Annotated in this window: 49 protein-coding genes (2 of these 49 cut by a window edge); 21 read left to right on the forward strand and 28 right to left on the reverse strand. The window is 47.3% G+C overall.

Annotation, left to right across the window (positions count from 1 at the left end; genetic code table 11):
* The 8 genes from HHL16_RS22500 to HHL16_RS22535 all read right to left on the reverse strand — a co-directional run.
* Window positions 1-188, reverse strand: the start of a protein-coding gene (locus tag HHL16_RS22500) for an ABC transporter permease (RefSeq protein ID WP_169427584.1). 2,200 nt of this gene lie to the left of the window's left edge; only the first 188 of its 2,388 coding nucleotides appear in the window; its start codon is at window positions 186-188; its stop codon lies beyond the left edge, outside the window.
* Window positions 189-234: 46 nt separating this feature from the next.
* The gene (locus HHL16_RS22505; protein WP_169427585.1) at window positions 235-2,655 is read right to left on the reverse strand and encodes an FtsX-like permease family protein; all 2,421 of its coding nucleotides are present in this window, start codon (window positions 2,653-2,655) and stop codon (window positions 235-237) included.
* A 16-nt stretch (window positions 2,656-2,671) separates the two neighbouring features.
* Complete coding sequence (locus HHL16_RS22510; protein WP_169427586.1) at window positions 2,672-5,125, reverse strand: FtsX-like permease family protein; 2,454 nt, start codon at window positions 5,123-5,125, stop codon at window positions 2,672-2,674.
* An 18-nt stretch (window positions 5,126-5,143) separates the two neighbouring features.
* On the reverse strand, window positions 5,144-7,516 hold the full coding sequence (locus tag HHL16_RS22515) for an ABC transporter permease (protein ID WP_169427587.1): 2,373 nt from the start codon (window positions 7,514-7,516) through the stop codon (window positions 5,144-5,146).
* Between the two features lie 20 nt (window positions 7,517-7,536).
* Window positions 7,537-9,900: an ABC transporter permease gene (locus HHL16_RS22520; protein ID WP_169427588.1), complete on the reverse strand. Its 2,364-nt coding sequence runs from the start codon at window positions 9,898-9,900 to the stop codon at window positions 7,537-7,539.
* Between the two features lie 70 nt (window positions 9,901-9,970).
* Window positions 9,971-10,648 carry an ABC transporter ATP-binding protein gene (locus tag HHL16_RS22525; protein WP_169427589.1) on the reverse strand — a complete coding sequence of 226 codons (678 nt, stop codon included), beginning with the start codon at window positions 10,646-10,648 and terminating at the stop codon, window positions 9,971-9,973.
* A 23-nt stretch (window positions 10,649-10,671) separates the two neighbouring features.
* Entirely contained in the window at window positions 10,672-10,887 is a 216-nt protein-coding gene (locus tag HHL16_RS22530; RefSeq protein ID WP_169427590.1) for a hypothetical protein, read from the reverse strand.
* A gap of 11 nt (window positions 10,888-10,898) precedes the next feature.
* Entirely contained in the window at window positions 10,899-12,155 is a 1,257-nt protein-coding gene (locus HHL16_RS22535; RefSeq protein ID WP_169427591.1) for an HlyD family efflux transporter periplasmic adaptor subunit, read from the reverse strand.
* A 332-nt stretch (window positions 12,156-12,487) separates the two neighbouring features.
* Between HHL16_RS22535 and HHL16_RS22540 the strand changes: the two genes are divergently transcribed.
* Genes HHL16_RS22540 through HHL16_RS22550 form a run of 3 tightly spaced genes read left to right on the forward strand, consistent with a single transcriptional unit; the run spans window position 12,488 to window position 15,736 of the window.
* On the forward strand, window positions 12,488-13,846 hold the full coding sequence (locus HHL16_RS22540; protein WP_169427592.1) for a sigma-54 dependent transcriptional regulator: 1,359 nt from the start codon (window positions 12,488-12,490) through the stop codon (window positions 13,844-13,846).
* A 3-nt stretch (window positions 13,847-13,849) separates the two neighbouring features.
* Window positions 13,850-15,196 carry a HAMP domain-containing sensor histidine kinase gene (locus HHL16_RS22545; RefSeq protein ID WP_169427593.1) on the forward strand — a complete coding sequence of 449 codons (1,347 nt, stop codon included), beginning with the start codon at window positions 13,850-13,852 and terminating at the stop codon, window positions 15,194-15,196.
* 15 nt (window positions 15,197-15,211) lie between these two features.
* Window positions 15,212-15,736 (forward strand): hypothetical protein, encoded by a 525-nt coding sequence (locus tag HHL16_RS22550; RefSeq protein WP_169427594.1) that lies wholly within the window; start codon window positions 15,212-15,214, stop codon window positions 15,734-15,736.
* Window positions 15,737-15,809: 73 nt separating this feature from the next.
* Here the strand turns inward: HHL16_RS22550 and HHL16_RS22555 are convergent, their stop codons facing one another.
* Window positions 15,810-16,322: a hypothetical protein gene (locus tag HHL16_RS22555; protein WP_169427595.1), complete on the reverse strand. Its 513-nt coding sequence runs from the start codon at window positions 16,320-16,322 to the stop codon at window positions 15,810-15,812.
* A 20-nt stretch (window positions 16,323-16,342) separates the two neighbouring features.
* Window positions 16,343-17,122: a (Fe-S)-binding protein gene (locus tag HHL16_RS22560; protein WP_169427596.1), complete on the reverse strand. Its 780-nt coding sequence runs from the start codon at window positions 17,120-17,122 to the stop codon at window positions 16,343-16,345.
* A gap of 187 nt (window positions 17,123-17,309) precedes the next feature.
* On the opposite strand from HHL16_RS22560, the gene HHL16_RS22565 reads away from it, so the two are divergent.
* Genes HHL16_RS22565 through HHL16_RS22580 form a run of 4 tightly spaced genes read left to right on the forward strand, consistent with a single transcriptional unit; the run spans window position 17,310 to window position 20,297 of the window.
* A complete protein-coding gene (locus HHL16_RS22565) occupies window positions 17,310-17,813 on the forward strand; it encodes a DinB family protein (protein ID WP_169427597.1) in 504 nt (167 codons plus the stop codon).
* On the forward strand, window positions 17,801-18,529 hold the full coding sequence (locus HHL16_RS22570; RefSeq protein ID WP_169427598.1) for an NRDE family protein: 729 nt from the start codon (window positions 17,801-17,803) through the stop codon (window positions 18,527-18,529). Before HHL16_RS22565 ends, HHL16_RS22570 begins: the two co-directional genes overlap by 13 nt.
* The gene (locus tag HHL16_RS22575; RefSeq protein ID WP_169427599.1) at window positions 18,529-19,593 is read left to right on the forward strand and encodes a D-alanine--D-alanine ligase; all 1,065 of its coding nucleotides are present in this window, start codon (window positions 18,529-18,531) and stop codon (window positions 19,591-19,593) included. Before HHL16_RS22570 ends, HHL16_RS22575 begins: the two co-directional genes overlap by 1 nt.
* A gap of 26 nt (window positions 19,594-19,619) precedes the next feature.
* The gene (locus HHL16_RS22580) at window positions 19,620-20,297 is read left to right on the forward strand and encodes a LysE family transporter (RefSeq protein WP_169427600.1); all 678 of its coding nucleotides are present in this window, start codon (window positions 19,620-19,622) and stop codon (window positions 20,295-20,297) included.
* Between the two features lie 127 nt (window positions 20,298-20,424).
* Here the strand turns inward: HHL16_RS22580 and HHL16_RS22585 are convergent, their stop codons facing one another.
* Window positions 20,425-21,753 carry a (Fe-S)-binding protein gene (locus tag HHL16_RS22585; protein ID WP_169427601.1) on the reverse strand — a complete coding sequence of 443 codons (1,329 nt, stop codon included), beginning with the start codon at window positions 21,751-21,753 and terminating at the stop codon, window positions 20,425-20,427.
* A 70-nt stretch (window positions 21,754-21,823) separates the two neighbouring features.
* Here HHL16_RS22585 and HHL16_RS22590 point away from each other — a divergent pair, with 70 nt between their 5' ends.
* On the forward strand, window positions 21,824-22,318 hold the full coding sequence (locus HHL16_RS22590; RefSeq protein WP_169427602.1) for a phosphoribosyltransferase family protein: 495 nt from the start codon (window positions 21,824-21,826) through the stop codon (window positions 22,316-22,318).
* Between the two features lies 1 nt (window position 22,319).
* Here the strand turns inward: HHL16_RS22590 and HHL16_RS22595 are convergent, their stop codons facing one another.
* The 3 genes from HHL16_RS22595 to argS all read right to left on the reverse strand — a co-directional run bounded on the left by HHL16_RS22595 (window position 22,320) and on the right by argS (window position 26,587).
* Complete coding sequence (locus tag HHL16_RS22595; RefSeq protein WP_169427603.1) at window positions 22,320-23,432, reverse strand: serine hydrolase domain-containing protein; 1,113 nt, start codon at window positions 23,430-23,432, stop codon at window positions 22,320-22,322.
* 73 nt (window positions 23,433-23,505) lie between these two features.
* Entirely contained in the window at window positions 23,506-24,342 is an 837-nt protein-coding gene (locus HHL16_RS22600; RefSeq protein WP_169427604.1) for a nucleotidyl transferase AbiEii/AbiGii toxin family protein, read from the reverse strand.
* A gap of 343 nt (window positions 24,343-24,685) precedes the next feature.
* Window positions 24,686-26,587 (reverse strand): arginine--tRNA ligase, encoded by a 1,902-nt coding sequence (gene argS / locus HHL16_RS22605; protein ID WP_169427605.1) that lies wholly within the window; start codon window positions 26,585-26,587, stop codon window positions 24,686-24,688.
* A gap of 110 nt (window positions 26,588-26,697) precedes the next feature.
* Between argS and HHL16_RS22610 the strand changes: the two genes are divergently transcribed.
* Window positions 26,698-27,198 carry a GtrA family protein gene (locus tag HHL16_RS22610; protein ID WP_240966293.1) on the forward strand — a complete coding sequence of 167 codons (501 nt, stop codon included), beginning with the start codon at window positions 26,698-26,700 and terminating at the stop codon, window positions 27,196-27,198.
* Between the two features lie 18 nt (window positions 27,199-27,216).
* Here HHL16_RS22610 and HHL16_RS22615 read toward each other — a convergent pair whose 3' ends face one another.
* The 3 genes from HHL16_RS22615 to HHL16_RS22625 form a co-directional block, all read right to left on the reverse strand.
* Window positions 27,217-27,675 carry a VOC family protein gene (locus tag HHL16_RS22615; protein WP_169427606.1) on the reverse strand — a complete coding sequence of 153 codons (459 nt, stop codon included), beginning with the start codon at window positions 27,673-27,675 and terminating at the stop codon, window positions 27,217-27,219.
* Between the two features lie 62 nt (window positions 27,676-27,737).
* Window positions 27,738-28,166 (reverse strand): AraC family transcriptional regulator, encoded by a 429-nt coding sequence (locus tag HHL16_RS22620; protein WP_169427607.1) that lies wholly within the window; start codon window positions 28,164-28,166, stop codon window positions 27,738-27,740.
* Between the two features lie 10 nt (window positions 28,167-28,176).
* The gene (locus HHL16_RS22625) at window positions 28,177-28,650 is read right to left on the reverse strand and encodes a DUF456 domain-containing protein (protein WP_169427608.1); all 474 of its coding nucleotides are present in this window, start codon (window positions 28,648-28,650) and stop codon (window positions 28,177-28,179) included.
* Between the two features lie 104 nt (window positions 28,651-28,754).
* Between HHL16_RS22625 and dnaK the strand changes: the two genes are divergently transcribed.
* The gene (dnaK, locus tag HHL16_RS22630; protein ID WP_169427609.1) at window positions 28,755-30,665 is read left to right on the forward strand and encodes a molecular chaperone DnaK; all 1,911 of its coding nucleotides are present in this window, start codon (window positions 28,755-28,757) and stop codon (window positions 30,663-30,665) included.
* 433 nt (window positions 30,666-31,098) lie between these two features.
* Here the strand turns inward: dnaK and HHL16_RS22635 are convergent, their stop codons facing one another.
* The 4 genes from HHL16_RS22635 to HHL16_RS22650 are packed head-to-tail and all read right to left on the reverse strand — an operon-like array spanning window position 31,099 to window position 36,860.
* On the reverse strand, window positions 31,099-31,884 hold the full coding sequence (locus HHL16_RS22635; RefSeq protein ID WP_169427610.1) for a LytTR family transcriptional regulator DNA-binding domain-containing protein: 786 nt from the start codon (window positions 31,882-31,884) through the stop codon (window positions 31,099-31,101).
* An 8-nt stretch (window positions 31,885-31,892) separates the two neighbouring features.
* Window positions 31,893-33,740: a sensor histidine kinase gene (locus HHL16_RS25375; RefSeq protein WP_169427611.1), complete on the reverse strand. Its 1,848-nt coding sequence runs from the start codon at window positions 33,738-33,740 to the stop codon at window positions 31,893-31,895.
* A 51-nt stretch (window positions 33,741-33,791) separates the two neighbouring features.
* Window positions 33,792-35,576 carry a hypothetical protein gene (locus tag HHL16_RS22645; RefSeq protein WP_169427612.1) on the reverse strand — a complete coding sequence of 595 codons (1,785 nt, stop codon included), beginning with the start codon at window positions 35,574-35,576 and terminating at the stop codon, window positions 33,792-33,794.
* Window positions 35,577-35,591: 15 nt separating this feature from the next.
* A complete protein-coding gene (locus HHL16_RS22650; protein ID WP_169427613.1) occupies window positions 35,592-36,860 on the reverse strand; it encodes an aspartate kinase in 1,269 nt (422 codons plus the stop codon).
* 190 nt (window positions 36,861-37,050) lie between these two features.
* On the opposite strand from HHL16_RS22650, the gene fbp reads away from it, so the two are divergent.
* From fbp to HHL16_RS22675, 5 genes are all read left to right on the forward strand, one after another.
* Window positions 37,051-38,067 carry a class 1 fructose-bisphosphatase gene (fbp, locus tag HHL16_RS22655; protein ID WP_169427614.1) on the forward strand — a complete coding sequence of 339 codons (1,017 nt, stop codon included), beginning with the start codon at window positions 37,051-37,053 and terminating at the stop codon, window positions 38,065-38,067.
* Window positions 38,068-38,135: 68 nt separating this feature from the next.
* Window positions 38,136-38,672 (forward strand): CAP domain-containing protein, encoded by a 537-nt coding sequence (locus tag HHL16_RS24885; protein ID WP_206022539.1) that lies wholly within the window; start codon window positions 38,136-38,138, stop codon window positions 38,670-38,672.
* Between the two features lie 97 nt (window positions 38,673-38,769).
* The gene (locus HHL16_RS22665; protein ID WP_169427615.1) at window positions 38,770-39,531 is read left to right on the forward strand and encodes an ABC transporter ATP-binding protein; all 762 of its coding nucleotides are present in this window, start codon (window positions 38,770-38,772) and stop codon (window positions 39,529-39,531) included.
* A 16-nt stretch (window positions 39,532-39,547) separates the two neighbouring features.
* Window positions 39,548-40,069 (forward strand): YfiT family bacillithiol transferase, encoded by a 522-nt coding sequence (locus tag HHL16_RS22670; protein WP_169427616.1) that lies wholly within the window; start codon window positions 39,548-39,550, stop codon window positions 40,067-40,069.
* A gap of 18 nt (window positions 40,070-40,087) precedes the next feature.
* A complete protein-coding gene (locus tag HHL16_RS22675; protein WP_169427617.1) occupies window positions 40,088-40,639 on the forward strand; it encodes an NUDIX hydrolase in 552 nt (183 codons plus the stop codon).
* A gap of 2 nt (window positions 40,640-40,641) precedes the next feature.
* On the opposite strand, the gene HHL16_RS22680 is transcribed toward HHL16_RS22675, so the two are convergent.
* On the reverse strand, window positions 40,642-41,937 hold the full coding sequence (locus HHL16_RS22680; protein WP_169427618.1) for a folylpolyglutamate synthase/dihydrofolate synthase family protein: 1,296 nt from the start codon (window positions 41,935-41,937) through the stop codon (window positions 40,642-40,644).
* 463 nt (window positions 41,938-42,400) lie between these two features.
* On the opposite strand from HHL16_RS22680, the gene HHL16_RS22685 reads away from it, so the two are divergent.
* The 5 genes from HHL16_RS22685 to HHL16_RS22705 all read left to right on the forward strand — a co-directional run bounded on the left by HHL16_RS22685 (window position 42,401) and on the right by HHL16_RS22705 (window position 51,866).
* Window positions 42,401-46,111, forward strand: coding sequence for an MBG domain-containing protein (locus HHL16_RS22685; RefSeq protein ID WP_169427619.1), 3,711 nt, complete (start codon window positions 42,401-42,403; stop codon window positions 46,109-46,111).
* Between the two features lie 25 nt (window positions 46,112-46,136).
* The gene (locus tag HHL16_RS22690; protein WP_169427620.1) at window positions 46,137-49,820 is read left to right on the forward strand and encodes an MBG domain-containing protein; all 3,684 of its coding nucleotides are present in this window, start codon (window positions 46,137-46,139) and stop codon (window positions 49,818-49,820) included.
* Window positions 49,821-49,848: 28 nt separating this feature from the next.
* Entirely contained in the window at window positions 49,849-51,180 is a 1,332-nt protein-coding gene (locus HHL16_RS22695) for an OmpA family protein (protein ID WP_169427621.1), read from the forward strand.
* 162 nt (window positions 51,181-51,342) lie between these two features.
* Complete coding sequence (locus tag HHL16_RS22700) at window positions 51,343-51,585, forward strand: hypothetical protein (RefSeq protein ID WP_169427622.1); 243 nt, start codon at window positions 51,343-51,345, stop codon at window positions 51,583-51,585.
* Window positions 51,585-51,866: a type II toxin-antitoxin system RelE/ParE family toxin gene (locus HHL16_RS22705; protein ID WP_169427623.1), complete on the forward strand. Its 282-nt coding sequence runs from the start codon at window positions 51,585-51,587 to the stop codon at window positions 51,864-51,866. Before HHL16_RS22700 ends, HHL16_RS22705 begins: the two co-directional genes overlap by 1 nt.
* Window positions 51,867-51,964: 98 nt before the next feature.
* On the opposite strand, the gene HHL16_RS22710 is transcribed toward HHL16_RS22705, so the two are convergent.
* The 6 genes from HHL16_RS22710 to HHL16_RS22735 form a co-directional block, all read right to left on the reverse strand.
* On the reverse strand, window positions 51,965-52,837 hold the full coding sequence (locus HHL16_RS22710; protein WP_169427624.1) for a hypothetical protein: 873 nt from the start codon (window positions 52,835-52,837) through the stop codon (window positions 51,965-51,967).
* An 89-nt stretch (window positions 52,838-52,926) separates the two neighbouring features.
* Window positions 52,927-53,679, reverse strand: a complete 753-nt coding sequence (locus tag HHL16_RS22715; RefSeq protein ID WP_169427625.1) for a TSUP family transporter — start codon at window positions 53,677-53,679, stop codon at window positions 52,927-52,929.
* 69 nt (window positions 53,680-53,748) lie between these two features.
* Complete coding sequence (locus HHL16_RS22720) at window positions 53,749-55,050, reverse strand: radical SAM protein (RefSeq protein ID WP_169427626.1); 1,302 nt, start codon at window positions 55,048-55,050, stop codon at window positions 53,749-53,751.
* A 54-nt stretch (window positions 55,051-55,104) separates the two neighbouring features.
* A complete protein-coding gene (locus tag HHL16_RS22725) occupies window positions 55,105-55,713 on the reverse strand; it encodes a hypothetical protein (protein ID WP_169427627.1) in 609 nt (202 codons plus the stop codon).
* A gap of 35 nt (window positions 55,714-55,748) precedes the next feature.
* On the reverse strand, window positions 55,749-56,315 hold the full coding sequence (locus HHL16_RS22730) for a hypothetical protein (RefSeq protein WP_169427628.1): 567 nt from the start codon (window positions 56,313-56,315) through the stop codon (window positions 55,749-55,751).
* A gap of 14 nt (window positions 56,316-56,329) precedes the next feature.
* Window positions 56,330-57,373, reverse strand: a complete 1,044-nt coding sequence (locus tag HHL16_RS22735; protein ID WP_169427629.1) for an agmatinase family protein — start codon at window positions 57,371-57,373, stop codon at window positions 56,330-56,332.
* Between the two features lie 295 nt (window positions 57,374-57,668).
* Between HHL16_RS22735 and HHL16_RS22740 the strand changes: the two genes are divergently transcribed.
* A protein-coding gene (locus HHL16_RS22740) for a hypothetical protein (RefSeq protein ID WP_169427630.1) crosses the window boundary here: on the forward strand, window positions 57,669-57,671 show its 5' portion. 1,335 nt of this gene lie beyond the right edge of the window; the window shows 3 of its 1,338 coding nt (coding positions 1-3); its start codon is at window positions 57,669-57,671; its stop codon lies beyond the right edge, outside the window.

Consider the following 57,671-nt stretch of genomic DNA (forward strand, 5'->3'; position numbering starts at 1 on the left):
TCTGCTACTGCGCGATAAATGCGATCGGCTTTCGGATGGAATGCCTCATAACTCATCTCGAATCTCACATAGAGAAAGATCAGAAAACAGGCCGTCATACCAATGGTAAGGCCCATTACATTGATCAGAGAGAAAGTTCTGTGTCTCCAGAGATTGCGCAGTGCTGTTTTGAAATAGTTTCTGAACATTTCGATCAGGTTTAGGTGCAGTTAGTTCTGTTATTATTATTTGATGTTACTCACTTCTCAAACTCTTGATCGGACTGGCCAGTGCTGCCCTGATGGCTTTGTATCCCACCGTGATCCATGCAATGCCCAATGATATTACGATTGCAACGAAGAACACGCCGATACCGATATCGATGCGGAACACAAAATCCTGCAGCCAGTTGCGCATCAGCAGCCATGCAGCCGGTGTGGCAATCAGAAAGGCTACACTGATAAGTATTGTGAACTCTTTTGAAAACAGATACACTATGTTTCCTGTAGATGCTCCCAGTACTTTCCGGATTCCTACTTCCTTGGTTTTCTGAACGGCCATGAAAGATACCAGTCCGTATAAACCGAGGCAGCTGATGAAAATGGCCAGTGCCGCAAAGAACTTGTAGAGCCTGCTCAGCATTTCTTCCTGTCTGTAGAAATTGGCAATCACTTCATCGGGGAAGAAAGGATTGTAGGCATATTCGGGATAGAACTTTTCCCAGGTTGCTTTTATCTTTTCCTGTGTTGCAGGAATATTGCTGGTGCGCAGTTTCAGCGCTACTTCATCATACGCACTTCTTGCGGGTGCAATCATCAGCGGTTTGATGCTTTCGCGCAGTGAATTGGTCTTGAAATCTTTTACCACACCAACAATTTTTCTCCATTTGCCACGGCCGGTGCGAAGTTCTTTACCAATCACTTCCTCTGCTGATTTGGCGCCAACTTTTGATACAAAGGTTTCGTTCACTACTGCTTCTTTGATAGTGTCGCTTTCACCATAGGAACCGCCTGCTACAAATTGAAGTCCGTATGTTTTGAAATAGTCTACATCTCCTTTTTTGTGGAAGAGATCGAAGCTTTCATCATCCGGACCATGATTGTAGGTGAAGTTAGATGCCGAGTTATTGTCGGAAGAAGGCACATCACTGTTGCATGAAACGCTCACAACTTCCGGAATTTCCTGAAGGGCGGCTTTAAATGCTTTCTGACGGGAAGTGAGAATACTGTCCACCTGCGACGTGAGCACAATCACCGCTTCTTTCTTGAAACCCAGATCTGCATTGCGTACAAAATTCATCTGCGTAATGGCTACGATGGTTCCGATGATCAGCACCTGAGAAATGGCAAACTGCGTAATCACCAGACCACGACGAATGGAGATGCCTCCAACAGATGCAGACGTGATCTTATTCTTCAATGCCAGTGCGGGGCGGAAGCCGCTCAGCACCATGGCAGGATATGCGCCTGCGAACACCGTAACCAGTACAGTTACTGCAAGCAGGAAGAGAATATTTTCAGTGGTGAAGATGGCAGGCGTTTCCTGAATGCCCACAAAACTTTTGAGATAGGGGAGCGCAAAATAAGACAGCAGCAATGCGATGGCCAGCGCTGCAAGTACTATCACAGCTGTTTCGCCCATCATCTGCCAGAAAAGCTGCCAGCGGTTGCCGCCCAGTACTTTTCTTACTCCTACTTCTTTCGATCTGCCAACTGCCTGCGCTGTGGAGAGATTCACGAAATTGATGCAGGCCATCACAATGATCAGCAATCCGATAAACGATAAAGTGATCAGCGTAGCTTTGCTGGTTACATGGTCTCCGAAATTGCCCAGCTCACCATCGTAATGGAAAGTGGCAAGCGGTTGTGCGATAGCCTGACGGCTGCTTTTATTGGTGTCTTTCGGATAGAACTTGCTGCTGAAGGCTGCAAGCTGACTGTTCAGTTGCGCTTCTGTCATGCCCTCCGGACGAAGCAGGTAGATCTGGTTATTGCTGCTCACACTTCCTACGTCTTTTGTGTACCCGTAATCATTGATAGTGGGCAAAGAAATGTAGGAAGATATGATGTTGAGTGGAAGATCTGTATTCACCGGTTGATTGTCGATCACACCAGCCACTTTGAAAATGTATTTGTTGTCGAGACGCAACAGCTGACCAACGGCATCTTTCCAGTTGCCGAAGTATTTTTCAGCAGTGCGTTTGCTCAGTACCGTTACATTTGGGTCTTTCAGTACAGCCGGCGATCCGCTGAGCCACTTTACATCGAAAATGCTGAAGTATTCCGGTTCCAGAAAATAGGTGCCGGTTTCTTCGATGAATTTCTTTTCGATATTGCTGCCAGCTTCGTGCTGGCCAACTACGGTGTACTGGCTGCCGAAATGGGCCGTCATGCCTGCGAACGTAATGTTCGGCATCTGAGCCCGCATGGCTTCGAGCGCGGGAACAGAAATGCCGGGGTTGTAGCCGATGCCATCAGCATCTTTATCCTGCGTTACTGCACGATAGATATGGCTGAAGTTGCGGTTGAACTTCTCGTAGGAGTTCTCGTATCGAACTACCAGAAACAGCAGCAGGCAGGATGCAATGCCGATGGCCAGACCGGCCACATTGATGGCAGAATACCCTTTGTACCTGAGTACATTTCTGATAGCGATTTTCAAATAATTCTTTATCATAGACTTCTGGCTTATTTTATTCTGATCTCAAGCTTTTTACAGGATCAACGAGTGCGGCTCTTACAGTTTGAATACTGAGGGTGAGCAGGGCTACCAGCAGCATCAATCCTCCTGTGGCTGCAAATAACCACCAGCTGATAGTGGTTCTGTAAGCGAACTGCTGCAGCCAGTGATGCAATCCCATCCACGAAACAGGAATGGCAATAAGCAACGCAATACCTACCAGCAGGAGAATGTCTTTGCTCAGCAGTGTTACAATCTGACTAACAGATGCGCCCAGCACTTTGCGGACCCCGATCTCTTTGGTGCGTTGCGTGGTAGTGAAGGTAACCAGACCAAGCAGTCCGAGGCAGCTGATGAAAACCGCCAGTCCTGCTGTCCAGAGCAGCAGCTTCGACGCTTTCTGTTCGGTATCGTAAGCTCTTGCGAGCGACTCATCGAAGAACGTGGCCCTGTAATCCATTTCAGGAAAGATCTCTTTAAAAATGGTCTCCACTTTTTTGAGTGCAGTGGCCCATGAGGTACCTGATGCATTTTGCGGGCGAAGTAAAATATGGATGATGCTCTGACTGATGGCATCGTTGCGCAACACCAGCGGACGGATACCGGAGTGAAGCGATTTCGAATTGAAATTCTTCAGCACGCCGGTTACAGGCAGATAGTTGTTGTCCCACATTATATTCGCACCCACTGCATCTTCGGGGTTTTTGAAGCCCAGCATCTGCGCAAAAGATTCGTTTATCAGCAGCTCACTCATTGTGTCGCTGGCATGGGGACCGCGGCCGGCAGCCAGTTTCAGGTCGTAGAGGCGTATGTAGTTGGTATCGCCCACTTTGATCTCTGCATTGATTTCGAGATCTTTCTTCTCCCCATCTTTATAGTTGATAGTGCTTGTCCACATACCCTGGCTGTTGGGAGGATTGCCACCCATGCTTGCCATAGCCACTTCAGGAATGGCAGCCACTCTCGAAAGGAATAATTTTTTGTTGTGATTCTCCTTAGCAGCAAAGGGCGTTCTCACAAACACGATAGCGTCTTTGCGAACACCTATATCTTTTGAAAGCGTAAACTTCACCTGTTTTCCCACCAGCATGGTTGCAGCAATGAAAACCTGCGCTACAACAAACTGAGAAATGGTGAGTGTTTTGCGGAGCGTAGCTTTTCTCGTATGTGCATTTCCGGAAGGAGAGTAGTTCTTCAGCACCTGAATAGGCTTGTATCCCGAAAGCACCAATGCAGGGTAGATGCCCGATAAAAAGCTTACCACCAAAATCAATATGCCCAGGAAACCGAATGTGAGCCATGCATTTTCTCCGGGAAATTTCACTTCAGGAGGAATAAAATCAGCAAACATTTTCAGCAGTACAGGTGCGAGTATGATGCTCAGCGCAGTGGCCATCAACGTAAGCAGAAATGTTTCGCCCATGAATTGCCATACCAGCTGCTTCTTGCTGCTGCCCATAGTTTTGCGGATACCGATCTCTTTGGCGCGCTTGCTGCTCTGTGCAGTGGTAAGGTTGATGAAGTTGATGCATCCCAGTATCAGCAGAAATCCTGCGATCACCAGCAAGCCGATCAGCGTTGGTCTGTGCGCCATCCGTTCATCGAAATTGCCATAGTCGGCGTTGAAATGAATATCGGTGAGTGGTTGCAGCGTATAGTTCTGATCGTCGGTGCTGTTGGGTTCTTTAGGTTGATTCTTACGGTAGAAACCGGTGATGGATTGTTCGATGAGCTTCGGATTGGCGCCCACCGGCAATTTCACCAGCAGTTGCTGGGCGCTGGTGGTATTGTCCCACAAAAGCCAGTCCCTCGGTTGAAGTTTGGTACCGGCAATAGTGCTGTAAGAAACAAAACCTTTGAATCTGAATTCGGTATTGTAGGTTGGATCGGCCACCACACCACTGATGGTAATTGTAATGCTGTCGTCGAAATGTAAAACCTTTCCTCCCAGCTGATCCACCGGAACATTAGGGAAATAGATGTTGGCAGTCTTGCTGGTCAGCACCACCTTATTGGGTGCGCTGAGTGCAGTTTCAGGCGATCCCAGCAGCCATTTGTATTGGATTATTTTGAAAAACTCCGGGTTCGCGTACAGGTATTTTTCCTGGTTTCTGAAGGTCTTTCGCTGATCGCTGTTCGGCTCTACCGTTACCTTCAGCAGATCATTCACTTCGCGATAAGGTGCAACAGCTTCGAGGCCTGCAATATTGGTAGCCACACTATTTGCAAGTGGAGCAGTGATGCCTCTGTTGTGCATCTTATCGTCGATCGATGTGAAGTCCGACACTACCCGATAGATGCGATCGTGATCGGGAACGCCTTTCTCATAACTGAAATCGAAAGTCACCAGCAGGTAGATCACCAGTGCGGCACTGATGCCGATGGCCATGCCCAGCATGTTCAATGCAGTGAAACCTTTGTTTTTCCAAAGGCTTCTGAGTGCAGTAAAAAGATAAGTTTTGATCATGGGAAAGGTTTAGTTGTTTTATTCGTTCCTCAATGATTTTGTTGGATTAGCCATCGCAGCACGGATGGAATTGTAACTAACGGTAGCCAGTGCAATCAGAATCGACAGTACACCTGCCATTGCAAATACCCACCACTGAATTGTTACACGATAATTGAAATCGAGCAGCCATTTGTGCATTGCCCACCATGCAACAGGTGTTGCCAGCAGAATGGATACAGCCACCAGCACCAGAAAATCTTTACTGAGCAATGAAGTGATATCGAGCACTGATGCACCCAGCACTTTGCGTACACCAATTTCTTTCACTCTGTTCTCCGCCATGTATGTTGCCAGCGCAAACAAACCAAGGCAACTGATGAAAATGGTGAGACCGGCAAAGAGACTCGCCAGCGTTGCAATGCGTTGTTCATCGTTGAACTTCTTTTCGTACTGTTCGTCGATGAAAGAGAATTTGAATGGAAAATCGGGGTTGTATTTTTTGAATACAGCTTCTGTTTTGCGGAGATTATCTGCTGTACTGTTGGCGGGGTTCAGACGAAGGTGGAGTGCATTGAACCATCCGGCCGGACCTTCGAGCACCATCGGTTTCATAGGATCGTAGGGCGATTCGAGAATGATGTCTTTCACCACTCCAACGATGGTCCATCTTTTGTCATTGTCTTCAAAGGTCTGTCCGATAGGGTTGGAGAATCCCATCACTTTAACTGCAGATTCGTTGATCAATGCAGACAAAGAATCGCCGGGAAACTCGCGGAGATTGATATCTCTACCCTTCGACAGCGTGAAACCTGCTGTGGTAACGAGATTGCCATCTGTGCAATAACGGTCTATTACAATTTTCCGGCTGGGATCTTTTCCTTCCCATTGGATATCCCAGGTGTTGCTCCAGTTTTCGGTAAGCGGTGAGCTGGTTTTGCTCAGTGAAACCACTGCACCTGAACTATAGAGTTGCTGAGAAATAACGTCATAATTCTGTACGATATCTTTTGAGATGAAAACATAACCGAGATTCTTTCTGTTGTAGCCGGCATCGCGCTCCTGCGCGTATCTGATCTGCTGACGGATGATGATAGTTGCAGCGATCAGCACAATGGCAACAGTGAATTGCGTAACCACCAACACTTTTCTTGGTGTGATGAGTGCCTGCACTTTATGCATGGTTCCTTTCAGTACGCGTATGGGGCGGAAAGATGAAAGATAGAATGCCGGATAACTTCCTGCCAGCAATCCTGTAAAAAGCAGGAAGCCGATGGCGATCAGCCAGAACATGCCACTGCTGTAGGGAACGGACAATACTTTTTCTGTGAGCAGGTTGAATGAAGGAAGACTCAACTGAACAATCAGCAATGCAAAAACGCCACTGATGAGCGTCAGCAAAATGGATTCTCCCAGAAACTGTCCTATCAGCGAAGCACGTTGTGCACCCACTACTTTTCTTATCCCCACCTCCCTCGCTCTTTTTTCACTTCTCGCAGTACTGATGTTCATAAAATTGATGCAGGCGATCAGCAGAATCAGTCCTGCTATGATGAAGAATAGTCTAACCAGAGCAATTCTTCCGCCTACGCTAATGCCATTCTCAAACTGTGAATAGAGCCGGCCTTTGGCAACAGGGAAGAGAAATACTTTTGTGTCTTCTACATTTTTGGAATGAGTGATGGTTACATTCTCTATCTTTTTATTGATGGCTGATTCAGTGATGCCAGGCTGGAGTTTTACATAAGTGCCGATGGAGTTATTGCCCCAGTATTCATCATCCCATCCCAATGATCTGAAGTACGACCAGGTAAGGAGGTAGTCGAATGCAAATTGAGTATTGTTCGGGAGATCTTTCAGCAGGCCGGTTACCGTAAAATCAGTGGGGGTTGCAGCAACAGGTCGAAGTGAAATGGTTTTACCGATGGGGTCTTCTTTGCCGAACAATCTTTTCGATAATGATTCTGTAATCACGATGGAGTGAGTTTCCGACAGTGCCTTATCGATATTTCCTTTGAGCAGCGGAAAGCTGAACATCTTCAGAAAATCGGGATCGGTGAACATGCCATTGGAACTGATTTTTGTATCACCCACTCTGAGAACGGAACCATCGATATCGTTGGCGCGGGCTATGTACTGAAAATCGGGATACTCGGCTTTAAGCGTGGGACCGAGGATCTTGGGCGTTGCACCCCAAACCTGCACTTTGCCATCGAACTTACTTTTGTTCATGGCTTTGTAAAGCTGGTTCTGATCCTGGTGGAATCTGTCGAAGCTCAGCTCATGCTGTGTCCATAACAAAATCAGAATAGCGCTGGCCATTCCGATGGAAAGTCCCAGCAGATTGATTGCGGAGAAGCGTTTATTCTTCCACAGGTTTCTGAATCCGGTTTTGAAATAGTTGAGCAGCATGTGATGAGTTTGAATGAGGTTTAATCAGTTTTAAGGCTTTTTACAGGATTGGCCATCGCTGCCCTGATAGTTTGCGCACTGATGGTGATCAATGCAATCAGAATGGCGATGATGCCCGATGCTACAAAAATCCAGATACTGATATTGGTTCGGTATACAAAATCCTGCAACCAGGTTTTCATGGCATACCATGCAATGGGCGATGCGATGATCACAGCTATCAATACCAGTTTCACAAAGTCTTTGGTGAGCATGCCTGCGATGGTTCCTACAGAAGCGCCGAGCACTTTGCGTATGCCGATCTCGCGGGTTCTCACCTGTGCAGTGTAAGCAGCCAGTCCAAATAATCCGAGACAGGAAATGAGGATGGCGATCACTGCAAATATGTTGAACAGGTTGCCCATGCGCTGATCTGCGCGATAGAGCCTGTCGAATGTATCGTCGAGAAAACTGTACTCGAACGGAAACTCACTGTTGTACTGTTTGAATACTTTTTCAGCAGCTGCGATGGCCTGTGATGCATGCTGGCCTTCGGTTTTCACATACACGTAGCTGAGTTGATTGCTGCCGGTATAGAAGATCACGGGCTCGATGGCTTCCTTCATGCTGGCGCAGTGAAAATCTTTTACCACACCGATGATGGTGCCGTTTCTTTCCCAGAGCGAAAAGCGTTTGCCGATCGGATCGGTGATGCCTGCATTTTTTACAGCAGTTTCGTTGAGGATGTAATAGTTGCTGTCTGCAGGTGTGCCGGTGAATTGTTTACCCGCTACCAGCTGCAGTTTCATCAGGTTCATAAAATCTTTATCCATATTCACAGGATGGATAAGAAACGAACGATTGGCTTCTTTGCCATCCCAATCGGTATCTCCGGTATTGCCATCCACTTTCACAATATTGCTGCTGCAGGTGCTTACGCCCAGCACACCGGTTTGGTTAGCCAGTTGCGCTTTTATGGTAGCTGCGTTCTTCAGCAGGTCGCGCATTTGGAAACAAAAAACCTGACTTCTGTCGAAGCCCAGTTCTTTGCTGCGAAGGTATTGCAGCTGTTTGCCGATGATGAGGGTGCTTACGATCATGATCACTGCCAGCGTGAACTGGGCAATCACCAATACTTTGCGGAATGAGTTGTTGCCGATACCGGCTGTAAGTTTTCCTTTGAGCGCCAGTATGGGTTTGAACGAAGTGAGCAGCAGGGCAGGGTAGATGGCGGCTGCAATGAGAGTACCTGCAATGGTTATTCCGATTACACCGAGTGTGCTGCTGCTGAATAAACTGAAGCTGGACGATTTACCGGAAAGATTGTTGTACACCGGCATCAGCAGGTAAATGATGCAGATGGCGAGCACCGATGCAATCACAAAGAGCAGCAGTGTTTCGCAGATGAACTGCATAAACAATTGCAGTTTGCCGGCTCCTACGATCTTTCTTACACTCACCTCACGCGCTCGCAGCATGGCGCGGGCAGTGCTCAGATTTACGTAGTTGATGGAGGCGATGGTAAGCAGCAATATGGCCACTCCGAGAAAGAGATTCACCATCTGTTTGTTGCGCTTATTGCCGTCGATGCCATACAGATGCATGTCTGCCATTGGCTGGAGATGGTAACCTCCATTGGCATCGAACTGATTGTTCTTTCTGTGAATGGCAGTAAGCTTGCCTGATATGTCGGCAAGGCCTGCATTGGGTTGCAGCAGCAGGTAGGTGGAGCAGTAATAATTTCCCCAGTCTGTTTCCATGGTTTTCCAGTAGCGGTTTGGTGTATATTCTTTGGAGAGAATATCGATGGGGAAAAACATATCCGACTGAATGCTCGAATTGGATGGCAGATCTTCTACCACGCCTCTTACTGTAAAACTATACTTGTTGTCGGCAGTGATTGTTTTGCCGATGGGATCTTCTTTACCAAAAAACTGAGTGGCTGTTTTTTCTGTGATGAGTATGGAATTGTTGTCGGGGAACGGTAGATTCTTATTGCCGGATTTCAGTTTGAAATCGAAGATGGTAAAAAAGGAAGGATCTACAAACGAGCTGTTGATGGCGCGGAACTTCTGGTTGTTCCAGGTGTAGAAATTGAACTCATCATTCTCAACAATGCGAACCGCATTTTGTACGCCGGGCACACCGTTCATGGCTGCAAGTGCAACAGGGGCGGGGGTGTTGGACCAGGTTTGTTTCGATTCTCCTGACCCCAGGTCAGCAATTACGCGATAGAGCTGCGGTGCATTGGTATGGAAGCGATCGAAACTATTTTCATCATTCACCCAAAGGAGAATGATGAGGCCGACAGCCAGTCCGATGGCCAGTCCGGCAATATTGATGGAAGTGTAAAACCTGTTCTTCCTCAAATTGCGCCAGGCTGTTAAAAAGTAGTTTCTCAACATGATGATCCGTTTGTTTGTTCTTCGGGCTAAAAAAACATGGCTATACTTTATGATCAGATCCGCCGGGCGATCAAACCATTATATTCTCTGTAACGGCCTGGCCGTCGAGCATTCGGATAATGCGGTGGCTATACCTTGAATCGTGCTCCGAGTGCGTTACCATTATGATAGTAGTTCCCTGTTCGTTGAGATCGGTGAGGAGGGTCATTACTTCATTACCGTTCGACGAATCGAGGTTACCGGTGGGCTCATCCGCCAGTATCAGTTTGGGATTGTTCACCACAGCTCTGGCTACTGCCACACGCTGTTGCTGACCACCCGATAATTGTTGCGGATAGTGTTTGCGACGGTGCATGATCTGCATCTTGTCGAGCACTTCGTCTACGCGCTTTTTGCGCTCTGCAGATTTTACGCCTGTATAGATGAGCGGAAGCTCTACGTTTTCGTAAACAGTCAGCTCGTCGATGAGGTTGAAGCTCTGGAAAACGAAGCCAATATTGTGTTTGCGGAGATCAGCTCTTTTTCTCTCGTTGAAATGAGCTACCTCGATGCCATTGAATACAAAGCTGCCGGCATCGGGATCGTCGAGCAGTCCGAGTATGTTCAACAGTGTTGATTTGCCGCAACCGGAAGGGCCCATCACAGATACAAATTCGCCTTCCTTCACTTCGAGCGATAATTTGTTGAGGGCTACGGTTTCCACTTCTTCCGTGCGGTAGACCTTTTCGAGATTGGAGATCTTGATCATATTGTTTTTTTTGAATAAACGATTTAGTGAATGTTTAGGTTACAGGATGGTAACAGATCGAAAAAAGGTCTGATGTCGTCCGATTCGTCGTCGGTCTGTTCTTCTTCCTGTATCTGAATCATGTACCGGGTGCTGTCGTGTTTTCCGTCGGTATTCTTTCCCATACTGTTGGGCCATGCCAGCAGTACGCATCCTAACAACAGCAAACCAGTATATGTAATCCTGCGTTGAATTTTCATAGCATGATGCTTTATTCTTTTTTCAATATCAGCTCCTGCATGGTTCCGTAGTTCTCATAGCTGGAGGTGATTACCTTGTCGCCCACTTTCAGTCCGCCTGTAACTTCGAAGTAGTCAGGGTTCTGGCGTCCCAGCTGGATATCCACTTTGTATGCAGTGCTTCCATTCTCTGTGAGTTTGAAGATCCAGTTGCCACCGGTTTGCTGATAGAATCCGCCTCTTGGCACCAGCAGCGCTTCTGTTTCGTCGCTCAGTGCGAGTCGGATGCTCAGGGTCTGACCACGGCGGATGCCTGTTGGTTTCTCTCCTTCAAATTCCATATCTACCTGAAAGCGTCCGTTGGTTACCTGCGTAAATACTTTTATGATGCGGAGCTTGTATGTTTTGTTGGCGAATGTGAACTCGCCCATCAGCCCGTTGTAGATGCGTGAGATATAGTGCTCATCGATGTCTGCACGAACTTTGAATCCGCTGAGTACGTCGATCTGACCAAGGCGTTCGCCTTTGTTCTTGTTCTGTCCGATCTCTGCATCGAGTGAAGTGAGCTGTCCGTCTACCGGTGCGCGAACAATCAGGTCGCCTACTTTTTTGCGGGTCAGTTCCAGCGTTGATTTTGAACGCTCGAACAGTTCAGTGGCCTGTTGCACGCTCTGGCGTGTGGTGATGCTATCCTGTTCCATGATGCGGTCGGAAAGTTTTTTCTTCTGCACCTGGTAGATATAATTGTTCTCAGATTGTTTGAATTCCTGAGAGCCGATCACTTTTTCGGCGTACAGTTTTTTATTGAGGTTGTATACGCGTTCTGCTTCTCTCAATGTATTGTCTACATCGGTCTGCTGCGTCATTTTGGTAACTGTGTTCTGCAATGCAGCGTTCTTGGCGATCTGCATCTGCGTGAGCAGGTTGTACACGGAGGTTTCCTGATTCACGAGATTGAGTGCGAGATCGGTATTGGAGAGGCGGAGGATGGGTTGGCCCTTGGTCATAACGGTTCCGTCTTCCACGTATTTTTCTTCTACGCGTCCACCTTCGAGGGCATCGAGGTAGATGGTTGAGATGGGGAGTATCACGCCGGTAACCGGTATGAATTCTTTAAAGGTTCCTTTCTTTACTTCGCTGATGGTAATTCTTTCTGTGTCTACATTCAGGCGGCTTTTGCCGGAAGTGAAGTAGTAGCTGGCTGTAATGAGCGCTAAGAGCACAACGATGCCGAAGATGGTCAGCAACTTCTTAGAGGTCCATTTCTTTTTGGCAATAACTCGATCCACGGTATGATAGTTTTAAGATTGTTTGTTTTTCAAAAGTCACCCGGAGGTTCAGGCCGGATGACTTTGGGACCAACACTTCTCATGGTGAGAAAAAAATCAACTGCATCCCTATTATTACAACGCTGTGCCAGTTTAGAAGCTATGTGAAAACCAGTTAGTTAGGTGTAACCTCTCTCGATCCATGTACAGTTGCGGTACACTTTGTGTCCGCTTTTGATACAGTGTACCTCCGGCGCGGAATTGCCGTAAAAAATTGTTTGCCATGCCTTTGTAATTATGGTATAATTGTAGTTGGGTTATGTTGCATAAACCAGAATATTTATTTTTTTACCATGTCGCTGAAGAATGCCTCGATATTAGTTATAGACGATGACCAGGATGTATTGACCGCTGTAAGATTACTGCTTAAAACAGAAGCCAGGGAAGTGGTCACAGAAAAGAATCCGGAAAATATCCGCACCCTTTTATCCAAACAGACCTTCGATGTGATATTGCTCGATATGAACTTCAACAGTTCGATCAATACGGGCAATGAGGGCATTTACTGGTTGGGAAAGATCAAAGAATTCAAATCCGAAGCGGCGGTGATCATGATCACGGCTTATGGCGACATCGACCTCGCCGTGCGTTCACTCAAAGAAGGCGCTGCCGATTTTGTAGTGAAGCCATGGCATAACGAAAAGCTGCTGGTCACTATCCGCGAAGCAATGAAGCGTAAAGGGAAAGCCGCAGCCACACCGAGTTTCAGGGCCGATTCAGTGATCGGTTCCGAACTGGTGGGAGAGTCGGAGATCATGCAGGATATCTTTCATAAGATTGAAAAGATAGCCCCTACGGATGCCAACATACTCATACTCGGAGAGAATGGAACCGGTAAAGACCTTATCGCCAAAGCCATTCACCAGCAATCGCTTCGTTCGGATAAAGTGATGGTGAAAGTAGATGTGGGCGCACTCACCGAAAGCCTTTTCGAGAGCGAATTGTTCGGCCATAAGAAAGGCGCTTTCACCGACGCGCGCGAAGACCGTGTAGGACGATTCGAAGCGGCCACCGGAGGCACATTGTTTCTCGATGAGATCGGCAATATCGGATTGCATCAGCAGGCCAAACTGCTGAGCGTTCTGCAGAACCGTCAGGTTGTGAAACTGGGTACCAATACGCCGGTGGATATCAATATACGCCTCATCTGCGCCACCAACGTGCCATTGGCTGAACTGGCCAATGAGAGCCGCTTCCGCAAAGACTTGATCTATCGTATCAATACAGTGGAGATAATGGTACCGCCACTGCGCAAACGTGGCCACGATATTATTCTGCTGGCCAAACATTTCAGCCGCGTTTACAGCAACAAGTACCTCAAACCCGTGCTGGAGTTCGATACCAAAGCCATGGACAAATTGCTGAGTTATCATTATCCCGGCAATATCCGTGAGTTGCAGTATACTATCGAACGCGCAGTGATTATGGCAGATGGCAATGTGTTGCAGGCAACAGATCTCATCTTCTCACCCATAGAATCGTCACCTGCATTGAAAGACGATGAGCCGGATGAACTGAAGCTGAGTGCCGTGGAGAAGAATACCATTCTGCGCGTGATAGAAAAACACAATGGCAATATCACCAAGGCCGCCAAAGAACTGGGACTTACGCGAACTGCACTGTATCGCCGTCTCAGCAAATACGATATTTAAACAATGGACTTTTTCAAAAGAAACGAGTGGAGAGTTCTGGTAAGGGTACTGGCACTGTTTGTGACCATTACCATCTCATGCCTTATCATCATCAAAGGATGGTATGTGTATCTGGTGGTGATGATTCCCGTCATCATTGCACAGCTGATAGATTTTTACAAACTGCAACGCAAAGCGCATGATGAACTGAAACAGTTTGTAGAGTCGGTTCATTATCGCGACTTCAGCAGGTATTTCGATGTAAAACACGCCCCGGTTGAGTTACAGCCCTTACGGCAGGGATTCAACGAAATCAATACCACCATCAAGGGCATCACGCGCGAACGCGAAACACAGTATCAGTATCTGCAGAAAATTCTGGAGCTGATCGATACCGGAATACTGATGTACCGCGAAGACGACGGAACTGTAATGTGGATGAACGAAGCGCTGAAGAACCTGTTGCAGCTTCCTTATCTCAAAACCATTCACTCACTCGAACGCCGCGATAAAGAACTCTACATTCAGGTAGAAGCATTGCGACCCGGCGACAGCAAAATCGGAACAGCACATCTGGATAAAGCGCCATTTAAAGTATTGCTCTCTGCCACTGCCTTTCAAACAGATGGCGTAAAATACAAACTCATCGCATTTCAGAATGTGAACGAGGCGCTCGACGAAACAGAATCGAAAGCATGGCAGAAACTGCTGAGTGTAATGACGCATGAGATCATGAACTCCATTGCGCCGATCTCTTCACTGGCAGCCACGCTCAAAGGCAGGCTGCATGAAGCTGCCAATGAACTATCCGCTACTCCCGGTGCACTCGACGATCTGGAACTTGGCATCGATACCATCAAAAGAAGAAGTGAAGGCCTGCTGAAATTCGCAGAAACCTATCGCAATCTGAATAAGATCACGGCGCCTAATCTGCGTAAGGTATATGTGCGTGATCTCTTCGAGAATCTGTACAATCTGATGCTGCCGACTTTGTTGCAGAAGAAGATCGAGCTGGAGATCAATCTGAAAGATCCTGATCTGATGCTCGATGCAGACACTAACCTTGTGGAACAAGTGCTGATCAATCTGGTGGTGAATGCGATGGAAGCGGTGAAAGATAAACACGAGCCGCACATCATTTTATCGGGTTATCTGGCATCGAACCGGAAAACAGTTATCCGCGTGAGCGATAACGGATCGGGCATGTCGGAAGAAGTGCTGGAAAAGATCTTCATTCCATTCTTCAGTACGAAGAAGAGTGGTAGCGGAATCGGGCTGAGTTTGTGCAAGCAGATAATGATGCTGCACAGAGGCCATATTCAGGTGCAGTCCGTAGAAGGAGAGGGCACTGCATTTATTTTGCAATTCTGATGATACATTTGTCTTATGAAAAAACCACTTGGACTAAGTTTGCTTTTGATGCTGGGTTTGATTGCCAGCTCATTCGCTCAGGTAAAAGACGCATCCAAAAACCTGAAACTGCAGGCAGAAAAAATGGGAGCTGCACTGGTGAAGGGAGATTTTAAGACCTTCTCAACATACAATCACCCAACAATTCTGCAAATGATGGGAGGTGCGCCGAAAATGATCGAACTGATGAACAAGGCCACCAGCAATATGAAAACGCAGGGCATGAGTTTCAACAAAGTGAGCTTTGGCGAGCCATCGAAATTTGTAAAGAGCGGAAAAGAATTGCAGACAACCATCCCGCAATTGATTGTGATGAAACTGGCAAAGGGCAGATTGGAAAATGCATCTACCTTAATTGCAGTTTCTTCGGACAATGGAGCAAACTGGGTATTCATCGATACTTCCAATAAAGACCTGGCCACCATACAGAAATTTATTCCTTCCATCAGTTCGTCGCTGGTGATTCCTCCAACGAAGCCACCGGTTAAGTACGATAACTGATCAGAAAAAGAAAAAGCCATCGACTGTGCTGAAAATTCAGACCAGCCGATGGCTTTGTAGTTATTTCTGATGATCAGTTTGCGGCAGTGAGCACGCGTTTCGCGAGCCAGCTGTCTTTGAGCGGCACCATCCAGTTATTTTCAAGCTCCTCTTTTGTCAGTACCAGGTTATTGAAATAAATGGTATCTGCATCGATGAATTTATTCTCCAGTGCATATTTCACCTGCGACATGGGCAATACCTGCACTTTATCTTTCACCACAAATGCCAGGCTCTGCCTGTCGAACATATTCACTTTATAGAGTGCTTCGATGTCTTTGATGAGGCGAACGGAACTGTCGGTGCTGCATCCGCTTACACCGGTAGCAGATTCATCGGCCATGAGAATGATAAACTGACCGAAGAACAAGGTTCCGAAACCTTTCACGGGAGTGCCATGCGATTTCCAGTTGGCGGCGAAATGATTCAGGAGATCTTCCAGTTGCAATGCCTCGCCCATGGTAAACAGGCGGCTGCTCTGGTATACCCATACGCGGGAGTCTGCTGCAAAATCAGCCGGTAATAATTCTTTGTAATTCCAGTTCATGGGGGCAAAGATACGAAATGCTATTCCATGGATTGTGCAACAAGTTCGGCAACGTCGAGAACCTGAACATCGCCTTCTTTTTCCCTGTTTTTCACCCCATCGGTGAGCATGGTATTGCAGAAGGGGCAGGCGGACGCGATCACGTTTGAGCCGGTTGCGAGGGCTTCATCGGAGCGTTCGATATTGATGCGGGTGGTTCCTTTTTCTTCTTCTTTGAACATCTGGGCGCCACCGGCTCCGCAACAGAGACCTTTGCTGCGGCAGCGTTTCATTTCCACCAGTTCTGCATCGAGCACTTCGAGCACTTTGCGGGGTGCTTCGTAAATGTCGTTGGCACGGCCAAGGTAGCAGCTATCGTGATAGGTAATGCGTTTTCCTTTGAAAGCGCCGCCTTCTTTGAGACGGATCTTGCCTTCGTCGATCAGTTGCTGTAAAAGGGTGGTATGATGCATCACTTCGTAGGTACCGCCAAGCACGGGGTACTCATTTCTGAAGATATTGAAACAGTGAGGGCATGTAGTAACAATTTTCTTAATGCCGTATCCGTTCAGGATCTGGATATTCTGATAGGCCATCATCTGGAACATGAATTCGTTGCCGGCCCTGCGGGCAGGGTCTCCGGTACAAACTTCTTCTTTTCCGAGGATCGCGAAACTGATACCGGCCTTGTGCAGAATAGTGGCAAATGCCTGGGTGATCTTCTGAGCGCGCTGATCAAAACTTCCGGAACATCCCACCCAGAACAGAATATCCGGGTTTTGGCCATTTGCCATCATTTCGGCCATGCTAGGTACATGCATTCAAAAAATTTTTGTAAATCTACAGCAAAACTTCAAACAGGCCACATTTTACAGTACATTGAAATACAAATGAAAAGCTGGCACGTTATTTATAGTTCTACTGCAGAGGCTCCTGGTCTGATCTCCTGAAAAACCATGTACTTATCCATCCGGCAGTACATTTTTTCGCAAAAAAACCAACCTACCGATGCAATTACAACAAGCTGTCAGCAACATTTTTGTTCAGCTTGCGGGGACTTTGGAACAATTGTCCGGGCAAGAATACGTTTGTCCCTGCCAGTCTTTGTCCGATCATACCATCGGGCAGCATGTACGCCATATCATAGAACTGTTCCAGTGTCTGGAGCATGGTTATGAAAGTGGTACCGTAAATTATGAGAAACGCCCAAGGGACCGCAAGATAGAAACCGATAAGCTGCTGGCTTCGTTGCTGCTGAAGCAGATCCATCGCGATCTTGGCCGTTCAGACCGGCCGCTGCTGCTGGAAGCGTCTTACGATCATCAAGCCATGCAGCCTGTTCAAATCCACACTAATTATTTCCGCGAAGTAGCCTACAATCTGGAGCATACCATTCACCATATGGCATTGATCAGAATCGGCATCCGCGAAGTATCATCATCCGTTCAACTGCCGGAAAATTTCGGCGTAGCATCCTCTACCGTTAAGCATAAGCAACAATGTGCACAGTAACTTTTGTTCCTTCAGGAAAAGAACTCTTCATCACCTCAAACAGAGATGAAAAACAATGGCGTCCGTCGGCCATTGCACCGGAAATACTCAGTTTCCCTTCGGGAAGTATGTTGTTTCCGAAAGACCCGCATGGTGGTGGCACCTGGATCGCGGCCCACGAAAATGGCAATGCCATCGTATTCCTCAACGGAGGTTTTGTAGCGCATACGCCCCAACCACCGTACAGGAAGAGTCGCGGACTGATTCTGCTCGACCTGCTCGACAGCATTTCGCCCGTAAACAGTTTTACCGCAATCAATCTCAATAATATCGAACCATTCACGGCAGTGATCTGGGAAGATGAACTGCTGTTCGAATGCCGCTGGGACGGCAAGCGCAAACACAGTACCGACCTGAATTCCGGCAGACCGCATATCTGGAGTTCCGTTACGCTCTACGAAGAATCTGTGTGCAGCAAACGGCAGCAGTGGTTCAGGGAGTGGCTGCAAAAGCATCCTGAACCATCAGGAGAGGACATCATCCATTTCCATCGTTTCACCGGCGATGGCGACCAGCACAATGATCTGCTCATGAACCGCGCCGGCAAAGTAAGCACCGTGAGCATAACGCAATTGAAGATCAATCCCGAACAAACTACCATGTGGTATAACGATCTGCAGCAGGATCATGCTGTATCAGTATCATTATTGCAGGAAAAAACAATGGCCGGCCGCTGATGAATTTTCTACAAGCGATCTTTCACCGACCTTTCTTCATCCGTCTGATGCACTGGGAATACTGGAGCCAGAATGCTGTATATATCTGGATCTATCCCATTTGGTTATTGCTGAGTATCCGTGCGCGATCGCTGTTCTTTTTTGCTGCGGCCAATCCACGCATCACCAATGGAGGATTCCTCAACGAAAGCAAGAAAGATATCGTTCCGCTGATACCCGAAGCGCTTCATCCACGAACCGCTTTTTTTGAATTGCCTGCCAATGGAGACATCGTGCTGGCTGAGCTGCAAAAACATAATCTGCAGTTTCCGCTGATCGGCAAACCCAATATCGGCGGGCGCGGACGCGGCGTAAAAGTGCTGCCCGATGAAGCCGCTGTGCGCGCGTATGTAAGCAAAGCCTATCTCGATTTTCACATACAGGAGTTTGTGCCTTACAAAAAAGAAGCGGGCATATTTTATTGCCGTTATCCCGGTGAAACCCGTGGACGTGTAACCGGTATAGTGGAGAAAGAATTCATGTCGGTTACTGGTGATGGAAAGCATACCATCCGACAGTTGCTGCAACAAAACTCCCGCGCATTGATGTATCTCGAAAGTTTCTCCAACATGCACGGTGCGCGGCTCGATCTGATACTGCCCAAAGGGGAGACGATGGTGGTCTCGCCATTCGGCAATCACGCGCGGGGCGCAAAATTCCTCGATGTCAGCGATAAAGCAGACGAGACTTTTAACGAGATGATCGATACCATCTGCCAGCAGATTCCCGACTTCTACTACGGCCGGCTCGATATTCGATACCGCAGCTGGGAAGAACTCAAAGCGGGCAAGCATTTTTCCATTATTGAAGTGAATGGGGCAGGAGCGGAGCCCACGCATATCTACGATCCGAAACATTCCCTTTTCTTTGCATGGAAGGAGATTGTGCGGCACTGGATCATACTTAACAGAATCAGCCGTGCAAACAGAAAGCGTGGCCATCCTTACCTTAGCTGGAAGGCAGGTGTGGAAATGATGAAGCTCGATAAGATCATTTCAGCGAAGCTCGCCGCCATGTCGGAATAGTGCACCAATCACTCAAAAATTCATCCATGCAATTACTGCGCATATTTGGTGTTGGACTATGCATCAGTTTTCTCGGCACACTTCCGCTGGGAACGCTGAATGTAGCTGCCATGCAGATAGCGGTAACGGATGGCGTTAATCCCGCACTGGGGTTTTCGCTTGGCGCATTGCTGGTGGAGATCTGTTATGTGCGGCTTTCATTGGTGGCGATGGATTGGGTGAGCAAACAAAAGAAATTGTTCCGGTTTCTGGAGTGGTTTACGTTAGTGATTATTGTTGCGCTGGCAGTATCGAGTTTTATTGCGGCGGCGCATCCGTTGGGTGAAGGAAAGAATGTGATACTCAGTAACAGCATGCCGCGATTCTTTCTGGGGATTACAATGAGTGCAGTGAATCCTGTGCAGATACCATTCTGGTTTGGATGGAGTACGGTGCTGTTTACGAAGCAGATTCTGCAGCCGAGATCGGATCATTATAACGCATACATATTGGGGATAGGTTGCGGTACATTTATCGGAAATGCGGTATTTATTTTTGGAGGAAGGATGATGGTAAACTCGCTGAATGCGAACCAGCATGTGCTGAACTATGTGATTGGAGGCGTGTTTGCGGTTACTGCGCTGATTCAGTTCTGGAGGATGATGAGAAAGAAGAATATACCGGAGCCGATGCAGGAAATGGATAAGAGGGCAACCACGGACTAAGCTCGGACAGACCAGGGAACAACCACGGATGGACCACGGAACAACCACGGAAAAATCATTGCAACTCATAACTAAAAGCCCCGGCTGGATTACCAGTCGGGGCTTTGTATTGAATATCTTTTGAAGTTTAAGATTGCTGAGAAAGCGTTTCCGTCCATTTATCGCGGTCGTCCGGACTGAACTTCCAGGGCGCAAAGTTATTCTCGATATTGCTGAACATCACATTCCATTCCTGCGGTGCATTGCTCTCATCCATGATGAGGTAGCGGCGCAGTTGCAGGATTATTTCCAGCGGGCTGATGCTCACCGGACATTCCTGAACACAGGCATTGCAGCTGGTGCAGGCGCGGAGCGCTTCCTCTGAAATGTAATCGTGGAGCAGTGATTTGTTATCGTCTACAAAGCTGCCGTTCTTATCGATATTGCGGCCTACCTCTTCGGCGCGGTCGCGGGTGTCCATCATTATTTTGCGGGGAGAGAGCACTTTGCCGGTCTGTGTAGCCGGACAAGCAGCGCTGCATCGTCCACATTCCGTACAGCTGTACGCATCCATGAGATTGCGCCAGCTCAGATCCATTACATCTTTTGCACCGAATTTATCGGGAGCTACTGCATTGGCCGGAGCCAGTTCGGGCTGCATGGCATACAGTACTTCGTTCTGGATAGATTCCATATTGTGCATCTTGCCCATTGGTTCCAATCGCGCGTAGTACGCGTTAGGAAATGCAAGAATGATGTGCAGGTGTTTGGAATATGGCAGGTAATTGAGAAATGCCAGTACACCGATGATGTGCAACCACCAGCATCCGCGTTCAACAGCCACCAGCGCTTCATTGCTCATTCCGTTGAGCAGAGGTTGCAGGTGTTGTGAGATCACAAAATTGCCGGTGAGGTGTTCGCCGAAATGTCCGTATCTACGCTGCTGTAGCAAAGTGTCTGAAGCATTGAGGAAGAGGAACAGCAGCATCAGTACAATCTCCGTAATGAGAATGTAATTGGCATCGCTGCGTGGCCATCCATCGAGATCGCGGCTGATGAATCTTTTCAGTTTAATGATATTCCTGCGGATGAGGAATATGGCGCAACCGAGGGTAACGCCAACGGCCAGTATCTCGAATGAATTGATGAGAAAAGAGTAGAAGCCTCCTAAAAATCCTGCGAAGAGGCGATGCGTTCCGAATATGCCATCCAGAATAATCTCCAGCATCTCGATATTGATGATGATGAAACCGGCATACACGATAAAGTGCAGTACAGCCACCAGCGGGTTGCGGAACATTTTCTTCTGACCCAGTGCAAGCAGCACCAGATTGCGCCAACGGGCAGACGGATTGTCCGAAAAATCTTCATCCTTGCCCAACAGGATATTCCGGCGGATCTTCAAGATATTTTTTGTGAAAAACCAGATGGCAAAACCGGCGGCTATCACAAAAAGTATTTGCTGGAGATATTGCATGAAATATAATGGTTATTAGCCGCTAAGATACAAGTTTTCAGTTTTGTTACTAGATTTGAAAAAAAATCAGATGCCAAGGAAGTATATACTGGACCAGGACACTGCGAAAAAGAAACTGCAACGCATGGCCTATGAGATTGTGGAGAATAACCTGGATGCTCCGAAGATCATCCTGGCCGGTATTCGTGAGAATGGGAGCGTGATTGCCACCATCATGCAGCAGCTGCTGCAACAGATTGTTGAAATACCTGTTGAATTACTGCATATTTCCCTCGATAAAAAGAATCCCGGAGAAGTGGTGCTGAGTGCACAGCCCGATTTCAATGGTCAGGTGATCATCATTATCGATGATGTGGCCAATTCCGGAAAGACCATGCTGTATGCGATGCAGCCTTTCCTTTCCTATCATCCCAAGAAAATGCAGACGCTGGCCCTGGTGGAGCGTACACATAAGACCTTTCCGGTGAATACAGATTATGTGGGATTGTCGGTGGCGACCACATTGCTGGAGCATATTTATGTGGAGACGGATGGAAAGGTGGTAACGGGCGCTTATCTGGAGTAAGTCACTTTACTGTTTCCAGAAAAAATGCTGCAACTCCTTCCGCTATTGCTGCCGGTCTGCATCCTGTGAGATTGGTAAGCAATATCACCGTGAGGTCTTCTTTCGGATAATAATTCACTACAGCCCGCCCGCCTCCAAGCGCTGATACATACGGATGCTTCTCCTGATCGAGCACCGACCAGCCCATGGCATATCCGGTATAATTATCTCCGAATCCCTTTGTTTTTCCGTTGTTGAGTTTTACAGGTGTCCATAAAGTTTGGAGGCTTCCTTGTTTTTTGAGGAATGTACCGTTTTTTAGTGCGTGCATCCAGTTTGCCAGTTCTTCTGAAGTGCTGAATACGCCTGCATCTGCGCGTGCCATATGCGGGAAGATCTCGTAGCAGGTGAGCCATTTGTTTCCTTTTTCCAATTCTCCTGTGGCAGGGTTGCGGGAGTAGAAACTATAGGTAGGTCCTTTGTCTTTGATGGCTTCGTTGGAGTTGGCATAGAAAGTTGATTTCATGCCGGCTGGTACAAATTGCTGTTGTGTGATCCAGTCTTCATAATTCATCCCGCTATATTTTTCAATCAGTTTTTGAATCAGCACATAATTGGTGGTGATGTAATTGAATGTTTCGCCGGGTTTCGCAAGAAGCGGTTGTCGCTGAACGAGCGCCCAGGCTGTGTCTGGTCCCTTGCCTCCAATGAGTTCTTCGGTGATGTCGTCTTCAATATTGGGTAAGCCCGATTGATGGGAGAGGAGTTGCAGAATAGTTACCTGGTGCCAGCTTTGCGGAAGATTAGGTAAGTGTTTGCCAACGGCATCGTTCAGTTGCAGCTTGCCTGCTTCTGCGAGCTGCATGATGGCTACACCTGCAAATATCTTGGATGTGGAGTTGATAGAAAAAATGGTATTGCTTTTTACCGGCGACTGAAAGGAAATTTCTGCAAGCCCTTTGTTAGTGGAGTAAATGGTTTTATCACCATGCATCACCAGTACCTGTAATCCGGGAATTTGCTTTTGCGTCATTTGTGCATCGAGGTAGGCAGATACTTTTTCAGAAGTTTGTTGAGCAGATGCGGCAATCGAAGCAGCAAACAGCCAGAGGCAGATGGCAATGGATTTTTTCATGAAAGGAAGTTAATCAATTGCTGTGAGCACAAGAGTCTGCTGAAATGGAATTTAAGCCGTTGATGTAATCAGGCTAGTTAACAGGTTTTATCGGAGGTGGTTCAATGCCGCGTATACGCATAATTTCACGGACCTTCCTTTTCCAGCTGCTTCGGGCAGTTCTCCAATCTTTAAGAGAAGACATTATGGATATTCTGTCGTTGGAATGTGAGGGGCGGAGCGGTAGCACATTGTAATCGATGTTATCGAATTCCAATAATGCACCTAGGTTCTCGATTGGGTTTGTTTCGTGATCCAAATCGAAGAGGCATCTGTGTTCCGGGAGATTATATCTTGTTCTTTTTTCTTCCAGCGCATTCAGCAAATAGTCTAAATTGATTTCATCAGTAATGAAATCGAGATCATAAATATCTTTGTTAGCCTTTCTGTTACTGGCACTCATCAACTTGAACAAACCAATATCGAGTTTCGAAACTAATCTGATATTCTGAAACTCTTCAAAAGGCTGAATGGTTTTCATGTTTTGAAGCACTTCCACTTTTACTACTTCATCAGTTGTTTTTATAAATGCTCTGAGAAAGCAAAACTGATCTCCCAGATCTGTATTGATGACTTCACAATACATTACTGCATCCTTAAAATGTGCTTTGAGGCTTTCTTCCATTTGCTTCATGCCAGAAATTCCTACAATCTCTGAACTGATTAAATCTATATCCTCAGATACGCGGTGATTATAAAGAAGTGCAAGATTTGTCCCTCCTGCAAGTGCAAAATTGGCAAATGCAGGTAACGATTGGATTTCAATAATCAAGGATTGAAGATCTTTGCTTACAGCTTCCAAAATCAAGGAATTTAGAGAGAAAATCTGTGAAAAACCGGGATGGAATATCGCTTTGAAACCAATTCGCATACCTCATTACTGATTCGTTCTTTTGTAGCTTTCAAGACCGTAATAATTTGATCGGAGCTATAAAAGTTTTCGAGTTTTGAAATATCCTTATCGAAGCTGGACTGATTGGTCATGTAAAGTGCCCTTGGAATTATCAGGTCCTGATCCTTTTCGGCATCGAGTTGTTGATAATCCATATCCCAAAAAAGAAACTTTGGAAAGATGGAGGATATGCTGGGCTTATTCATAATGTTGAAGTTACTTCTTTTGACAAATTTTTTTGTCAAAAGTTGCCAAAAAATTGGCAAAGGCCTCATTTAGAGGCCTTTGAAAAAGATTAAACAAGTATCTGAATTGGAGTTAATTACATTCTCTCGGGAACTCGGATCCCTAACAGTTTCATTCCGTTCTTAATAATCCTTGCTGTAATTACCGCAAGTTTCATTCGCAGAAGTTTTTGATCCATTGATTCTGCATGTAAAATGTTGTGTTCTGCAAGGAAAGAGTTGAAGGTTTGAGCTAATCTAAAAACATAGCTGGCAATAACCGATGGATTATGTTCAATTCCTGCTTGATTAATAATCGAGGGGAATTGTTCTGCAAGTACAATAATCTCTTTTTCTTTAGGGAACAATTCCACGTTATTATTAACCTCTTCACTAAACGTATAACTTTCCGAATATTCTATCTTTTTTAGAATTGAATTGATCCGCGCATGCGTGTACTGAATAAACGGACCCGTGAATCCCTGAAACTCTATCGACTCATTCGGATCGAACAACATCTTCTTTTTCGGATCTACACGAAGCAAAAAGAACTTCAGTGCACCGATACCCAGAATATCATACAGATCGGCCAGTTCAGCAGGAGAGAAGTCCTTCACTTTTCCGAGCTCCTCTGTTTTTGCTGCGGCGATTTTGATCATTTCATCCACGAGATCATCGGCATCCACTACAGTGCCTTCGCGTGATTTCATCTTTCCGCTTGGCAGTTCAACCATGCCATAGCTGAGGTGATAGATGCCGTCTGCGGAAGCCAGTCCGAGTTTCTGTGCAATCAGCTTGAGTACTTTGAAGTGGTAGTTCTGTTCGTCGCCCACCACGTAAATGCTCTGATCGCTTTTGTATTCTTCGGATCTCTGAACAGCGAGGCCAATATCCTGCGTGATGTATACCGATGTGCCATCTTTTCTTCTCACGATCTTTTCGTCGAGGCCATCGGCTGTAAGATCGATCCATACACTGCCATCTTCTTTCGCATAGAACACGCCTTTCGCAAGGCCCTGTTCTACGAGGTCTTTACCAAGCAGATAAGTATTGCTTTCGTAGTATGTTTTGTCGAAGTCGGAACCGATGCGTTTGTAAGTGGCATCGAAACCTGCGTACACCCAGCTGTTCATCTGTTTCCAGAGTGCGATGGTTTCCGCATCTCCCTGTTCCCATTTGAGCAGCATCTGACGAACGGCCTTCATGGCTTCGCTGCTGTTGCGCGCGATCTCTTTCAGTTCGTCTTCCGCTTCTTTCTTTTTATCGCCGCTTAGTGTGGCGAGTTTATTGAGGATGGCCTGCGCTTTAGGCTGATCGCCGGATTCCACGTCTGTAAGATCGCCGGTAAGGATCTTTTCGAGGATGGGGGCGCTCTGCTCTTTCAGCAGGTTCTCGAACTTTACATAATATTCACCTACGAAGTGATCACCTTTGATGCCGGTGCTTTCCGGCGTTGCGCCATTGGCGAAACGCTGCCATGCCAGCATCGATTTGCAGATATGCACACCGCGATCGTTCACGATGCAGGTTTTCACTACTTCATTGCCATTGGCTTTGGCGATCTCGGCAATGCTCCATCCGAGAAAGTTATTGCGGAGGTGCCCCAGGTGCAGGGGCTTATTGGTGTTGGGGGAGGAGTACTCCACCATTACTTTATGTGTGTTGCCTGAATGATAACCGTAGTTTGCTTTTCCGGCATTCTCGTCGAGGAATTGCAGCCAGTAAGCTTCTGCCACAGTAAGATTGAGGAATCCTTTGATCACATTGAAAGCAGTGAAAAGCTGCGGATGTTGCTGAACCAGCCGGGCTCCGAGTTCCTGTCCGAGTGCTTCCGGGCTCTTTTTCAATGGTTTCACCAGTGCGAAGAGCACAACGGTATAATCGCCCTCGAATTCCGGTTTGGTTTCGTTGACCAATACGGAAGATGCGGGAAAGTCTGTCTGATATAAAGCCTTGATCTCTATATGAACTGCTGACTGAATTGCTGCAACAATGCCCATTTACGCTGTTTAAGGGGGCAAATTTAATGCATTAATTAACAATAGCTAGTGGGTTGGGCATAATCCTGTGACGGCTTTCCCCTAAATTTGCACGGCCAAATGGAATTTGAATGCTGAAAGACTGGATCATACAAACCATCGACTTCTTTTATCCGCCATTCAAAAAATGGATGCCGAAGCAGACTTTTCGTTATGCGGCCTGTGGTGGTGGCAATACCCTGCTCGACATCTTCATTTATTATATCAGTTACAATTTCATACTTAATAAACAGATCGTGCACACGCCGGTGGGAGCCATCAGTCCACACGTAATGGCGATCTTCATGGCGTTTATCGTGAGCTTCCCGATGGGGTATTTTCTGAATCGTTTTGTGGTATTTCCGGGATCAACCCTCAAAGGACGAGTGCAGTTGTTCCGGTATTTTCTGCTGGTAGTAATCTGCATCGGCCTCAATTATATCTTCATCAAACTGTTTGTGGAGCAGTGCCATATTTATCCTACCGTGGCCAAAATCCTTACCACTGTTATTGTGGTCAGCTTCAGTTATCTCACACAAAAGCAGTTCACTTTTAAAGTGGAGCCTGCTGAGGTGAATAACGAGCAGCAGTAATCAAATTGCAACGATACATTAATGCATTTTGGGTTCCGTAACGCTGAACCAGTTGCCGCAACCATCGAGCATTACGGCTTCGATGCCATAGAACTGTTCGCGTGGTTCGGATTTGAATTCAACGCCTTTTGCTTTCAGTTCTTCATAAGTAGCTCTGCAATTGGGAGTGGTGAAAACGCCGGCACCCATGATGCCACGATCCAGCAGTACCCTGATGGCTTTTCTGGCTTCCTCATCAAAACCATCGAAGCTGTTTACACTCATGATGATGATTTCGAGATCGGGCTGATCGGGCGCATTCAGCGTTAGCCAGCGCATCATCACCTGTTTCGCTTTTTCTTCTTCATCCCCCTCACATTCGCCCTGTGGCATGGTTACATCGGTATGTACTTTAAAACCAAGTTTGTTTACGTAGAAATCATAGGCTTTGTCCTGATCAGTTACGAAAAGGGTAGTGTGACTCATTTTTGTGATCATACTTGTTGTTTTTGATGAAATGAAGGTAGCTGAATCGTCAGCGGATCATGTATCGGATATTGCTATTCTGTGCCGGAAGTTTTTCTTTCGAGATAATTCTGCAGAAAGCAGGAAGGGATGAATGTGCGGGGCTGCACTTTTGCCTGTTGTTTTTTTACCATCCATTGCTGACGGTAACTCTGTGGTGGCAGTCCGGTTTCCTTTTTGAAGAGCAGGCTGAAACTCGCCGTGCTTTCGAAACCTACTTCCGTGCAAACTTCGGTGATGCTCAGGTTTTGCTGCAGCAGTTCCTGTGCTTTGTTGAGGCGCTTGCGCGTGAGATACTGATGGGGAGTTTTACGGTACACCCGGCAGAAGAGGCGATGAAAATGGAAGCGGGAGAAAAAGGCCTGTTCAGAAATGCCTTCGAGACTGATGGGTTCATGGAAGTGCGTATCCATGTACAGTTTGGCAGCAACGAGGCGCTGAGCGGTATGTTCAGTCAGTTCCATTCTGCTAAAGTTACCAAATAGAAGTGATGAGGTACCAGAGCATCATAAAACAAACCACGATCTTGAGAAACGAACCGACGAGAAAGCCGATGAAACTGCCGAAGGCGGCGCGGAGGGAGCGGTTGGAGTTTTGTCCTCCCAGCATTTCACCCACGAAAGCGCCAATGAATGGTCCGATGATAACACCCCAGGGCCCCATCCAGAAGGCGAGGAGAAAACCGAGGGTGCATCCCCAGGCTCCATACTTTGTTCCCCCGAATTTTTTGGTGCCATAAATTGGCACAACATAATCGAGCACAATGGTCACCACCACCACAATGGCCCAGATCACCAGAAACCGGGTGCTGAAAGGATTGGGATCGCGAAGCTGCTGAATCAGCAGTCCGAACCAGGCTATCGGCGGACCTGGCAGAACAGGCAGCAGACTGCCCGCCAAACCGAGTAAAATCAGCACAAATCCGAGTATGATCCACAGCCATTCCATCAGAAAAAAGTTTAGAAAGCCCAAGTTACTGCCAATTTTTCACCTTTCGGCCAATGGGCATAATGATTGATAACCAATATACGAACTTAAAATTCAGCATAATTATGGGAAAGATTATAGGAATTGACCTGGGTACCACCAATAGCTGCGTAGCGGTTATGGAAGGTAACGAACCTGTGGTTATCGCCAATGATGAGGGACGCCGTACTACCCCGTCTGTGGTGGCTTTTTTGAAGAATGGAGAAAGAAAGGTTGGAGATCCGGCCAAAAGACAGGCCATTACAAACCCACAAAACACTATCATGAGCGTGAAGCGTTTTATGGGACGCCGCTTTGATGAAGTGTCGGAAGAAATCAGCCATTGGAGCTACAAAGTTGCCAAAGGTGACAATAATACTGTACGTATTGACATAGATGGTCGCTTATATACACCGCAGGAAATCTCTGCCATGATTCTTCAGAAAATGAAGAAGACTGCAGAAGATTATCTCGGTCAGGAAGTAACGGAAGCGGTGATCACCGTGCCTGCCTACTTCAACGATGCACAACGTCAGGCAACCAAAGAAGCCGGTGAAATTGCCGGTCTCAATGTTCGCCGTATTGTGAACGAGCCTACAGCAGCAGCGCTGGCTTACGGTCTCGATAAAGCTAAACATGATGAGAAGATCGCCGTATTCGACCTTGGTGGCGGTACCTTCGATATCTCCATCCTCGAACTGGGTGATGGTGTATTCGAAGTGAAATCTACCAACGGTGATACCCACCTCGGTGGCGACGATTTCGATAAAGTGATCATGGACTGGCTGGCCGACGAATTCAAAAAAGAAGAGAACGTTGATCTCCGCAAAGACCCAATGGCACTGCAACGCCTGAAAGAAGCAGCAGAGAAAGCAAAAGTGGAATTGTCTTCTTCAAGCGAAACAGAGATCAATCTTCCATATATCACCGCTATCGACGGAGTGCCTAAGCACCTGGTGAAAAAACTGAGCCGCGCTAAATTTGAGCAACTCGCCGACAAACTGTTCGAGCGTTGCCTCAAACCATGCGAGCAGGCACTGAAAGATGCCGGCCTCAGCACTTCAGATATCGACGAAGTGATTCTCGTAGGTGGTTCTACACGTATCCCTAAAGTACAGGAGATCGTAGAGAAATTCTTCGGAAAGAAACCCAACAAGGGTGTTAACCCCGACGAAGTGGTAGCAATCGGTGCAGCTATTCAGGGCGCCGTACTGACCGGTGAAGTGAAAGATGTACTGTTGCTCGACGTAACACCTCTTTCTCTCGGTATCGAAACAATGGGTGGTGTAATGACTCGCCTCATCGATTCGAACACTACCATCCCTACACGCAAATCAGAAACATTCTCTACTGCCAGCGATAATCAGCCTGGTGTACAGATCCATGTATTGCAGGGCGAACGTCCGATGGCCAATCAGAACAAGAGCCTCGGAACATTCAACCTCGATGGTATTCCACCAGCGCCACGCGGCGTTCCGCAGATCGAAGTAATTTTCGATATTGATGCCAACGGTATCCTGCATGTAACAGCCAAAGACAAAGGCACAGGTAAAGAACAGAAGATCCGCATCGAAGCAGGTTCCGGTCTCAGCAAAGACGAAGTAGAAAAGATGAAGAACGAAGCACGTGCCAATGAAGCATCTGATAAAGCTGCACGTGAGCTGGTAGACAAAATCAATGCTGCCGACAGCATGATCTTCCAGACAGAAAAACAACTGAAAGAGTTTGGCGACAAGATCCCTGCTGATAAAAAAGCACCGATCGAAGCTGCACTCAACAAACTCAAAGAAGCACATAAATCACAGGATATTGCTGCCATCGATGCCGCAACCGCAGAGATGAACAATGCCTGGACAGCAGCTTCAGAAGAGATCTACAAAGCGCAGCAGGGTGGAGCACAGCCCGGCGCTGATCAGGCAGGTGCCAATGGTGCCGGTCAGAACAACAATGGCGGCGGTGAAAATGTAACCGATGCCGAGTTCGAAGAAGTGAAGTAATTCGCGAAACACAACCTCTTCCATAAAATAGGCAAGGCCGCTTCCAGTGATGGGGGCGGCTTTTGTTTTTGAATATCCTCCAAAAAAATAAGAGCAGTCCCGGGTTAAGACTGCTCTTCGAACTTGTGTGGTTAATGGTTCAGGTCAATGGAAAGGATCGCATTCAGATCCATTTATACGTATGAGAACACTTTACAAAAATTGAAATTCCCGCCGATGGCAGCAGTCTACCGGCGTACTACGAATACACGCCGGCAAAACTGATCAGCCATTGATACCACCCTTGTACCAGTTGAGAATTGAATGTTTAGCCTCCTATAAAGGACTGATGCTAAGGTAGCCCGGCTATGCTGGGGAAAATGGGGATTGTAGGCGAACAACGGCTTTTTGTATGTGAAGGAAGGCCTTCGTATGCCCGGCGTATGCTGTTGAGTTATCGGAATCTGAACTGATTCAGAAACTCATCCTTATAACTTCTTCCAATTGGCAACTGCTTCTGCGATAAGTTCACTTCCTGATCGGAAAAACTCTGAATCATATTGATGTTTACAGCGTAGGAACGATGTATGCGCACGAGTGGTTTGTAATTGATCTTTTCGATCAGCTGATTCAATGAAAGCCGCAACAGCAGCTTCTTTTCAGCGGTTACCAGCTGCACGTAATTATTGTCTGCTTCTGCGTAGAGAATATCATCCAGCTTCAGTTTTACAAAAATATAGTTGTGCTTCACAAAGATGTAATCATTCATTTGCAGAATGGTTTCTTTCTCCGTGAGTTCGGCAGGGGATGCCGGAGGTTTGTTGTCGATGGGTACCAGTTTACCGGATGCCTGTTCTGTTCTTACTGCAAAATTGCTGATGGCAAGTTCAATCGCTATCCGCACATTGGTGATAGTGTATGGCTTTGCGAGAAATGCTGCGGGGTGCGTAGCTTTTGCGCGTTCGAGCGTCTTCGTATCGGTGAAGGCAGTGAGATAAATGAGCGGCACCGATCTGTGTTTCAGCAACTCCGTGGCTGTGTCGATCCCATCTTTTTTGCCGATGATATTTACATCCATCAGCACGATATCGGTTTCGTATTCCTTGAAAAGTTCCAGTGCTGTTTCGGCATTGTCTGCGATGCCGGTTACTTCGTAGCCATCGCGTTCGAGCCCGGCTGCGAGATCCATGGCTACAATCGCTTCGTCTTCTACCAACAGTACTTTTATTTTCTCTTCCATACCGATGTTTAGGCCGCCTGCGCGGGAATATTGATAATGAAATGTGTGCCGTTCTCTACCTGCACCTGCTGCGTGGCGCGCAGTTGTTTGCAGAGTGCTGTTATCAATTGTTTGCCAAAACTGTTGTGTGCTTTCTTCCATTTTTCCGGATCGAGGCCTGTGCCATTGTCGCGAATATCTATCACCAGCGAATCTGTGCCGGTGTTGTAGGATAGGCTGATGCCCAGCATCGGACGAACAACTCCCTTGTAGGCGTACTTCAGCGAATTGGTGACCAGCTCATTGATGATAAGACCCGCGGGCAAAGCTTTGTCGATATCGAGAAATTCACGGCTTACATCGATGTGCAGATCGAAATCATCGCGCTGGTATCCGTAGGATGCCACCAGCGATTCTGCCAGATCGGTGAGGTATTCTCGCATGTTCACCGTAGTGATATTGTCTGTTTTGTATAGACGCTGATGAATAAAACTCATGGCCTGTACTCGCAGCTGGCTTTCTTTGAGCACAGCAATGGCATTTTCGTCTTCGAGACGATTGGTCTGAAGACTGAGCAGGCTGCTTACGATCTGAAGATTGTTCTTCACGCGATGGTGCAGTTCTTTCATCATTACCTCCAGTCGTTTCTGCTGTTGCGAGATCTCTTCTTTCTGCCTGCGCATATTCCGGTAGAGAACAGAAAGCCAGATCATCACACCGGCCAATACGCCGATGCCGACCAGCAGCCAGGTGATATTGCGGCTTCTTGCTTCGCTCTGCAAGGTGAGTTTGGATATCTCTCCTTCTTTCTTGTTGGTTTCGTATCGTGTCTGCAACTCCAGCATTTCAGCGGTTTTGCTGAGATTGGTGAGGGAGTCGTCGAGTTTGTCCTGAAGAATGTAGTAGGCTAACGCTGAATCGAGATTGCCCGCGCCTTTGTAAGAGCGGTACATCTGCCCGTATGCATTCTGCATGCGGTTGGGGTTGTTAAGGGCCTTGCAGGCTTCCAGCATTTTATAGGCGAACTGTAAAGACAGCTGGTGTTTGCCCAGCATCGTATAGGCGTAAGAGATATTCCCATAGTTGTGCGAAATGCCCAGATCGTAGTGATTGAGCTTGTTGATCTCTAAGGCTTTGAAAAGATATTCGAGGGCTTTGTTGTAATCGTTCCGGTATTCGTTGTACACCTGGCTCATATTGTTGTAGAGCTTGCCCAGCAGGTGTTTGCCAACAGTTCCGTTTTCTATGAGTGCAATGGCCCGATCGTAACAAATGATGGCGCTGTCGTAGTAATATCGTTTGTTGTATTGCTTGCTTTTATCGCGCAGACAGATGCCCTGCATGTTGAGTGCATCAGCCATTTCGGTGGTGTCTTTGAGGGAAAGATTGATGTTGTATGCTTCGCGTGCGTAGGCAATGGCTTTATCGAGATAGGCTTCGGTGTTGTTGCTTCCGGAAAGATCTTTATGCAGCTGCGCCAGATCGAGCAGCAGGTCTGCTTTTGGCGCGGACAATTGCAGAGAGTCGTAGATGCGGGCCGCAGCCAGTCCGGCTTCCATGGAACCATTGTAGTCTGCCTTATTTCTGAGGGCTACGCAAATATGATGTAAGGCTCCCGCTCTTCCCTGAGGGTAGTTGTTGGCTTCAGCCAGCAGTTTGGCTGCATTGGCATAATAGAATATGGTGTCTCCGTTATGGCTTCGCCAGCTTTTGGCGATGGCAATGAGATTGTCTGTTTTTTTTGTTGGATCGTTGCTGCTGCGGAGTTGCCGGTGGAGGCTGTCGAGTAACCGGGATGATGGTTGCGCCTGCACATGATACATGCACAGCACTACGGCTATCAGCGGCAGGAGTCTTAGTTTGTGTTTCTTACACACAAGGATAGGCGAGGGGTTTAGGCCCCAAAAATAATGAATTGGTGGTTTTTATCAGATGATCTCCATCTTCTTCATCAAAAAAGATGCATTCTTGTTCTTGGCAACCCCGCGCTGGAGGGTGTAATCGAATAGCAGTTGTCCATCCCTGATAATGCTCTCAAAGCAGTAATTGCTTACCCGTCCTTTGAGTTCCTCTTCGAGTATGCTGAGGGCAAGATCGTGTGTGGCAAAGAGCGTAACGCAATTGTACTGAAGCAGTTTGCGGATGAATTGTTCGGAGCCATGGGTTTTGTCTTCCGAGTTGGTGCCCCGCAATATTTCATCGATCAGTATGAGTGAGGGAGCCTGCTGCGCCTGCAGAAAATGGATGATCTGCTGCAGTTGCTTCAGTTCGGCCATGAAATAAGAAGTATGCTCCTGCAACGAATCGCTTACGCGGATGGAACTGAGGATATTCATCGGCGTGAATCTGAAAGATGCTGCACAAACCGGCGCCCCGCACTGCGCCAGCAACAGATTGATGCCGATAGTGCGCAGGAAGGTGGTTTTCCCACTCATATTGGATCCGGTAACCAGCATCAGTTTTTCCGCTTCTCCGATAGTGAAATCGTTGGCCACTCTGCTGCCCGCAGGTATCAGCGGATGGGCCATGGCAGTGGCTGCAATCTGCGGTTCACCGGCACTGCTCACTTCCGGCTGAATAAAATCAGGATTGTTGAAACTGAAGGTGGCAAAGGAATTCAGGGTTTCGATGGCGCCTACGCCATCTATCCACTCATCGAATTGCTCTTTGTGATTTGTTTTCCATTTGTCCAGCGCATACATGCACTGAATATCGTAGAGGAAGAAACTGTTGAGGAAAAGATTTACCAGCAGGTTCAGTCGCTGATCGAACATGCCGCTGAGGCTGCTCAGTTGACTGATGGACTTATTAGCTGATTGCGCACGTTTCTTTTCATCGATCAGCACGGCTGCATCACCTGTTTCGACGCTGCTGAACAACTGAAGTATGGTGCCGTATTGTTCCAGTATCGATTGTTTTTTGCTTAGCAGATTATGCTGATGCAATATCTTCTTTGCAAATAAACCGGTTACAACCCAGCTGATGAGAATGCCCGGCACCAGCCAGGTATATTCCATGGTGAATGCTACCACGATAAATCCGATGATGCTGAGCACAGGCAGGGCCCAGCGTACAATGCGTATCCATCCGATATGTTGCAGTACGGTGGGCATTTGCAGCCAGGCGAGTACGTCGTGCAGGTTGCCTTCTTTTTCTCCGTGCAATAGTCCGTTTGCCGTGAGCAGCTGACGCAGTTCGCGCTGCCCCGCCATTTGCTGAATGGCCTGCTGATTGGCGCGTATGGATGCTGCATCGGGATCAGGACGAAGCAATGCCTTTTGCAGTTTTTCTGTTCCGTGCGAAGTGGTGGTACGGTTCAGCAGATGATACAGCGATCCCTTGCCGAATATATCGAGATCTGCTGCATAACCCGCTTCGGATGCGGCTTCCCGGCCATCAGGGAACTGGCTGGGTTGCTGTTGCAGCATCGCTGCCTCATTGGTGTTTACGAAAAGCAGTTTGGTGGTAAGGGCTTTATCATCATTCAGTTTAAATGCCTTTCGAACCAGCATTATGAAGATAATGAGAATACTAACGGTAATGCCCAGCAGCCATGTTGGTTTATCGTTCCTGAAATAATAATATCCGGTGGCAGCTACTCCGAGAAAACTGAGCAGTCTGAACATCGATACCCACAGTAATTGTTGATGCAGCTGCTTCAGGCGTTGCTGCAATGTGGTGATTCTTTGCTGATAATATTCCAGGGGATTCATGGCTGAAGGATAGGTTTATTGTTGCTGCATCAGCACCTGCACCGTTTGCGGAGTCTGCTGCTTCAGTTTTATTTGTTGCCCTTTGGTGAGTTGCTGAAGCACCGGCTCTTCGTAGTGGCGAACAGTGAGAAGGGTGAGACCTTTCTCTACCTGCACTTCAAAGAAATCCGATGCATCGAGGGCGAGCTTTTCTATTTTATCTGCTCTGTCGTCCAGACAGATCTGAATGCTTACAGCGCCGGTCTGAATGAGGTTGGGCTTTATCTTGATGTCGGTAAAAAGCTGATAGAGATCTGCTACCGGCTTTTCTCCCACGAAAGAGAAATCTTTTGAATGCAGGTGCAGCAGCGCCTGATTGCTTTTGAGCACAATAATCGGAGGGAGGCCTTTCACCTGTTTGTTATGAATGATGGTGCCGGGCAGGTTTTGATCGAGAAAACATTTCACCAGCAGGGGAATGCCTTTATTCTGCAATGGTTTGATGGTTTTCGGATGGATCACCTGTGCGCCGTAGTAAGCCATTTCGATCACTTCTTCGTAATTGAGTTCGGCGATGAACTGCGCATCGGGAAATTGTTTGGGATCGGCATTCATCACACCTTCCACATCTTTCCAGATGGTTTGGCTTTCTGCATCGAGCAGGTTGGCGAAAACGGCAGCGGAGTAGTCGCTTCCTTCACGGCCGAGGGTAGTGCTTTCGTTTTCGTCGGTAGATCCGATAAAACCCTGTGTGAGCACAATTTCTGCTGTTTCGAAAAGCGGGCGAATGTCTTCCAGAACGCGCTGGCTGGTGTAGTTCCAGTCGATAGCGGCATCGCGGAAATTATCGTCGGTACGGAAGATATCACGAACATCGATCCACTGACTGCGGAGGCCGCTTTCGTTGAGGTATGCACTAACGATAGCGGTGCTGAGCAGTTCGCCTACGCACACGATCTGATCGTAATAATAATCGTATTCGCGAACAGGCTTATCGTGAAGCAGCCATTCCACTTCGGTAAAGAAATGACCCAGTTGCTCCATCAACGGATTGAAATGTGTAACCAGCAGGTATTTGGCGGTGGTGATATGGCTTTGTTTGATGGCTTCGAAGAGTTTCAGCGCTTCGTCGGTATGGCCTGCAAAGAAGGCTTCGGCTACTTTTTCGAGGGCATTGGTGGTTTTGCCCATGGCAGATATTACAATCAGTATCTTTTCGTTGGGATAGCTTTTGAGAATGCTTGCTGCATGCTGAATTCTTTCCACCGTCTGCACACTGGCACCGCCAAATTTGAACACCTTCATAGTACACTCAATAATTTCTGTAATGGATTGGTTATTAGACGGGGCAAATATACAGTTCGGCTGACACAGAAAATAAACCTTTTCGTCAATACAAACAGCGTATTAGCGCTCTACCTTGTTCGATTTTGTGCGCTTTTGCGGCCTTTCCCTACATTTGTGCCCGACAAGCTAACCTTAAAACTTGCCATCTATGAGTATTGTCAACAGGAAAGTACTGACCTTAGACGAATTTACGATCCAGCAATTGCGTGATTTCCCACATGCTACGGGCGAATTGAGCGGACTGCTCAGGGATATCGGCCTCGCCGCCAAACGCGTGAATGTAGAAGTGAACAAAGCCGGCCTGGTAGACATTCTGGGCGATGCAAACACCGTGAATGTGCAGGGCGAAGATGTAAAAAAACTCGATGTATTTGCCAATAATCAGTTTACGGGCGTGCTGCAGCACGGTATCAGCTGTGCCGGTATCGCATCCGAAGAACTGGATGAGTTTGTGGCTTTCGACGATGCAGTAAGCAAAAATTCAAAATACGTTTGCCTTTTCGATCCTCTCGACGGCAGCGGCAATATCGATGTGAATGTAAGCATCGGTACCATTTTCAGCATTTACCGCCGTGTAACCCCTCTGGGCACCATAGCTACGGAGGAAGACTTCCTCCAGCCCGGCAGCAAACAGGTTGCAGCAGGATACATCGTGTATGGTTCATCCACCATGCTGGTGTATGCCACACGCAGAGGGGTGAATGGTTTCACACTCGATCCATCGATCGGGGAATTCTGCCTGAGCCATCCGGATATCAAATGTCCGGAATGGGGCAAGATCTACTCTGTTAATCACGGAAACTTCTTCCAATACTCAAAAGGCGTTCAGCTGTATATCGATGCCTGCCAGAAGCGCACCAAAGATAACGGTGGCCCCTATACGCAGCGTTATATCGGCAGCATGGTGGCCGATGTGCATCGCAACCTCATCAAAGGTGGCATCTTCATGTACCCCGGTACATTCGATAAGCCGAAAGGCAAGCTCCGCCTGCTGTACGAGAGCAATCCATTTGCCTTCATCGTTGAAGTGGCAGGAGGAAGAGCTACCAACGGTAAAGAGCGCATTCTCGATATCATACCTACCGAACTGCACCAGCGCACGCCGCTGTTCATCGGAAGCAAGGGCATGATGGATGAACTGGACGCCTCTCTGGCGCAGTATTGATTGAATTTTTGCAGAGTGTTATTGTTTTCTGGTACGAAATTGGAGTAGCAGCAGTAAAATCAGTATCAATGACTAAGAACCTGTTGAATGTGCGACCTATGTTACTGTTGATGATCGGTGGAATTGCAATGGCAATGGTTGCCTGCGCCAGCAAACCGGCATCCTCTTCTTCCTCCAAAACTAATACTACCACTCCGGCTCCTCGAACTGTTACCACTGCGAGTACAGCAACGGGGTTCGAAGCAGATATATTGGCGCTGATCAATAAGCATCGCAAGGCAAAGGGATTGGCGGCATTGCAAACGCATCCTGCCATTACGGAAGAAGCGAGAAGGCATAGCATGGCTATGGCAACTAATCGCATAGCATTTGGACACGGAGGATTCAATATCAGAAGTAAAATTGTGACGTCGAAAATACCGGGCACCAATGCAGTTGCAGAGAATGTGGCGTATGGAAGCACTTCTGCAAAAGAAGTGGTGGATGGATGGATCGCCAGTACCGGACACAGAAAGAATATTGAAGGGAATTACAAGTATACCGGGATAGGAGTGGCGAGGGATAAGAAGGGTGACTTGTTTTTTACGCAGATATTTGCGAAGTAAGAAATTAATTAAGATATTGTGGAACAGCCTTTGTTTGACGGATGTCGGATAAAGGCTGTTTTTTTTCACTACCTTGTGCCCTCAAACTCCCGGAACCATGAGCAATGTCATCATCTCCGTAAAAGACCTCGTTAAAAAATACGGACAATTCGAAGCCGTAAAAGGCATCAGTTTTGAAGTGTACGAAGGGGAGATCTTCGGCCTCCTCGGTCCAAACGGAGCCGGTAAATCAACCACCCTCGAAATCATCGAAACCCTCCGCGAAAAAACATCCGGAGAGGTTACCGTAAAAGGTTTCAACCTCGACAACGAACCCGAAGAAATCAAAAAGATCATCGGGGTTCAGCTCCAGACTTCCGGATTCTATCCTGGTCTCAATCTCATGGAACTGATCGCACTCTTCAGCGGGCTCTACAACCGCAAAGTAGATGCAAAAGCATTGCTCAGCAGCGTGAACCTGCTCGATAAAGCAAAAAGCAAATTCAAAGATCTCAGTGGTGGACAGAAACAACGTTTCTCCATTGCCACCACGCTGATCAATGAACCCGATATAATTTTTCTCGACGAACCCACAACCGGCCTCGATCCGCAGGCCCGCCGCAATCTCTGGGAGCTGATCAAGGATATCCGCTCCAAAGGCACTACCGTGATCATCACCACCCATTACATGGATGAAGCGGAGATACTCTGCGATCGCATCGCCATCATCGACTCAGGAAAAATAGTGGCGCTCGATACCACCGATAAACTCATCGACGATCTCGTGGCCACCGGTTTTGAACGACCCAAAGAAGTGAAGAAAGCCAACCTCGAAGATGTATTCATTCATCTTACAGGACATACGCTTCGCGAAGAATAAACAATAAGCTCATCATATGGATCTACGTTTCCCGATCGGACATTATGAACCACAGCCTTTCAGTGCAGCACAAAAACGCAGCTGGCTGCAGGATATCCAGTTTCTTCCTGGTCTGCTCGAAAATGCCATCGAGAACCTCGATGAACCTCAGCTCAGCACGCCCTACCGCGATGGCGGCTGGACGGTTAAGCAGGTAGTGCATCACGTAGCCGACAGCCATATGAACGCCTATATCAGAATGAAGCTCGGCCTCACCGAAGACAATCCTGTTATCAAAACATATGAAGAAGGGCTCTGGGCCGAACTCGATGATGTAAAGAATGTGCCCATCAACATGAGCATCACTTTGCTCTACACCCTGCATACACGCTGGCATGCAGCCCTGCTGCATCTGACGGATGAACAATGGAAACGAACCGTCTTCCATCCTGTAAAGAAAGCCAATGTAGACCTCTGGTACATGCTCGGAAACTATGCCTGGCATGGCAAACACCACGTAGCGCATATCACTTCCCTGATCGAAAGAAAAGGCTGGTAAGCATCTAAAGAACGTACTATGACCAAAGACCTCCGCTGGAAAACCATCCACTCAGAATATCTTTTCAAAGACACCTGGTTCACCGTTCGAAAAGACAAATGCGAAACTCTCGATGGAAAGATCATCGAGCCTTACTATGTGTATGAATTCCCAACATGGGTAACTGCGCTTGCGCTCACAGAAGACGGTAAGGTGATCATGGAAAAACAATATCGTCATGCACTCGATGTAACTGCCTGGGAACTGCCGGGAGGTTGTGTGGATGATACCGATCCGTCATTTGAAGCAGCTATCGCAAGAGAGCTGATGGAAGAAACCGGCTATGAATTTTCGAAGTACGAATACCTCGGCAAAACATCCTGCAACCCCAGTACCAACAATAACTGGATGCATATGTTCCTCGCCACCGGTGGCAGAAAAGTGAAAGAGCAGGAGCTCGATCACAACGAAGAGATCATTGTGGAATTATTTAGCATCGATGAACTGAAAGCCATCATGGACAGACAGGAAATTGTGCAGAGCATGCACATCACCACCATCTTCTATGCCTTGAAGAAATTAGGCGTATAACCTCAATCGGGAATCACTACTTCGCCCACTACAAATATGCTTCCGCAAACAAGCACCAGATCATCTGCATGTGCTGCATGCATGGCTGCCTGCAATGCCTCATTCACCGTTGGATAATGATTGCCCTGCAATCCGTATGCATGGCCTTTTTCAGCGAGTTCATCCTCCGGCAATGCCCGCGGGATCTGCGCCCTGGTGAAATAATACACCGCTTCTTTGGGTAGAAGCGCCAATGCATGATCCACATCTTTATCGCGCACCATACCTGTAACAATATGCAGGTGACGGTATTCTGTGAGTTCGAGTTGAGCTACTATCTGGCGGATGCCATCTTCATTATGTCCCACATCCAGCACCAGCAGCGGTTTGGTGTGAACCACTTCCCAGCGGCCATGCAAGCCTGTTAGTTTCTTCACTTCACGGAGCGCCTGCTGCACTACCGGTGTGGGCAGTTTCCATCCCTTGAGTTGCAGTTGGTGCACAGCTTCGAGTACCGTGATGAGGTTTTTTGTTTGATAATATCCGGGAAGATCGAGTGTGTACGTAGTTCGGTTGTCGCTGCCTTTATGCGCTACATCCACCACCAGCTCGTGATGCTGGTATTTCCAGTCGGCAGCATAACGGAGATATTCAGCCAGCAGGAGAGGAGCCTGCCTTTCTTCCGCTGCTTTCTGAAATACCGGCAAGGTTTCAGCGTTGGTTTCGCCTACTACTGCGGGTATGCCGGGCTTGATGATACCTGCTTTTTCAAAAGCAATTTTATCGAGCGTATCGCCCAGCAGATTCATATGATCATAACCGATATTGGTGATCACAGAAATTTCGGGCGTGATGATATTGGTGCTGTCCAGCCTGCCTCCGAGGCCTGTTTCGATTACTGCGATATCCACTTCTTCCTGTACAAAATAGTCGAAGGCCATGGCCACAGTGATCTCGAAGAAACTCGGCTCGATGGCATCGATGGCAGGTTGAATGCGTTTGGTGAAATCGATCACAAACGATTCGGAGATCATCTGGCCATTGATGCGGAACCGCTCACGGAAATCGCGGAGGTGCGGCGATGTGTAGAGTCCGGTTTTATAGCCTGCACTTTGCAGAATGGCTGCCAGCATATGACTGGTAGAGCCCTTGCCGTTAGTGCCTGCAATATGGATGGTTTTGATCTTCTGATGCGGATTGCCCAGAAACTCGCAGAGGGCAAGCGTATTGGTGAGATCTTTTTTATAGGCGGCTGCTCCGAGCCTGCTGAACATGGGCAGGCGATTGAACAGGTAATCGATGGTTTGCTGGTAAGTCATTTGTTGTAATGGATCACAAAACTAAGGATCAGATAAAGCTGATCAAAAATTTTAATGCGTAGGTACTATTTTGCCCGGAATTTGCATTTTATGAGTGGTCTTGTTAATTTTGGCACTTACCGCCGATCCGTATCCTGTCAGAAAAACGATTATACCACCCCCATTACCTACGGCAATAGCAGTTTTGTACCGCCGTGTTGAACATGGATCATGTTCATATTACTGGCCCGGACATATTGTTCAGGCAGTCTCCAGGCGGAGTCCATACAAAGCAGCAACACCTGATGCCGTACATGCAGTATTCTTATTCTGCATGAAAGTATCTCCCGGTTGAAGCAATTGAATATCTACTACGAACAGACAGTGCATTGTGCTGACGCTGCACATTGCACTGGCTTATGCTATGCATGCATGCGGATATGCATGCGGACAATTCTTTAACTGAATCAAATTTTCTTTTGCTATGCAATACCTGAACCCTTCCGGAAAACTGAAAACCCGTTTATCCCGTCCGAAAAACATGATTGGCCGTTGCATCAGAATAATTACCTTATCGCTGCTGGGGATGTTTGCCACTCATCAGTTGCTGGCGCAAAAGCATTATGCAAACGGGGAGAACAATACAATCAATGGTATTTGTGTCGGATGCGGTGTACTCAATTCCAGTATGGCTGTAACAAATACCGATCTCACAGACTTCTCAACCATACTGGTGGTGCCGGGGATAAAGGATGGATATGCAAAGCAAATACTGATCTTTCCGCAGGTATCACAGGGAGGGAAAGACAGCATTGTGATCAGGATCGGTACAGTATCCCGTTACACTGATGCTGCTGCTTTCCAGAAGGTTGAAGTAACTACCTACAATGGTGTTACTTCCAATAACGACCGTTTAAGTCTGACTTCTTCTGGTGTAAACCTTGTACCAACAAATGATCCATGGACATGGGAGATCAGAATAATGCCTGTCCACGCTTTTGATCGGGTAGAGTTGCGGGTGAATTCTGATCTGGTGAGCTTTGTCAGCGCTGTTCAGGTGTATTATGCCTATTACAAGCAGTATGTATTACCCGATGCCAATGGCGTTGTATATGTAAAGAAAGGAAGTACCGGTAACGGAAGCTCATGGGCCAATGCCATTGGAGAGCTGTCTGATGCACTGCTGTACGGAGAGTTCAACCCCGCCGTAAAGCAGATCTGGGTAGCCGGAGGAACATACTATCCAACCTATAGTGCCGTGGATGGTGCCGAAGGAACCAATGGCGGCAAAACAAACAGCTTTGTACTGCCAGACAATGTAAAGATCTACGGAGGTTTTGCAGGAACCGAAACAACACTGGCCCAACGTGATCTCGGCATATCCGCCAACAGATCGGTACTCAGTGGTGATCTCGATAACAATGATGATCCGAATGGAGTTATCTTGGGCCTCAATGCCACGCACGTTGTAATTGCTGCAGGTGGTACTACCCATCTGGATGGTTTTTCCATCTGGGGTGGTGTAGCTGAAACCCTTGCAGGCTTCAAATGGGTGAACGGACTTCAGGTGCCCATTCAGTTTGGGGCTGGTATTATGGTGGAGTCTTCAACTGCAAACCTCAGAAACCTGTTCATACAAGGCAATATGGCAAATATCGGTGGAGGAATCTGCGGTCGTAACGGCACTTTGATCATCGAGAATGCTGTAGTCACCGGTAACTATGTACAAGACTGGGGAGGTGGTATCGGTTCAATCGGGGCGAGTGTCACTATTATCAATTCAACCATCAGTGGGAACATCGCAGGTTCTTACCCCAGTATCTTCCATACCAGCGCAGGAGGTGTGATTGTTTCAAATGCCATTATTGCCCAGAATACTTCAATAAAGGGAAATACCGCTTCATCGGGTGTAACCGTAGAGTATAGTATAATTGATGAACCATGGATGGGCCCAACCAATCTGATACAGGTTGATCCCCTTTTTAAAAACAGGCCTGTCAGTAATGTTGCCTATACTGGCGGTGATTTCAACGTAAAAGCAAACAGCCCTGCAATCGACAACGGAAATAATAACAAAGCTACTTTTACTACAGATATTACAGGTAAATCCCGCATCGTAAACGGAAAGGTAGACATTGGCGCCTATGAGCGTCAGCTCCTGTCTCAGACCATCGATGCAACCGATATCACCAAACTCTATAGTGATCAGCCTTTCCTGAGCAATGCAACTGCATCATCTGGTCTTGAACTGAACTACTCCTCATCAGACAACAGCATTGCTGAAGCCTTCCGTGATGCAGCCGATGGCAACAAATGGAAAATACGCACCTTCAAGGTAGGGCAGGTAAAGTTTACCCTTACACAACCCGGAGGTAATGGTTATGAGGCCGCCACTCCCAAAATATGGACGGTAACCATCGAACGCAAACCAGTTGCCTTTTTCCTGAATTCTACAACAGTATTTCAGCGAAAATATAATGGTAACAATCAGACCGTAGTTCAACCTTCGGATTTCTCTTTTGTATCGGGAGGTATCATCAACAATGATGAGGTAGGCTTTCAACTGAACGGAGTGATTGCTACTTACGATGACGCAAATGCAGGAACAGGAAAAACTGTTACGGTCAGCACTTCAGGCATTACACTGAATGGCGCTGCTGCCGGCAATTATGTGCTCTCCAATTTAGGACAGTTTTTCAACCTCAACACCGGTGTGATTCTTCCCAAAGAGCTCACTGTAACTGTAGCAGGCGTAACTAAATTCTACGGAACCCCTGATCCCGGATTCTTCTATTCCGTTCAGGGTCTTCTCCCCGGAGATAACGTCACAGGCGCTGCTTCAAGAACACCCGGCGAAGATGCAGGTACTTATCCGTTTACCCAGGGAACCCTCACTGCCGGCCCGAATTATACACTCATAATGGCGGACAAAACGCTGATCATTACCCCAAAGCTGGCCGTCATCTCCTTTAATGCGAATGCTGTTATTCAGAAAACATACGATGGCAATACCAGCGCAACTATAAACGCCGGTGATCTTACCATTGGTGGCATTGTAAACAATGATCAGTTAGGGATTGATCTCTCCAATGCGAATGCTACCTACAGCAGCAAAGATGCAGGTCTGAGATCCATTACATTGCCTTCAGCAGGTATCACGCTTACCGGAGCCAAAGCAGGTAATTACAGTCTCGGCAATGTGCTTATTGTTCATAGCGGAAACAATATTGCCATTCTTCCCAAACCATTGACGGTAACAGCAGCTCCCGCTACAAAAGTGTATGGTAGTGCTGATCCTGCTCTTACTTACACCGTATCACAGATGGTGGCTGGTGAGCAGCTTTCGGGAGGGCCGTCCAGAATGGCTGGTGAAGATGCAGGCATCTATCCAATCAGTCGCGGTTCCATTGCTGCAAGCTCAAACTATGCACTTACTTTCATAGACAATCAGTTCACCATTACCAAAGCACCACAGGTGATCACCTGGTCACAGAACCTCAGCATCGGGTGCAATGGCATCAATCCTGTTGCATTGTCTGCAAGCTCCAACAGCGGAATGCCGGTGTCATATATCGTTGGCAACCCGGGGCTGGCCACTATCAATGGCAATATTCTTACGCCACTGAAACCAGGACAGACAACCATTACGGCAGTACAACAGGGCGATAATAATCACGAAGCCGCTACCCGCGTGTCGCAAACATTCCATTACCAAAGTCCCGATGCCATCCGTCAACGCTGGAACGATGTTCTCGTATTCGACAACAGCAACAACGATTACGTACAATGGCAGTGGTTCAAAAACGGAACAAGCATCAACGGAGCCACACAACAGTACTACAACGAAGCAGCAGGATTGAAAGGTGACTATTACGTGATCGCCACCACGAAGAACGGAGAACAGCTCCAGTCCTGCCCATTGACAGCCACCGGAGCAGCTTCAGGCGGACAGCTGAAAGTAGCGCCCAACCCCGCAAAACCGGGATCAACCATTTCCGTCAACTGCAACTACGATGCCTCCCTGCTGACAGGCGCAAAACTGCAACTGACATCTGTTACCGGAACAGTGATGCAGCAGGTAACAAACGTACTGCCGCTGACAAAACTCGATATGCCGGCTACAGGCGGACTGTACATCATTACACTGGTACTGAACAACGGGCAAAAAGCATCCCTGAATATACTCGTTAAATAAATTCTGCTACCAAAACCATTATATCATGTCCCGAAACCTGCTTTATCAATATTCATCATTGCTACCTGCTTTGATAAAAAACAAAGCAGTGCTGCTTTGCCTGTTACTGAGCCTTCAACTGCCTGGCTTCTCGCAGATAGAATATGCCGATCGGCAGCAATCGCCCATCATCGGAGGGACCTGCCTGCTATGTAGTGTACAAGACCCCTCAGCAAGTATAGATGGAGATCTGAATACCGGGTCTGTTATCAATGTTACCGTGGGTTCAAACGGTACTGTGGGACAGCTGCTGAAATTTTCCAACCGCAGCAACGGAGGCAAAACTGACAGCCTTGTAGTAGCATTGGAAATACCGGGAGCAATACCGGATGCCAACCTCCTGCAAAATGTTTTTTTGACAGTATACGACGGCTCTGCGCCTGTTGATCCCGCTGTGGCGCTAACCAGCCAGTCCATGCGGCTTACAGGAAACGGCGGCAGGTTTGAAATATCCATGCTGCCTGTAAAAGGCTTCGATGGCTTGCTTGTTTCCATGAACGGGTTCAACGGTACTATAGTGCTGAAAATATTGTACGCGTATAAACGACCGGCAAAACATCCGAATGCAGCAGGCATTCTGTTTGTAAAAAAAGGAAGTTCAGGCACCGGTGAATCCTGGTCCAATGCATTGGGCGAACTGGCAGATGCCATGCACTATGCCAGATCAGCACCAGGTGTAAAACAGATCTGGGTATCAGGAGGCACTTACACACCTAAGTATGGTTATGAAGATGGACAGGCATACACAGCCAGTACTCCATTTCAGGGCTTCGTACTGCCTGATGATGTAAAGATCTACGGAGGATTTGCAGGAACCGAATCGGCTCCCGCCCAACGTAACCTCAGCAATATTTCAAACAGAACAATACTCAGCGGAGATATAGATAACAACGATGTGCCCGGCGAAATTCCTACTTTAAGCAACAGCCAGCACGTAGTGGTGGCCGCAGGAGGTACAACCCATCTGGATGGCTTCTTCATCACTGCAGGAGTAGCCTGGCTTTCAGAATCAACACCCCGCATAACAAAGGGTAAGAATAATTTCTCCGATCGCGGCTCAGGCATTTATGTGATTGGTGCTACGCTCGAACTTTCCAATGTGTATATTCAGGGCAATCATGCCGGCATGGGCAGTGCATTGACAAATGAAAGCGGTACAGTAACCATGTCTAATGCAGTGATCGCAGGTAACTATTCCTATGCAATAGCGGGTGCAGTGATCAACAGATCGGGGAGTTGTGTGATTTTGAATACAACCTTCAGCGGCAACTATTGCACTAATGGCCCTTCTGTACTGAATAATAATGCATCCTCCACCAGCATTACCAATTCAATACTGTACGGCAATCACGGAGCCTTGGGTACAGTGGACAATAATGCTTTGCTGGAGATCAGCTACAGCATTGTGGAAGGAGGATATGCAGGAACCGGAAATATCACCGGTGATCCGAAATTCAAAAACATGCCCGCTGCCACCACACGTGGATTCACTGGTGGAGACTACAGGCTTGGATCGGGTAGCGCAGCACTCAATGCAGGCAGCAATGATCGTTTGTCCGGTACCGGAATCATTTTCCCCCGTAACATGGCAAACCAGGCATGGGGCAATCGGTGCAACGGACAGCAATGTGCCGTTATCAATTTCGATAAGGCCGTCATAAACAACAGATTTGACGATTATGCCTTACTCGATCTTCCGACTGTGACGGAAGGAGTAATTGGAACAGCCGAATTTACCGTTGGATGGAACTCAATGCCTTCAATGAAAACCGGTACTTTTATCGGTTTCATCATCGGACAGCAGAGTAACCCACTCGATGAAACCCTATTGAACAAACTCAGAATAGAGCTGAAAATTGGGAGCGGCACAACAGTTTATACAATGATAGGGTTCAGTGAAATGCAGAAAGGTACCCTTAACGGGCAGGAGGTGAATTATGTTGGAGTCAAAGCGCCCGTTGATTTTGGGAATGCAATGTTCCAGCTCACCCAAATACAAGGAGCACCAACCAATATAAGAGTGCATGGAGCTTTTTATCAGCTACCGGGACTGAACACCACACTCGAAACCGATATCGCCGGAAACCCCAGAATATTCAATAAAGCCAATGGTGGTATTGTAGATATGGGGGCTTACGAAATGGGCTTGAACGCCCAGCAGATCAACGTGAACGATCTCACCAAAACCTACGGTGATGCAGCTTTCGCGCCGGGCTTCACCGCCACTTCCGGTCTCGAAGTAACCTACGCATCATCCAACAATACCATCGCAGAGCCTTACAGGGATATCAACGATAACAACAAATGGAAGATCCGCATCAAAAAGTCAGGCAGCGTAAACATCACTGCAAGTCAGGCAGGAAATGATGAATGGGAAGCGGCCCCTGATGCCGTATTCACGCTTGGCATCAGCCGAAAACCAGTGACTGCCTCCTTCAGCTCAACAGCTGTATTGCAGAAGAGTTACAACGGCAATGAATACCTTCAGTTACAACCTTCGCAACTTGTTTTTGCAGCGGGCGAAATTGTGAATGGAGATGATGTGCAGCTATCCCTCTCCAATGCAACTGCTGTCTTCGATAATAAAGATGCCGGAACCGGCAAGCTGGTTACATTGCCGCGCGGAAGCGTAACCCTCAACGGTACTGCCGCTTCTGAATATCAGATCAACATCACAGACGATATCACCAGCAACAACGGCATCATTCTGGCAAAAAATGTTACTGTAACCGCCAGGCCCGCCACCAAAGTGTACGGCCGGGCAGATCCTCCACTGGTATATGATGTGAATGGATTGTTGTTCCAGGAAACGCTTTCGGGTACCCTCACCAGAGATCCCGGCAATGAAGCCGGAAGCTATGCCATCAAACAGGGCACACTCACCGGTTCGCCCAATTACAGCATTACGTACACAGGTAATCAATTTGTGATCACCAAAGCTACGCAGCAGATCAGTTGGTCGCAGGATCTCACAGTGGGCTGCAATTCAACGGTCAGTCAGTTAAACCTGTCTGCCTCTTCCAATGCCGGCCTTGATATAGTTTATTTGATTGCCAACAGCAACCTGGCCTCCATTGCAGGCAATGTGCTTACTCCGCTCAAACCCGGAGAAACTACCATCACTGCCACACAGCCCGGCGACAAAAACCACGAAGCCGCCAACTCCATTGTACAGACTTTCCGCTATCAGAAAGCAGATGCCATCCGGCAGCGCTGGAATGATGTACTCGTTTTCGACAACAGCAACGGAGATTACGTACAATGGCAATGGTTCAAAAACGGAACCAGTATCAGTAATGCAAATCAGCAATACTATAATGAACCTGCAGGGCTCAATGGCAGCTACTACGTAATTGCCACCACCAGAAACGGAGAGCAGCATCAGTCCTGCGCCGTAACAGCCAATGGCGGTACCGCAACTGCACTGCTGAAAGTAGCGCCCAACCCTGCAAAGCCAGGATCAACTGTAACGGTCACCTGCAATTATGCGCCTGCCTTACTCACTGGGGCAAAACTGCAACTGACATCAGTAACCGGAACAGTTGTGCAACAGATCAATAATGTAACACCGGTAACACAGCTTACAATGCCGCCCACAAGCGGGATGTACGTGATCACATTATTGCTGAACAACGGACAGAAAACAACTTTGAACATACTGGTAAAATAATCAACCCCTCACTTAACTACAGAACAATATGAAACTCGTAAGAACAATTACAACGTTGACTTTGCTCGCAGGTATTACCAATGCCAATGCGCAGGAATTCGGCGTAGAGCTGAATGGCGGCTTGCAGGGAATGCAGCACAGCCCCAAAAATGCCAGCAACAAACTGCAACCCGGTGGTGGTATCGGCCTGAATTACACTTTTCATTTCGGCAAGAGATGGGGATTGTTTACAGGCATCACTGCAGGCAGTTATCTTTCCAAATCCACATTGAATAACGGAACTGTTTTAACCTCTAATGAAGTGGATGAGGAAGGCTCTGCATTCGAGTACAGAATCAAAGCAAATAATTACGAAGAGAAGCAATCTTTTCTGGCAGCGGGTATTCCCATTATGGCGCAATACCATACCACCGGTAAAACGCAGTGGTATCTGAATGCAGGAACTAAGATATTGTTTCCTTTCAACGGAAAAACAAAAGGCTCTGCCGATCAGTTGGCGCTCACCGGCTACTATCCGGACTTCAATGTAGAGTTTACCGATCTTCCGCAACACGGATTCGGTACCATCAACAACTGGAAGAACGATGCAAAGCTCGATTTGAAACCAACAGCCACTATCAGTGCTGCAACGGGTGTAAGCTTCATGCTCAGCGAAACCATGCGTTTGTATACAGGCGTGTATTTCGATTACGGCGTAAATGATATGCGCAAGAATAAAGACGAAGGTGCATCGCTTGTTACCTACAGTTCAACCGGTGTAGAGAAAGCTGAAGTGAAGGGAATGCTTCCGGCCAGCAGCAATGCACATCTGCTTGCATATGGCGTGCAGGTGAGATTGGGCTTTACCAAAAAGAAAGCTGCGCAACCGGTGTATGTTGATGTGCCTGTCGCCATCATCGAAACGCCGAAACCCAAAGATACCGTTGTGGCAACAGCTCCGCCACCACCTCCACCGGCCCCTGTTGTTGAAGAGAAACCTGCTCCGGCCCCTGCTCCAAAGCCAACCATCACCGCTACGGAAGAAGAGGTAGTGAAGCAACCGGTAACTTTCTATACCCTCGGCAAAACAAGTGTGCCTGAAGGGATGAAATCACATCTGGATAGCGTTGCGAACATCCTGCAACAATACCCCGACCTGAAAGTGTCCATTGTTGGACATACCTGCGATATCGGCTCTGAAAAAGAAAATGAAAAGATCGGTACACAGCGTGCATTGGCAGTTGCTGAATATCTGAAGAGCAAAGGTGTTGCTGCAGATCGCATTGAAACCAGCACTGTAGGTGAGGCGCAGCCGATTGTTCCGAACGATTCAAAACGTCACAGAGGTGAGAACAGAAGAGTAACTATTACTGTGCAGTAAGAATTGAACTGAAGAAATATAGTTAAAGGGCGTCTGATGCAGGCGCCCTTTTGTTTTTGAGATAATTTGATTGAACCGCTTAATCGTCTGTTTTTTAGGACAATAGGGTGTTTGGAGAAACATTCAATTAGACTTAAATTTGTTGAAACGAATTCAACAATTATGCAGGTAGCCAATATTCGTCAGAAGCTTCATCAATATGTTGACAAAGGTGATGAAAAGTTACTGAAGCTGATGTATGCAGTAGCTAAGGAATATAATGAGGAAGATGACTTTGAATATGAATTTACTGAAGAAGAGATCAAGCTTCTTGATGCCCGCCGATCTAAACGTTTAAGTGGTGAGAGCAAAACACTTAATTGGGAAGATGCCAAATCCATCATAACCGGTAAAAAGAAGCTTTAATGCATAAACTCGTGTTGCAGTCTGAGGCTGTCAATGATATGCAGGAAGCATTTGAATGGTATGAACAACAAAAGGAAGGATTAGGCTTCGATTTTATTGATGAAGTGGAAAACAGTTTTGAAAAGATAAAAAAACATCCTCACTATTATACTGCAATTAATGCAAGGTATAGAAGGCTTAAAGTAAACAGATTTCCTTATCTGGTAGTTTTTGAAACGGAAGCAGAGACAGTGATTGTCAATTCAGTATTTCACACAAGTAGAAGGTCTCCAAATGATTAATTGAGTTAACCAGTTAAGACAATAATATTAGTCAAAACGAAAGAGGGTATCCGTGGATACCCTCTTTATAATTAAGCTAACGCTTATATGAGTGAGGATTAGTTGCTGACTTTGAAATTGAACAACAGTGTTCCCACCGATTCCTGTCCACTCGGACTGAACTTCACCTGCAATGCTTTCTGCACTGCAATACTCTTGAACTGTGCTTCTGTAGTGGTAGATCCTCTTGGCTGGAATACTGCTGAAACCACTTTTCCTGTTTCATCTACCCGTATATCAACATACACTTTATTGTTTTCATTGAAATCGTCTTTGAAAGAGGGGAGTGCTGTTATTCTTCTTCCCTGCAATCCTTTGGAGATGCTTACTCCGCCTGATCCTCTTCCGCCGCCAGTGTAGTTGTCGGAATTAGGATTGCCGCCAGGTCTTCCCTGATCGCCTGTACCACCAGCTACACCCTGATTGCCTCCTTTCTTGTAACTGTCCGCTTCATTGCCTCCGGTGCCGGTTCCGCTCATTCCTTTCATGGTGGCTTTCGGTTTGGGAGGTGCCGGTGCAGGAGGTGTTTCAACAGGTTTCTTCGTGGGCAATGCTTTCACTACTTCCTTCTCAGGTTTCTTAGTGGCATTGGGTTTTGGAACCACGATTGGTTTCTTTACTTCAACGGCTTCCTTATCATCATTCTCTTCGGGATCTTCTTTTACATTATCGTCGGGTGTATTCGCTGCAGGTGGAGGAGTGTAGGCAGTCTGCTCTGCGGGTGCCGGTGCACCGGGCTCCATTGGCTGATCATCGCCAAGACCCTGATCGCTGCTGCCGAGATTTACCTCTATGCCTTCTTCGGCAGGAGGTTCGGGTATGGGTGGCAGTGACCATCGTACAAACAGGAATATCAGCAGCATCACACCACAGATGATGGCGGTGTAAGTACCTGCCTGCAGATTCTTCTTCGATTCAAAATTATCTGTCATACGCCTGAGATTCTGTGTACGAATGTACCAATGTTTCACAAGAACGTTGCAAATACTATGCTAATTGTTAAACGGTTTCTTAAAATCAGTTATTTGAAAAAGATGTCATATGCAAACCGGAGGATGGTAGCGCATACTACAATCAGAAAGAAAATGCGGATGAATGAATTGCCTTTGAGCAACGCCAGCTTTGCACCGAGCCATCCTCCCACCATATTGCAGGCCGCCATCGGCAATGCAATGCTGAAGAGGATCTTTCCGCTTAACAGAAAGAATGATATAGAACCCAGATTGGTACTGAGATTCACAAATTTGGCATTGGCGCTCGCATTGAGAAAATCGAATCCGAGTATGCTGATGAAGGCGAGTACGAGAAAGCTGCCTGCACCCGGACCAATAAACCCATCATAAAAACCAATCACCACACTGATGATGGCAGCATACCACCATTGCTGTTTTTGCGAGTGCTGCTTCTCGGTATGTGTGCCGAACTTTTTATTGGTGTAAGTGTAAAGGGCCACCAGCACCAGCACTACCAGCAGCAGCGGTTTCATAAAACTGTTGCTCACCATGCTCAGCAGTTTCGATCCGCAGAAGGCTGCTGTGAAAGCGATGCAGGCCATCAACGCCAGCATTTTATAGTTGAGCGTTACCCGTTTGGCATATTGATACGCAGCTACGGATGTGCCGCTGAATGCGGGTATCTTGAGTGTGCCGATCACCGTTGCTACCGGATGTTGCGGCAGCAGCACCAGTGCGGCAGGCGTTTGAATCAGTCCGCCACCACCTACAATGGCATCGATAAATCCGGCGAGGAAAGCAACTATGCAAAGTGCGAGCATGGGAAAGTTCAGCTGTTTGGGGTAAGAGAAAAAAATATGCCGGTAGCGTAGGGTACCGGCATTAAGCGTTTAGTGTGCGAAATCAACTTCGTAATCTCCTTTGATCCTTTCCATCGGAGGATTGAAGTAACCGAATTTGAGATGAGGGAACTCTTCGCGGATCAGTTCCTGCATCTGTTTAACACCAAGCATTTCAGTTTCTCCGTGGTAACCGATCTTGCCCAGGTACCAGTCCGGATCGATATTGAAATTGCGCCACTGTATCATGCTGAGATCTGTATCGATGATGAGCTTGCGGAGCGCTTCGTATTCTTCCACACTGTCCGTCATGCCCGGAAATACGAAGTAGTTGATGCTTGCCCATCCACCATAGGAGCGCATTACTTTCAGGCTCTCGATGATGTCTTCAAACTGATAGTTATTCGGACGATAATACGGATCGTAAATATGTTTGCGTGCCGAGTTGGTGCTCACGCGGATGGAGTTCAAACCCACTTCGCACAATGCTTTCACGGCATCGGGTTTGGAACCGTTGGTGTTGATATTGATCGATCCTTTGGACGTGTGCTTGCGGATTTCGATGATGCTTCTGCGGATGGTTTCCCACATCAGCAGCGGCTCTCCCTCGCATCCCTGACCGAAACTTACGATCGGGAATGGTGCTGACTCAAGATGCGGAACCGTGAATTCCACAATCTCTTCGGCCGAAGGTTTGAAGGTAAGGCGATCCTGCGTTGATACAATCTCTTCGTCTGTTGGCTGGAAGGAGATGCAACCAATGCAGTTGGCATTGCAGGCAGGAGAACTGGGGATAGGGCATTCCCATCTTCCCATAAAATAGTTCCGCGCAGCCGGGCAATTATACGTAAGGCAGCATTTCTCTGCCAGGTGTTTCACCAGTCGGTTATGCGGATAGGCTTTGAGGAAATCGGCCACGCCTGTCTGGATCTTCACATCGTTGAACCCGCCACATTCCTGACGGATATCCTGTTCGATGCGAACGGCGGGAACATAGAATTTATCGTTGTGCCATGCGGCAGCGGTATAACAGAAGAGTGGGAGCGTAGGTGCATCGTGTGAAGTCTCATACGCGGCCAGGTAGAGGCCGGTATGTGCGGGAGGAATGAAAGCCGCGGCGGCCCATCCTTTTTCACAGAGGCGCATTTCGCCGGTGTTCACATCGATGCCGATGGCGCGCCTTCCAGGCAGTTCATAGAGATTACCGCCTTCGGGCAGTTCTATCCAGTCTTCAACGGGAACGGGAAAAGCATCCCATCCTGCACGGCCCACGGCATAAAGGGAGGTATCTTCAAAAATATTTCCCTTTCCATCTGAATAGAGTAAATACGGACTTTCTTGTAATACAGCCATCGGGATCCTTGTTTTTTGCGGCTCCGGCGGGGCCGGGCCGTCCCGATCCATCGCTTATCGCCTGTTTATTCCTAAGTAATGCCTGCAAAATTCGTGAATTTGATCCAGTTCTTCGAATTCCAGATTCTTTTGCAGCTCAAAATGATAAGATTTATTTCCGGAGGTCTGTACCGTGATGCTGTCGTACTGTGCTTCTATCTCATTGATATTGCTCCAGATAAAGAATTTTTGCTCGGGCAGATCGGGGATAGTGATGCCGGTATGATGGATGGCAATATATTCATCGGTCAGCAGCTTTTTTTCGCAATAAAAGAGGTAGAAACAGGCGGCGCTGAGTATCAGGTGCACCAGGCCGATGATATATCCTCCTTCGGCCAGCATCGTAATGCCGATGCCGAAGAAGAAAAAGAATTCAACCAGCCGGAAAAAGAGGTTCACTTTGGGCAGGGCCTTGAGAATATTGGCCCCGGCAAATACCAGAATAATGATGTCTACCGCAATCAGCAGCAGGCAACCGAGATAAAAATAATTGGCGTGATGTGAAAAGAAATGAGCCACGGCATGTAAAAGAATGAAAAATGCGGCAGCAAGATGCAGAAAACGCCCGGAGCGTTTTAGTTTTTGGAATTCGGGATGCACAACCGGGAGTGATAGGGAGTTCATAGCAGTGCAGTTTCTCCCTAGATGCAATCCGTGATTTATTCCACAGAACTTTTCGACGAAATTTTCAGCCGCTCCTGACAGTAGTTGTTGAACTCGTCCTCATCGGCTTCATCTTCTTCATCATCTTCCACTTCGCGTTGCAGAATTTTGTTATCTGTAAAGTCGAGCGTGATCAGTCCGTCTTTGAGAACGATGTTGCTGAAGCGATCCCATGCGTATCTTTTTTTGAAGAGGGAATTGATCACAACCGCATTATCGGAGAAGCCGATCTCAAGTGAGTATTTCGCCTGGTATTCGAGCAGGGCCAGTACGATAAATAAAAAGGAAAGCCATTGCATGTAAGGCATCTTCATCCACACCAGCGCGGCTATGAGCAGGGCACGGCTGTAATAGACCTTCTTTCCTTTGGCAGATTGCCAGATATTGAACACCAGCACGCCGGTTACGAAAATGGCGCCTACCAGGTAAGCAAAGCTGAGATGCTGCTGCATCACCAGTTCTTTTACGAAAAAGATCACGGAAGCTGCGCTCAGCAGTATGCCGAATATATCGATGGACCTGTGATGCTGGTTCTTGAGGCTTACAACGTACTGATAAACCATGCCAATGGAATAAGTTATGAATTACTTGCCGTCAGCAAATTACATAACTTCCACAAAACACGCGCACCTACGTTTGCATCCCATTCAATATCTCCAACACCTACTTCACTGAGGTCGAAACCGATGATGGTGCGTCCGCTCTGGATCACACGTTTCAGCAGGTAGAAGATATGAGCAGCCTCAAATCCACCGGGAACAGGCGTTCCGGTATTGGGGCAAAGTTTCGGATCGAGGCCATCGATATCGAAACTTACGTATACCTGTTGGGGTAATTGTTCAACTATTTCGTCGGCAATTTTTTTCCAGGTTTCGCCTTCGAATAATTTCTCTTTGATGTCTTTATCGAAGAAGGTAACTACACGGTCTTTATTGGCCTGCAGATAATCCCATTCTTCCTGACAATAATCACGCACGCCCACCTGTACCAGTTTGCTGAGTGCAGGAATTTCGGTGAGAGCATTGTACATGATGCTCGCGTGGCTGTACTTGAAATTCTCGTAAGCCTTGCGAAGATCGCAGTGCGCATCTATCTGCAGAATACCAAAATCCGGATGTTTCTCGGCGATGGCTTTGAAGTAGCCGAGTGGGGTAGAGTGGTCGCCGCCGAGAAGGCCAACGAGCTTGCCCTGTTGCAACAGCTGACGGGTATGTTCGTATACCCAGTTGTTGAGATACACACCACCTTCATTGATCTCCTTGAGAGATTTGCACATGAAGTTGTTCTTCTCTACGATCTCACCTTTGGAAGTGTAATCGATATAGAGCTCTGCCTCTTTGCGGAGGTAATCGCTTTTGAGCAGAATCTTTCTGTCGGGGCTTCGCATATGAAAGCCCTGTTTCCAGGCCTCCTTGCAGTCGGCATCAAAAAGATCCACCTGCATGCTTGCCTTAAAGATATGATCTGCCGCCCTTGCAGTACCAGCGTTGTAGCTGACTGTAACTTCCCATGGAATGGGCAAAATTACCAGCCGGGCATCTTCCTCTGAGAAGGGTAAGCCAAAAATGTTGTTGTTCGGATTACTCGCCCCATTGGGATCGAAATGCGATAAGTCTGTCATTGTTTGAAGGAACTCCCCGTTTAAAAAGCCGTGCAAGTTACACACGTATTACCAAGAAGCAAAATATTGTGGATAGGTTGCAGGGAAAGAATCGCTGCAAAAGGGAAAAGGGTGGCTGTAGGACCTATTAACGGAATGAAAGTCAGATTATTGTATGATACTCTGATTTTGGTAAAATGAACAAATTTCTGGGGATAACCTGCTTCGGAAGAGCGCAATTTACCTGCGGCATGTCCGAATGGTTTCATCTGTGAAAAGGAGCTTTTCATGCGATAAAACGCATAATCCTCCTGATATG

Origin of the sequence: Pseudoflavitalea sp. G-6-1-2 (genome assembly GCF_012927185.1) — a bacterium.
Classification (GTDB): domain Bacteria; phylum Bacteroidota; class Bacteroidia; order Chitinophagales; family Chitinophagaceae; genus Pseudobacter.

Bases quoted from the DNA above. Each gene is read 5' to 3' on its own strand.
- HHL16_RS22590 (WP_169427602.1), top strand. From the start codon at position 21,824: ATGCCAAGGAAGTATATACTGGACCAGGACACTGCGAAAAAGAAACTG.
- HHL16_RS22635 (WP_169427610.1), bottom strand. From the start codon at position 31,884: ATGGAAGAGAAAATAAAAGTACTGTTGGTAGAAGACGAAGCGATTGTA.
- HHL16_RS22520 (WP_169427588.1), bottom strand. From the start codon at position 9,900: ATGTTGAGAAACTACTTTTTAACAGCCTGGCGCAATTTGAGGAAGAAC.
- HHL16_RS22670 (WP_169427616.1), top strand. From the start codon at position 39,548: ATGGATCTACGTTTCCCGATCGGACATTATGAACCACAGCCTTTCAGT.
- HHL16_RS22690 (WP_169427620.1), top strand. From the start codon at position 46,137: ATGTCCCGAAACCTGCTTTATCAATATTCATCATTGCTACCTGCTTTG.
- HHL16_RS22715 (WP_169427625.1), bottom strand. From the start codon at position 53,679: ATGCTCGCACTTTGCATAGTTGCTTTCCTCGCCGGATTTATCGATGCC.
- HHL16_RS22620 (WP_169427607.1), bottom strand. From the start codon at position 28,166: ATGGAACTGACTGAACATACCGCTCAGCGCCTCGTTGCTGCCAAACTG.
- HHL16_RS22680 (WP_169427618.1), bottom strand. From the start codon at position 41,937: ATGACTTACCAGCAAACCATCGATTACCTGTTCAATCGCCTGCCCATG.
- HHL16_RS22685 (WP_169427619.1), top strand. From the start codon at position 42,401: ATGCAATACCTGAACCCTTCCGGAAAACTGAAAACCCGTTTATCCCGT.
- argS (WP_169427605.1), bottom strand. From the start codon at position 26,587: ATGGGCATTGTTGCAGCAATTCAGTCAGCAGTTCATATAGAGATCAAG.
- HHL16_RS22525 (WP_169427589.1), bottom strand. From the start codon at position 10,648: ATGATCAAGATCTCCAATCTCGAAAAGGTCTACCGCACGGAAGAAGTG.
- HHL16_RS22595 (WP_169427603.1), bottom strand. From the start codon at position 23,432: ATGAAAAAATCCATTGCCATCTGCCTCTGGCTGTTTGCTGCTTCGATT.
- HHL16_RS22560 (WP_169427596.1), bottom strand. From the start codon at position 17,122: ATGCATGTACCTAGCATGGCCGAAATGATGGCAAATGGCCAAAACCCG.
- HHL16_RS22505 (WP_169427585.1), bottom strand. From the start codon at position 2,655: ATGATAAAGAATTATTTGAAAATCGCTATCAGAAATGTACTCAGGTAC.
- HHL16_RS22515 (WP_169427587.1), bottom strand. From the start codon at position 7,516: ATGCTGCTCAACTATTTCAAAACCGGATTCAGAAACCTGTGGAAGAAT.
- HHL16_RS22610 (WP_240966293.1), top strand. From the start codon at position 26,698: ATGCTGAAAGACTGGATCATACAAACCATCGACTTCTTTTATCCGCCA.
- HHL16_RS22570 (WP_169427598.1), top strand. From the start codon at position 17,801: ATGTGCACAGTAACTTTTGTTCCTTCAGGAAAAGAACTCTTCATCACC.
- HHL16_RS24885 (WP_206022539.1), top strand. From the start codon at position 38,136: ATGACTAAGAACCTGTTGAATGTGCGACCTATGTTACTGTTGATGATC.
- HHL16_RS22710 (WP_169427624.1), bottom strand. From the start codon at position 52,837: ATGACAGATAATTTTGAATCGAAGAAGAATCTGCAGGCAGGTACTTAC.
- HHL16_RS22705 (WP_169427623.1), top strand. From the start codon at position 51,585: ATGCATAAACTCGTGTTGCAGTCTGAGGCTGTCAATGATATGCAGGAA.
- HHL16_RS22735 (WP_169427629.1), bottom strand. From the start codon at position 57,373: ATGACAGACTTATCGCATTTCGATCCCAATGGGGCGAGTAATCCGAAC.
- dnaK (WP_169427609.1), top strand. From the start codon at position 28,755: ATGGGAAAGATTATAGGAATTGACCTGGGTACCACCAATAGCTGCGTA.
- HHL16_RS22550 (WP_169427594.1), top strand. From the start codon at position 15,212: ATGAAAAAACCACTTGGACTAAGTTTGCTTTTGATGCTGGGTTTGATT.
- HHL16_RS22555 (WP_169427595.1), bottom strand. From the start codon at position 16,322: ATGAACTGGAATTACAAAGAATTATTACCGGCTGATTTTGCAGCAGAC.
- HHL16_RS22725 (WP_169427627.1), bottom strand. From the start codon at position 55,713: ATGAACTCCCTATCACTCCCGGTTGTGCATCCCGAATTCCAAAAACTA.
- fbp (WP_169427614.1), top strand. From the start codon at position 37,051: ATGAGTATTGTCAACAGGAAAGTACTGACCTTAGACGAATTTACGATC.
- HHL16_RS22700 (WP_169427622.1), top strand. From the start codon at position 51,343: ATGCAGGTAGCCAATATTCGTCAGAAGCTTCATCAATATGTTGACAAA.
- HHL16_RS22585 (WP_169427601.1), bottom strand. From the start codon at position 21,753: ATGCAATATCTCCAGCAAATACTTTTTGTGATAGCCGCCGGTTTTGCC.
- HHL16_RS22615 (WP_169427606.1), bottom strand. From the start codon at position 27,675: ATGATCACAAAAATGAGTCACACTACCCTTTTCGTAACTGATCAGGAC.
- HHL16_RS22675 (WP_169427617.1), top strand. From the start codon at position 40,088: ATGACCAAAGACCTCCGCTGGAAAACCATCCACTCAGAATATCTTTTC.
- HHL16_RS22540 (WP_169427592.1), top strand. From the start codon at position 12,488: ATGTCGCTGAAGAATGCCTCGATATTAGTTATAGACGATGACCAGGAT.
- HHL16_RS22650 (WP_169427613.1), bottom strand. From the start codon at position 36,860: ATGAAGGTGTTCAAATTTGGCGGTGCCAGTGTGCAGACGGTGGAAAGA.
- HHL16_RS22580 (WP_169427600.1), top strand. From the start codon at position 19,620: ATGCAATTACTGCGCATATTTGGTGTTGGACTATGCATCAGTTTTCTC.
- HHL16_RS22625 (WP_169427608.1), bottom strand. From the start codon at position 28,650: ATGGAATGGCTGTGGATCATACTCGGATTTGTGCTGATTTTACTCGGT.
- HHL16_RS22575 (WP_169427599.1), top strand. From the start codon at position 18,529: ATGAATTTTCTACAAGCGATCTTTCACCGACCTTTCTTCATCCGTCTG.
- HHL16_RS22695 (WP_169427621.1), top strand. From the start codon at position 49,849: ATGAAACTCGTAAGAACAATTACAACGTTGACTTTGCTCGCAGGTATT.
- HHL16_RS22530 (WP_169427590.1), bottom strand. From the start codon at position 10,887: ATGAAAATTCAACGCAGGATTACATATACTGGTTTGCTGTTGTTAGGA.
- HHL16_RS22720 (WP_169427626.1), bottom strand. From the start codon at position 55,050: ATGGCTGTATTACAAGAAAGTCCGTATTTACTCTATTCAGATGGAAAG.
- HHL16_RS22565 (WP_169427597.1), top strand. From the start codon at position 17,310: ATGCAATTACAACAAGCTGTCAGCAACATTTTTGTTCAGCTTGCGGGG.
- HHL16_RS22730 (WP_169427628.1), bottom strand. From the start codon at position 56,315: ATGGTTTATCAGTACGTTGTAAGCCTCAAGAACCAGCATCACAGGTCC.
- HHL16_RS22545 (WP_169427593.1), top strand. From the start codon at position 13,850: ATGGACTTTTTCAAAAGAAACGAGTGGAGAGTTCTGGTAAGGGTACTG.
- HHL16_RS22510 (WP_169427586.1), bottom strand. From the start codon at position 5,125: ATGATCAAAACTTATCTTTTTACTGCACTCAGAAGCCTTTGGAAAAAC.
- HHL16_RS22665 (WP_169427615.1), top strand. From the start codon at position 38,770: ATGAGCAATGTCATCATCTCCGTAAAAGACCTCGTTAAAAAATACGGA.
- HHL16_RS22600 (WP_169427604.1), bottom strand. From the start codon at position 24,342: ATGCGAATTGGTTTCAAAGCGATATTCCATCCCGGTTTTTCACAGATT.
- HHL16_RS22645 (WP_169427612.1), bottom strand. From the start codon at position 35,576: ATGAATCCCCTGGAATATTATCAGCAAAGAATCACCACATTGCAGCAA.